Origin of the sequence: Acinetobacter pittii, from assembly GCF_034067285.1 — a bacterium.
Taxonomy (GTDB): domain Bacteria; phylum Pseudomonadota; class Gammaproteobacteria; order Pseudomonadales; family Moraxellaceae; genus Acinetobacter; species Acinetobacter pittii_E.
This window is the reverse complement of record NZ_CP139286.1, coordinates 3,402,428-3,460,098: the sequence shown is the minus strand read 5'-3', so window position 1 is coordinate 3,460,098 and position 57,671 is coordinate 3,402,428. Positions and strand designations below refer to the sequence as shown.

At 40.4% G+C, this 57,671-nt stretch carries 56 protein-coding genes and 1 riboswitch (2 of these 57 running past the window's edge); of the genes, 35 read left to right on the top strand and 21 right to left on the bottom strand.

Annotated elements, in window-relative coordinates; all coding sequences use genetic code 11:
* Positions 1-979 carry the 3' portion of a PLP-dependent aminotransferase family protein gene (locus SOI81_RS16330; protein WP_320541004.1) on the top strand. Its footprint begins 455 nt before the window's first position, so 979 of the gene's 1,434 nt are visible here — the last part of the coding sequence; its start codon lies beyond the left edge, outside the window; its stop codon occupies positions 977-979.
* A 14-nt stretch (positions 980-993) separates the two neighbouring features.
* Here SOI81_RS16330 and yifB read toward each other — a convergent pair whose 3' ends face one another.
* Entirely contained in the window at positions 994-2,481 is a 1,488-nt protein-coding gene (gene yifB, locus SOI81_RS16325; RefSeq protein WP_320541003.1) for a YifB family Mg chelatase-like AAA ATPase, read from the bottom strand.
* A 65-nt stretch (positions 2,482-2,546) separates the two neighbouring features.
* On the bottom strand, positions 2,547-2,774 hold the full coding sequence (locus tag SOI81_RS16320; protein WP_239968116.1) for an accessory factor UbiK family protein: 228 nt from the start codon (positions 2,772-2,774) through the stop codon (positions 2,547-2,549).
* A gap of 278 nt (positions 2,775-3,052) precedes the next feature.
* On the opposite strand from SOI81_RS16320, the gene glnK reads away from it, so the two are divergent.
* The 6 genes from glnK to ribC all read left to right on the top strand — a co-directional run bounded on the left by glnK (position 3,053) and on the right by ribC (position 8,558).
* Positions 3,053-3,391, top strand: coding sequence for a P-II family nitrogen regulator (gene glnK / locus SOI81_RS16315; RefSeq protein WP_000780326.1), 339 nt, complete (start codon positions 3,053-3,055; stop codon positions 3,389-3,391).
* Between the two features lie 57 nt (positions 3,392-3,448).
* Positions 3,449-4,843: an ammonium transporter gene (gene amtB, locus SOI81_RS16310; RefSeq protein WP_239975905.1), complete on the top strand. Its 1,395-nt coding sequence runs from the start codon at positions 3,449-3,451 to the stop codon at positions 4,841-4,843.
* A gap of 163 nt (positions 4,844-5,006) precedes the next feature.
* Positions 5,007-5,465 (top strand): transcriptional regulator NrdR, encoded by a 459-nt coding sequence (nrdR, locus tag SOI81_RS16305; protein WP_000543541.1) that lies wholly within the window; start codon positions 5,007-5,009, stop codon positions 5,463-5,465.
* 15 nt (positions 5,466-5,480) lie between these two features.
* Entirely contained in the window at positions 5,481-6,566 is a 1,086-nt protein-coding gene (gene ribD, locus SOI81_RS16300) for a bifunctional diaminohydroxyphosphoribosylaminopyrimidine deaminase/5-amino-6-(5-phosphoribosylamino)uracil reductase RibD (protein WP_239975906.1), read from the top strand.
* Positions 6,563-7,855 carry a DNA adenine methylase gene (locus tag SOI81_RS16295; RefSeq protein WP_002121221.1) on the top strand — a complete coding sequence of 431 codons (1,293 nt, stop codon included), beginning with the start codon at positions 6,563-6,565 and terminating at the stop codon, positions 7,853-7,855. The genes ribD and SOI81_RS16295 overlap by 4 nt, the downstream gene beginning before the upstream one ends.
* A 43-nt stretch (positions 7,856-7,898) precedes the next feature.
* Positions 7,899-8,558 carry a riboflavin synthase gene (gene ribC, locus SOI81_RS16290; protein ID WP_002121149.1) on the top strand — a complete coding sequence of 220 codons (660 nt, stop codon included), beginning with the start codon at positions 7,899-7,901 and terminating at the stop codon, positions 8,556-8,558.
* Between the two features lie 57 nt (positions 8,559-8,615).
* Here the strand turns inward: ribC and SOI81_RS16285 are convergent, their stop codons facing one another.
* The 4 genes from SOI81_RS16285 to pepA form a co-directional block, all read right to left on the bottom strand.
* Positions 8,616-8,834: a hypothetical protein gene (locus SOI81_RS16285; protein WP_016142459.1), complete on the bottom strand. Its 219-nt coding sequence runs from the start codon at positions 8,832-8,834 to the stop codon at positions 8,616-8,618.
* Between the two features lie 132 nt (positions 8,835-8,966).
* A complete protein-coding gene (locus SOI81_RS16280; RefSeq protein ID WP_239975907.1) occupies positions 8,967-9,605 on the bottom strand; it encodes a hypothetical protein in 639 nt (212 codons plus the stop codon).
* A gap of 38 nt (positions 9,606-9,643) precedes the next feature.
* Complete coding sequence (holC, locus tag SOI81_RS16275) at positions 9,644-10,051, bottom strand: DNA polymerase III subunit chi (RefSeq protein ID WP_239968122.1); 408 nt, start codon at positions 10,049-10,051, stop codon at positions 9,644-9,646.
* Positions 10,044-11,492, bottom strand: a complete 1,449-nt coding sequence (pepA, locus tag SOI81_RS16270) for a leucyl aminopeptidase (RefSeq protein WP_239975908.1) — start codon at positions 11,490-11,492, stop codon at positions 10,044-10,046. Before pepA ends, holC begins: the two co-directional genes overlap by 8 nt.
* Before the next feature lie 143 nt (positions 11,493-11,635).
* On the opposite strand from pepA, the gene lptF reads away from it, so the two are divergent.
* From lptF to ctpA, 4 genes are all read left to right on the top strand, one after another.
* A complete protein-coding gene (lptF, locus tag SOI81_RS16265; protein WP_002121169.1) occupies positions 11,636-12,736 on the top strand; it encodes an LPS export ABC transporter permease LptF in 1,101 nt (366 codons plus the stop codon).
* Complete coding sequence (lptG, locus tag SOI81_RS16260; RefSeq protein WP_016142455.1) at positions 12,736-13,806, top strand: LPS export ABC transporter permease LptG; 1,071 nt, start codon at positions 12,736-12,738, stop codon at positions 13,804-13,806. The genes lptF and lptG overlap by 1 nt, the downstream gene beginning before the upstream one ends.
* A 126-nt stretch (positions 13,807-13,932) precedes the next feature.
* Positions 13,933-15,480, top strand: coding sequence for a 2,3-bisphosphoglycerate-independent phosphoglycerate mutase (gene gpmI, locus SOI81_RS16255; RefSeq protein WP_320541002.1), 1,548 nt, complete (start codon positions 13,933-13,935; stop codon positions 15,478-15,480).
* Positions 15,481-15,495: 15 nt separating this feature from the next.
* Positions 15,496-16,680: a S41 family peptidase gene (ctpA, locus tag SOI81_RS16250; protein WP_016142453.1), complete on the top strand. Its 1,185-nt coding sequence runs from the start codon at positions 15,496-15,498 to the stop codon at positions 16,678-16,680.
* Positions 16,681-16,683: 3 nt separating this feature from the next.
* On the opposite strand, the gene pilR is transcribed toward ctpA, so the two are convergent.
* From pilR to gacA, 3 genes are read right to left on the bottom strand one after another with little or no spacing between them, the layout of a single operon-like run.
* Entirely contained in the window at positions 16,684-18,099 is a 1,416-nt protein-coding gene (gene pilR / locus SOI81_RS16245) for a sigma-54 dependent transcriptional regulator (protein ID WP_320541001.1), read from the bottom strand.
* Positions 18,100-18,123: 24 nt separating this feature from the next.
* Positions 18,124-19,692, bottom strand: a complete 1,569-nt coding sequence (gene pilS, locus SOI81_RS16240) for a PAS domain-containing sensor histidine kinase (protein ID WP_320541000.1) — start codon at positions 19,690-19,692, stop codon at positions 18,124-18,126.
* A 10-nt stretch (positions 19,693-19,702) separates the two neighbouring features.
* On the bottom strand, positions 19,703-20,338 hold the full coding sequence (gene gacA / locus SOI81_RS16235; RefSeq protein WP_002121174.1) for a response regulator: 636 nt from the start codon (positions 20,336-20,338) through the stop codon (positions 19,703-19,705).
* Positions 20,339-20,550: 212 nt separating this feature from the next.
* Between gacA and pbpG the strand changes: the two genes are divergently transcribed.
* Positions 20,551-21,597 (top strand): D-alanyl-D-alanine endopeptidase PBP7/8, encoded by a 1,047-nt coding sequence (gene pbpG, locus SOI81_RS16230; RefSeq protein WP_155237659.1) that lies wholly within the window; start codon positions 20,551-20,553, stop codon positions 21,595-21,597.
* A gap of 106 nt (positions 21,598-21,703) precedes the next feature.
* Here the strand turns inward: pbpG and thrC are convergent, their stop codons facing one another.
* From thrC to xerD, 4 genes are all read right to left on the bottom strand, one after another.
* Positions 21,704-22,843 (bottom strand): threonine synthase, encoded by a 1,140-nt coding sequence (gene thrC / locus SOI81_RS16225; protein ID WP_216946756.1) that lies wholly within the window; start codon positions 22,841-22,843, stop codon positions 21,704-21,706.
* A 54-nt stretch (positions 22,844-22,897) separates the two neighbouring features.
* Positions 22,898-24,199: a homoserine dehydrogenase gene (gene hom / locus SOI81_RS16220; protein WP_016142448.1), complete on the bottom strand. Its 1,302-nt coding sequence runs from the start codon at positions 24,197-24,199 to the stop codon at positions 22,898-22,900.
* A gap of 244 nt (positions 24,200-24,443) precedes the next feature.
* Positions 24,444-25,256, bottom strand: a complete 813-nt coding sequence (dsbC, locus tag SOI81_RS16215; RefSeq protein WP_016142447.1) for a DsbC family protein — start codon at positions 25,254-25,256, stop codon at positions 24,444-24,446.
* Between the two features lie 146 nt (positions 25,257-25,402).
* Positions 25,403-26,323, bottom strand: a complete 921-nt coding sequence (gene xerD / locus SOI81_RS16210; protein WP_320540999.1) for a site-specific tyrosine recombinase XerD — start codon at positions 26,321-26,323, stop codon at positions 25,403-25,405.
* A gap of 143 nt (positions 26,324-26,466) precedes the next feature.
* On the opposite strand from xerD, the gene feoA reads away from it, so the two are divergent.
* The 5 genes from feoA to ftsW all read left to right on the top strand — a co-directional run bounded on the left by feoA (position 26,467) and on the right by ftsW (position 31,580).
* A complete protein-coding gene (gene feoA, locus SOI81_RS16205) occupies positions 26,467-26,730 on the top strand; it encodes a FeoA family protein (protein ID WP_001991212.1) in 264 nt (87 codons plus the stop codon).
* Entirely contained in the window at positions 26,727-28,580 is a 1,854-nt protein-coding gene (feoB, locus tag SOI81_RS16200) for a ferrous iron transporter B (protein ID WP_320540998.1), read from the top strand. The genes feoA and feoB overlap by 4 nt, the downstream gene beginning before the upstream one ends.
* Positions 28,581-28,600: 20 nt before the next feature.
* Entirely contained in the window at positions 28,601-28,852 is a 252-nt protein-coding gene (locus SOI81_RS16195) for a DUF6587 family protein (RefSeq protein ID WP_320140571.1), read from the top strand.
* A 160-nt stretch (positions 28,853-29,012) separates the two neighbouring features.
* Positions 29,013-30,359: a UDP-N-acetylmuramoyl-L-alanine--D-glutamate ligase gene (gene murD, locus SOI81_RS16190; RefSeq protein ID WP_320150237.1), complete on the top strand. Its 1,347-nt coding sequence runs from the start codon at positions 29,013-29,015 to the stop codon at positions 30,357-30,359.
* A gap of 24 nt (positions 30,360-30,383) precedes the next feature.
* Complete coding sequence (gene ftsW / locus SOI81_RS16185; RefSeq protein ID WP_016142441.1) at positions 30,384-31,580, top strand: putative lipid II flippase FtsW; 1,197 nt, start codon at positions 30,384-30,386, stop codon at positions 31,578-31,580.
* A 54-nt stretch (positions 31,581-31,634) separates the two neighbouring features.
* Here the strand turns inward: ftsW and gluQRS are convergent, their stop codons facing one another.
* The 6 genes from gluQRS to SOI81_RS16155 form a co-directional block, all read right to left on the bottom strand.
* Positions 31,635-32,531 (bottom strand): tRNA glutamyl-Q(34) synthetase GluQRS, encoded by an 897-nt coding sequence (gene gluQRS / locus SOI81_RS16180; protein WP_320540997.1) that lies wholly within the window; start codon positions 32,529-32,531, stop codon positions 31,635-31,637.
* Position 32,532: 1 nt separating this feature from the next.
* Positions 32,533-33,069: an RNA polymerase-binding protein DksA gene (dksA, locus tag SOI81_RS16175; RefSeq protein ID WP_002121205.1), complete on the bottom strand. Its 537-nt coding sequence runs from the start codon at positions 33,067-33,069 to the stop codon at positions 32,533-32,535.
* Between the two features lie 211 nt (positions 33,070-33,280).
* Positions 33,281-34,093 (bottom strand): 3',5'-cyclic-AMP phosphodiesterase, encoded by an 813-nt coding sequence (gene cpdA, locus SOI81_RS16170; protein ID WP_016142439.1) that lies wholly within the window; start codon positions 34,091-34,093, stop codon positions 33,281-33,283.
* Positions 34,090-34,725, bottom strand: coding sequence for an NUDIX domain-containing protein (gene aspP / locus SOI81_RS16165; protein WP_320150239.1), 636 nt, complete (start codon positions 34,723-34,725; stop codon positions 34,090-34,092). The genes cpdA and aspP overlap by 4 nt, the downstream gene beginning before the upstream one ends.
* Before the next feature lie 75 nt (positions 34,726-34,800).
* A complete protein-coding gene (gene thiC, locus SOI81_RS16160; RefSeq protein ID WP_239975919.1) occupies positions 34,801-36,678 on the bottom strand; it encodes a phosphomethylpyrimidine synthase ThiC in 1,878 nt (625 codons plus the stop codon).
* An 89-nt stretch (positions 36,679-36,767) separates the two neighbouring features.
* Positions 36,768-36,902: riboswitch (TPP riboswitch) on the bottom strand.
* Between the two features lie 34 nt (positions 36,903-36,936).
* Positions 36,937-38,022: a hypothetical protein gene (locus SOI81_RS16155; RefSeq protein WP_320540996.1), complete on the bottom strand. Its 1,086-nt coding sequence runs from the start codon at positions 38,020-38,022 to the stop codon at positions 36,937-36,939.
* Between the two features lie 107 nt (positions 38,023-38,129).
* On the opposite strand from SOI81_RS16155, the gene SOI81_RS16150 reads away from it, so the two are divergent.
* The 4 genes from SOI81_RS16150 (at position 38,130) to phoU (ending at position 41,864) form a co-directional block, all read left to right on the top strand.
* Complete coding sequence (locus SOI81_RS16150; RefSeq protein WP_320140575.1) at positions 38,130-38,711, top strand: TetR/AcrR family transcriptional regulator; 582 nt, start codon at positions 38,130-38,132, stop codon at positions 38,709-38,711.
* Positions 38,704-39,609 carry a DMT family transporter gene (gene ywfM / locus SOI81_RS16145; RefSeq protein ID WP_320540995.1) on the top strand — a complete coding sequence of 302 codons (906 nt, stop codon included), beginning with the start codon at positions 38,704-38,706 and terminating at the stop codon, positions 39,607-39,609. The genes SOI81_RS16150 and ywfM overlap by 8 nt, the downstream gene beginning before the upstream one ends.
* A gap of 95 nt (positions 39,610-39,704) precedes the next feature.
* On the top strand, positions 39,705-41,036 hold the full coding sequence (locus SOI81_RS16135) for a TolC family outer membrane protein (RefSeq protein WP_239975923.1): 1,332 nt from the start codon (positions 39,705-39,707) through the stop codon (positions 41,034-41,036).
* 105 nt (positions 41,037-41,141) lie between these two features.
* Positions 41,142-41,864 carry a phosphate signaling complex protein PhoU gene (gene phoU, locus SOI81_RS16130; RefSeq protein ID WP_000075183.1) on the top strand — a complete coding sequence of 241 codons (723 nt, stop codon included), beginning with the start codon at positions 41,142-41,144 and terminating at the stop codon, positions 41,862-41,864.
* Positions 41,865-42,169: 305 nt separating this feature from the next.
* Here the strand turns inward: phoU and SOI81_RS16125 are convergent, their stop codons facing one another.
* Together SOI81_RS16125 and argH are read right to left on the bottom strand one after the other, a co-directional pair.
* Positions 42,170-42,439 carry an oxidative damage protection protein gene (locus tag SOI81_RS16125; RefSeq protein ID WP_000089995.1) on the bottom strand — a complete coding sequence of 90 codons (270 nt, stop codon included), beginning with the start codon at positions 42,437-42,439 and terminating at the stop codon, positions 42,170-42,172.
* Between the two features lie 9 nt (positions 42,440-42,448).
* Complete coding sequence (gene argH / locus SOI81_RS16120; protein WP_002121138.1) at positions 42,449-43,882, bottom strand: argininosuccinate lyase; 1,434 nt, start codon at positions 43,880-43,882, stop codon at positions 42,449-42,451.
* Here argH and SOI81_RS16115 point away from each other — a divergent pair.
* From SOI81_RS16115 to trpE, 14 genes are all read left to right on the top strand, one after another.
* Positions 43,873-45,012, top strand: a complete 1,140-nt coding sequence (locus SOI81_RS16115; RefSeq protein ID WP_239975924.1) for a sensor histidine kinase — start codon at positions 43,873-43,875, stop codon at positions 45,010-45,012. The genes argH and SOI81_RS16115 overlap by 10 nt on opposite strands.
* 60 nt (positions 45,013-45,072) lie before the next feature.
* On the top strand, positions 45,073-45,813 hold the full coding sequence (algR, locus tag SOI81_RS16110; protein ID WP_320540993.1) for a LytTR family DNA-binding domain-containing protein: 741 nt from the start codon (positions 45,073-45,075) through the stop codon (positions 45,811-45,813).
* Positions 45,814-45,913: 100 nt separating this feature from the next.
* Positions 45,914-46,831, top strand: coding sequence for a hydroxymethylbilane synthase (gene hemC, locus SOI81_RS16105; protein WP_239975926.1), 918 nt, complete (start codon positions 45,914-45,916; stop codon positions 46,829-46,831).
* Between the two features lie 4 nt (positions 46,832-46,835).
* Complete coding sequence (gene hemD / locus SOI81_RS16100) at positions 46,836-47,603, top strand: uroporphyrinogen-III synthase (protein ID WP_239975927.1); 768 nt, start codon at positions 46,836-46,838, stop codon at positions 47,601-47,603.
* Between the two features lie 8 nt (positions 47,604-47,611).
* A complete protein-coding gene (locus SOI81_RS16095) occupies positions 47,612-48,454 on the top strand; it encodes a hypothetical protein (RefSeq protein WP_239975928.1) in 843 nt (280 codons plus the stop codon).
* 9 nt (positions 48,455-48,463) lie between these two features.
* The gene (locus SOI81_RS16090) at positions 48,464-49,657 is read left to right on the top strand and encodes a heme biosynthesis protein HemY (protein ID WP_224993521.1); all 1,194 of its coding nucleotides are present in this window, start codon (positions 48,464-48,466) and stop codon (positions 49,655-49,657) included.
* 7 nt (positions 49,658-49,664) lie between these two features.
* Positions 49,665-50,105: an acyl-CoA thioesterase gene (locus tag SOI81_RS16085; RefSeq protein ID WP_016142425.1), complete on the top strand. Its 441-nt coding sequence runs from the start codon at positions 49,665-49,667 to the stop codon at positions 50,103-50,105.
* A 194-nt stretch (positions 50,106-50,299) separates the two neighbouring features.
* A complete protein-coding gene (gene hvrA / locus SOI81_RS16080) occupies positions 50,300-50,626 on the top strand; it encodes an H-NS family nucleoid-associated regulatory protein (RefSeq protein ID WP_000801427.1) in 327 nt (108 codons plus the stop codon).
* Positions 50,627-50,958: 332 nt separating this feature from the next.
* Positions 50,959-51,702, top strand: coding sequence for a type II secretion system protein N (gene gspN, locus SOI81_RS16075; RefSeq protein ID WP_239968156.1), 744 nt, complete (start codon positions 50,959-50,961; stop codon positions 51,700-51,702).
* The gene (locus SOI81_RS16070) at positions 51,702-52,538 is read left to right on the top strand and encodes a type II secretion system protein N (protein WP_239975929.1); all 837 of its coding nucleotides are present in this window, start codon (positions 51,702-51,704) and stop codon (positions 52,536-52,538) included. Before gspN ends, SOI81_RS16070 begins: the two co-directional genes overlap by 1 nt.
* Before the next feature lie 41 nt (positions 52,539-52,579).
* Positions 52,580-54,856, top strand: a complete 2,277-nt coding sequence (gene gspD, locus SOI81_RS16065) for a type II secretion system secretin GspD (RefSeq protein WP_239975930.1) — start codon at positions 52,580-52,582, stop codon at positions 54,854-54,856.
* Positions 54,857-54,896: 40 nt separating this feature from the next.
* Positions 54,897-55,523 carry an FHA domain-containing protein gene (locus SOI81_RS16060; protein WP_016142421.1) on the top strand — a complete coding sequence of 209 codons (627 nt, stop codon included), beginning with the start codon at positions 54,897-54,899 and terminating at the stop codon, positions 55,521-55,523.
* Positions 55,524-55,588: 65 nt separating this feature from the next.
* On the top strand, positions 55,589-56,257 hold the full coding sequence (gene gph, locus SOI81_RS16055) for a phosphoglycolate phosphatase (RefSeq protein WP_016142420.1): 669 nt from the start codon (positions 55,589-55,591) through the stop codon (positions 56,255-56,257).
* A 109-nt stretch (positions 56,258-56,366) separates the two neighbouring features.
* Positions 56,367-57,671, top strand: partial view of an anthranilate synthase component I gene (gene trpE / locus SOI81_RS16050; protein WP_239975931.1) — the 5' portion only. The gene runs 189 nt beyond the window's last position; the window shows 1,305 of its 1,494 coding nt (coding positions 1-1,305); the start codon lies at positions 56,367-56,369; the stop codon falls past the right edge of the window.

Below are 57,671 nucleotides of genomic sequence, written 5' to 3'. Positions count from 1 at the left end.
ACGAGGTATGGCTGAGTTAAGGCTGGCTTTACAACAAATGTTGTCGATGGAGCGTTTTATGAATGTTGCCGATGATGAGATTTGTATTGTACGTGGTAGCCAGATGGGAATTTTTCTAGCCTCACGTGCATTACCCAATCGGCAAGGCGTGATTGTTGTTGAAGAGTTGTATTATCCATCTGCTTTTAAAGCTTTTCAGTCAAATGGCTTTCAAGTGGTTTCTGTCAAATTAGATGAACAGGGTATTGTTATTGACGATATGGAACGGATTTTACAAGAGCACTCAGTTGCTGCCATTTATACAACTCCGCATCATCAATATCCCACAACTGTTACCATGGCAATGAACCGCCGTCTTCAACTCTTAGAGCTTTCAAAAAAATGGGGTTTTTATATTATTGAGGATGACTATGATCATGAATTCCACTATGACAGTCGGCCTATGCCACCCTTAGCGAGTTTGCCTCATTCTGAATTAGTCATTCATGTTGGTTCATTGTCTAAAGTTTTTGCACCCGGTATACGCTTGGGTTACATTGTGGCATCGTCATCAGTAATCCAATCGATTACTGAAGATATTTTATTGATTGATCGACAAGGTAATAACATTACTGAACTTGCTTTAGCAGATTTAATGCAACGGGGTGAAATTAAAAGACACATCCGCAAAATGAAAAAGATTTATCAGTTACGCCGTGACCATGCATTAGCTGAGTTTCAAAGAGTTTTTGCAGAGAGTATTCAGATACAACCGCCTGCGGGTGGAATGGCTTTATGGGTAAAATTCCAGAAACCATTTACTCAGGAACAGCTCATAAAATTAAAAGAAATCAACATTGATACAGAGCATAAGTTTAAACAAATCGAGTCTTCTAATCGTTGTATCCGCTTTGGTTTTGCAGCTTTATCAGAGCAGGAAATTACTTCTTTAATCGAGGCCTTAAATGACGCTCTTAATAAAAGAACAGCGGACTTATAATCCGCTGTTCCGTTTTAAGAATGATTGCCTCGATAAGAGAGTGCCTCTGTAAGGTGCGGACTTTGAATAACCTCACTTTGAGCTAAATCTGCAATGGTCCGCGCTACTCGTAAAACACGATGATAAGCACGAGCCGATAAATTTAAACGTTGCTGAGCCATTTCAATCATTCGCTGTGAAGTACTATCGAGAACAGCATATTGCTCAAGTTGTTTTGGTGAGAGCGCCTGATTTAAACAATCCTGTCTTTGCATTTGTTGTTCATAAGCAGAAATCACACGTTGTCGAACACTGCTGGAGTCTTCGGCAGGGGTTGGATCTTGCAGTTCTTGAGCTTTTAATGGCGGTACATCAATATGTAAATCGATACGGTCGAGTAATGGTCCCGATATACGGTTTTGATAACGTTTAATACTCTCAGGAGAACATTGACAACGACTATCTTGATTAAATGCATAACCACATGGGCAGGGGTTCATCGCTGCAATGAGCTGAAAGTTTGCAGGGTAGGTAATTTGCCGAGCTGCTCGTGAAATAATGATTTCTTTTGACTCAAGTGGCTGACGTAAGACTTCTAGCACTTTTCTGTCAAACTCAGGAAGTTCATCTAAAAACAAAACCCCTAAGTGAGATAAGGTAATTTCACCTGGTTTAGGATGAGATCCGCCCCCAACAAGTGCAATCGCTGATGCTGTATGATGGGGCGCTCGAAATGGCCGTTGGCCAAACGTATGCGGTGTATTGGAAATAGAATAAATACTCGCAACTTCAAGTGTTTCTTGATTAGAAAGAGGTGGCAAAATTGAAGGGAGCCTTGAAGCGAGTAAAGTCTTACCAGTGCCTGGTGGTCCTTTAAAGAGCAGCGAATGTCCTCCTGCGGCGGCTATTTCTAGTGCACGACGTGGGCGCAACTGACCTTTTACATCTGCCAGATCAAATTTATAAGGCATTTGGTTTGAGGCAGTTGCAGGTTCAACCGAAGATAGAGATTTCGTGCCCAGAAAATGTTCACAAACTTCTTTTAAGTGACTCACTGGATAACATTCAAGATTCGGTAAATGGTTAATATCCTGACTATTATCGAGGGGTAAAAGCATTTTATGCTTGGCCTGTTGGCATGCCATGGCCAAAGTTAACGTGCCTGACACTGGTCTTACGTGACCATCCAGCGCTAATTCACCAATTAATTCAAAATCTTCGGCACAGTTTTCTGGGAGCTGACCAGATGCAATTAAAATGCCTACGGCAATTGGTAAATCTAGACGTGAACCATCTTTGGGCAAATCTGCTGGCGCAAGATTAATGGTTAGCCGTTTAGTCGGAAATTGGAATCCACTATTAATAATGGCTGAGCGAACGCGGTCTTTACTTTCTCTTACTGCCGCCTCTGCTAGCCCGACAATGGTAAGAGAAGGTAAGCCTTGACTCACATGTACCTCAACTTCAATTAGAGGTGCATGTAAACCCAAAAGTCCCCGTGTATAAATTTTAGAAAAAGACATCTTATTGTTCCATTATGGTGCTTCATTTTTAATCGTTGTAAAGTATAAGTGCGCTACGTTGGTGCTTATTTTTTATTCTTTAAGGCTTCTTCTAATAGACTGACTTGTTTTTGTAGCTCTTCTAAACGTTGATTAGCCGATTGAAGTGCAGTCTTTTGACGGTCAATCTCTTGTTTAGAAACAAGGTCTAACTTTTCGACCGCTTCATTTAATAATGCACGTAAATTTTTTTCCAAATCTTTTTTAGGCTCATCAATTTGTTCCAAAATGGCCTGTAGTAATGTTTCTAACATAAAATATCCAAAGCGTTGTATTACCTTATAGTTTACAGTTTATCACTGCTTGAAGTCGGGATATAGGTTTCAATTCTTTTAGTGCAAATAGAACATTAAAACAGCACTCAACAATACTGAAAATTCATTTTATTTTTAATAGCTCATCTACATCTTGATCACTAAATAGGTTATAAAGAAAGTTCATGCAATAGATTCATTTCCCTCAACCTTTGAAATATTGGCATGAAAATTGAACATAAAACCTTACTGGTGAAAAGAAGCCGAAGGAAACAAACATGAAGCTTGTAACTGCAATTGTAAAACCGTTTAAATTAGATGATGTGCGTGAAGCGCTCTCTGACATTGGTGTACAAGGGATTACCGTAACTGAAGTTAAAGGTTTTGGTCGTCAAAAAGGACATACAGAACTCTACCGTGGTGCAGAGTATGTGGTTGATTTCTTACCTAAAGTAAAAATTGAGATTGCGATTAGTGATGAAATGGTTGACGCGGTAATTGAATCAATTACTCGTGTAGCGAGCACTGGAAAAATCGGCGATGGTAAGATTTTTGTGACTAACCTGGAACAAGTAATTCGTATTCGTACGGGTGAGACTGGACCGGATGCTGTCTAAATTGGCACAAAGCTTGCTGAGTAGAAAATAACTCGCAAATGAGGTTGGGGGACACGAATGAAAAAAATACTTATGGCGCTCAGTCTATCAGGCGCTCTTTTGGGTGGTACTGCCTCTTGGGCAGAAGAAGCTGTAACAACGCCAACATCGGAAGTTACGGCGGCATCAACATCACAAGCTACTACAACCGCGGCAGAAGCACCAGTTGCTGAAACTCCGGCAGCTCCAGCACCGACACCCACTCTTGATACGGGTGACACCTCTTGGATTTTAGTTTCAACCGCATTAGTTTTATTAATGACCATTCCAGGATTAGCATTATTCTACGGCGGTATGGTACGTAAAAAAAATGTCTTAAGTACAATGATGTTCAGCCTTTCAGCTGCAATCTTAGTAAGTTTGCTGTGGGTGATTGCTGGGTATTCAATCGCGTTCTCTGGCACAGGTGCATTTTTTGGTGATTTGTCTAAAGCGATGCTCAACGGAGTGGCTTTTGATGCATTGAGTGGGACAATTCCCGAAAGTCTCTTTGTTATTTTCCAAATGACTTTTGCCATTATTACAGTTGCAATTCTTAGCGGTTCTATTGCAGACCGTATGAAGTATTCAGCTTTCATGGCATTTATTGCAATTTGGGTACTTGTTGTTTATGCGCCAATTACTCACTGGGTTTGGGCAGCAGATGGCTGGTTATTCAAAGCAGGCGCATTAGATTTTGCTGGTGGTACGGTTGTACATATCAACTCAGGGGTTGCAGGTTTAGTTGCTGCTTATATGCTTGGCAAACGTATTGGCCTTGGCCGTGAATCTATGGCTCCTCATAACTTAACTTTAACTGTTATCGGTGCAAGTTTACTTTGGGTGGGTTGGTTTGGTTTCAACGGTGGTAGTGCGTTAGGCGCTGGTGCTCGTGCAAGTATGGCAATTTTAGTGACTCAAGTTGCTGCTGCCGCTGCCGCACTCTCTTGGTTAGTTGTTGAACGTATGATCCGTGGTAAAGCATCTGTATTAGGTGGTGCTTCTGGTGCGGTAGCCGGGTTGGTAGTGATTACCCCTGCTGCAGGTTTTGTCGGTGTAGGCGGTGCTTTAGTGATGGGCCTTATCGGTGGCGTTGTGTGCTTCTGGGGTATTACTGCACTTAAACGCTTACTTAAAGCCGATGATGCTTTAGATGCGTTTGGTTTGCATGCGGTAGGTGGTATTGTCGGTGCGATTTTAACTGGCGTATTCTACAGTGACGAAATTATTAAAGCTGCCAACGTTACATTAGCGCCAACATTCGCTGGCCAATTATGGGTACAAGTTGAAGGCGTATTGGCAACTATGGTTTACAGCGGGATCGCGACTTTCGTTATTCTTAAAGTGATTGATCTTGTAATTGGTATCCGTGTGAATGCTGATGATGAGCGTATGGGTCTGGATTTAAGCCAACATGGCGAACGTATTGAATAATCATCATTAATAATCTGCTGTCTTAAAAGAACAGTCTTGCGCTGTGATCAAAGTGATGCTTTGATCTTGCTCAGGACTGTTTTTTTGTCTCGAAGAATGCTGGTTCTGTAAGTGTGGAAATTTTGCTACACTAGGTCAAAGTAATCGACCCTATAAGTCCGCTATGCATTGTCCATTTTGCAACGCCGCAGATAGTAAAGTCATCGATTCACGTTTAGCCGCCGAAGGCTGTCAGATTCGTCGACGTCGTGAGTGTGTAAGTTGCGGTGAACGTTTTACCACTTTTGAAAGCTATGAAGTGGTAATGCCCCGTGTGATCAAATCGAATGGAAAAAATGAACCCTTCGATGAGGCCAAATTGCGTCGTTCGTTAATGCATGCGTTGCAAAAACGTCCAGTCACACAAGAGCAGATCGAAACAGTTTTAAGTGATATTCAGTTGCAGATTCGTCGTTTAGGTGAGCGCGATGTGAAATCTAGAACAATTGGCGAAATCGTCATGCAATCTTTATTTGCCCTTGACCATGTTGCTTATGTCCGATTTGCCTCTGTCTATCAAGATTTTCAGGATGTTGAAGCATTTCGCCGTCAAATAGAGCAAATGCAGCAACGTGAACACTAATCATTTGAGATTTTTATGTCTGAGTTGAAACAAGATCAGTATTGGATGCAGCAAGCCATTGAACTTGCCAAACGAGGACTATATTCGACCAAGCCTAATCCAAATGTTGGGTGTGTCATTGTCAAAGATGATCAGTTAATTGGTGAAGGTTTTCATCCTAAAGCAGGTCAACCACACGCTGAGGTTTTTGCCTTACGCGAGGCGGGTGAACATGCGCAAGGCGCAACGGCTTACGTTACGCTTGAACCGTGTGCGCACTATGGCAGAACTCCTCCTTGTGCCGAAGCATTGGTGAAAGCCCAAGTTAAAAAAGTAGTGGTCGCTTGTCCTGATCCAAATCCACTGGTTGCAGGGAAGGGCGTTCAGATTTTAAAAAATGCCGGAATTGAAGTTGAAGTTGGCATTTGTGAAGATTTAGCATCAAAACTTAATCAAGGCTTTTTAAAAGCAATGTCTACAGGCATGCCTTATGTACGTTTAAAAGTCGCTTCAAGTTTAGATGGCCGTACTGCAATGGCATCAGGTGAGTCGAAGTGGATTACCGGTGCTGCTGCCCGTCAAGATGTACAACATTGGCGTGCGATTTCAGGCGCTGTAATTACTGGCATTGAAACTGTGATTGCAGATGATTGTCAGCTTAACGTGCGTTTACTCCGTAATTTTGATATCGAGACGGTTGCTCAGCCAAAACGTGTTGTTTTAGATCGCCAAGGACGTTTGTCACTTAACGCTAAAATCTTAGAGAATCCTGAAACTGTGATGGTGATGGGGCCGTATCGTCAAGAACTTGCTGATTTAGGCGTGATACAATTAGAAATTCAGCCTTTAAAAATGCTGTTACAGACCCTATCTAAGCAACATCAAATTTATGATGTGTTGGTTGAAGCTGGCGCAACATTGTCTACTGCCTTTTTGCAAGAAGGTTTGGTGGACGAATTGATTAGTTATATTGCCCCGACATTATTGGGGAAAAGTGCAAGGGCCATGTTCAATGCAGAATTTGAATATATGGCAGAGCAACTTCGTTTTACACTTCTTGATGTGACACAAATTGATCAAGATATACGCTTAAGGTTAATCCCTACGCAAGAGAAAGTATGAATTCAGAGCCTTCGGTTTATCACAAACGTCGTCATGCAGCCCGTACGACAGACGAATATCTTTTCCATCAGCTTGTGCCGTACTTGGGTAACAAGCGCCGATTGCTCCATCTAATTTTAGAAGCCCTTGAAATTACAGGGACGCTGAATAGCAAGAAAAAGAATCCACCAATTTTTGCCGATTTTTTTGCCGGCAGTGGCGTTGTATCTCGTTTAGCCCGCCAAAATGGTTACCGTGTGATTGCGAATGACTGGGAGCCTTATAGCCATGCTTTAAATCATGCGATTTTAGCCTGTGTAGATGCGCCTGCTTTTAAAGAGTTAGGCGGCTATCAAAAGGCAATCGACTATTTAAATCGCTTACCAGAAGTTAAAGGTTGGGTAACGCATAACCTTTGTCCACGGAACGATGATGTATACGATCCAACTCGTGACCGTTTATTCTTTAAACGTCGTAATGGTATGCGTATCGATGCAATTCGCCAGCAGATCGCAACATGGCAGGCACAAGGTGCAATTAATGATGTAGAGATGAGTGCTTTACTTGCGCCATTGCTCTATTCAGCCAGTTTTGTTAGTAATACGAGTGGCGTATTTAAAAGTTTCCACCAAGGGTGGGGCGGACGTACTCAAACTGCGCTAGAAAGAATTGAGTCATTACTTTGGTTAACACCGAGCCGTTTTTGTGAGATTGGTGATCGTAAACGTCCGGCTGCTGAAATGTGGTGTGTAGATTCACAACATCTAGCAAATCAAATGAGTGGTTTTGAAGTCGATGTTGCTTATCTGGATCCACCATATAACCAACACGCATATAGTAGTAATTACCACGTTTTAAATGCATTAACTTTATGGGATCAGGTTGATTTACCTTCACCGGATACCAAAGGTTATAAGAGTGGTATTGATAGAGCTTGGCGTAAAGAGCGTCCAAGTCCATATAACTCGTCTAAACATGCAAAAGATGCATATGAGAAATTACTTTCAACCATCAATGCGCGCTATATTCTGACCAGCTATTCAACTGATGGTAATATCGAGCCGAAAGATTTGCTTATGGCTAATCTAGAGCGGGGCAAAGTCACCTTGTTAACACAAGATGTTCCGCGTTATCGAGTGAGTAAACAACGACAGTCTGAACGTGCACGCGTACTTGAGTTTATTGTGATTACTGATACTCATGCCAAGTCAGGACCACCATTACGTCAATTATTAGGCCAGCTTTACCACTTCGCCGAGCTAGGTGGTGTAGATACCTCAGGTAATAGTACACAGCTCGCACTTTGGTAAGCGCTGCAACTTAAGCAGTGTAAAAAGATTTGGAGATTGAGCCATGTTTACAGGCATCATTGAAAGTTTAGGAAAAGTTGAAAGCCTGCAAAGTGTAGGTGGCGATGTACGTTTACGTATTCAGACTGATCTGGATATGTCAGATGTACATTTGGGTGACTCAATTGCAACCAACGGTATTTGTCTCACAGTGATTGAGTGGGGTGACAACTGGTACGCAGCTGATGTTTCTCGTGAAAGTTTAAACCGTACGACTTTGGGTAACTGGAAAGTTGGGCAACGTGTCAATGTTGAAAAGGCAATGTTACCGACAACGCGCTTTGGCGGGCATATTGTAAGTGGTCACGTTGATGGCGTAGGTGAAATTACTGTAGTACGTGAAGACGCTCGTTCCATTTATTATGAAGTGACAGCGCCGACAGAACTTGCTAAATATTTAGCGGAAAAAGGTTCTGTAACTGTTGACGGAATTAGCCTAACGATTAACCACTTACGTGGAAATATTTTAAGCTTGAATTTAATTCCACACACTGCGGAGCGTACTAATATTGGAACGTGGCAAGTGGGCAGTAAGGTCAACCTTGAAGTTGATGTTTTAGCACGTTATATCGAGCGTTTATTGCTGGGCGATAAAGCTGCTGAGCAAAAAACCGAGTCAAATATTAGTATGGCTTTTTTAGCTGAGAATGGCTTTTTAAAATAAAAGCTAGCTCATTAAAATAAAAACCGGACATATGTTCCGGTTTTTATTTTTGAAACATTAATGCTTGGTGAGAGTAACTGAATCTGTACCCACCCAAGTTTTATGATGTTGGGTACGAGTAATCGTAAACTTACCTTTTTCAGACTCTCGTGTAAGTAAGATAGATAAAGAATTAAAGTCGTTATGACTCATATAAAATTCTTGTGCTGAAAATGTCCATTGTTCACCCTGATTAAGCTGATCAACTTGCTTTGAAATCTGATGCAGAATGTCCATTTCTTATCCTCATTAATTAGCTTAAAAACACCACTTTTTATTCATATAATCAATTGATCTATAAGAATAATATTTATGTCTATTTTGTGACATATAAGTGTCATTTTTATGACAGAGGAGGCTTTTAAAACTTCATTTTTCTATTTTTTCATCAGAAAACTTAGAATTTTTTAAAATATATTCAATTTCTTCTTGAGCTGCCGAATTTAGCTTGGCTCGGAAAGCCGTTACAGACTGTTCAATTAAGCTCTCAGCTTCAAGTTCTAAACGAATGCGTAAACTTTCAAGCTCAGATAAGATTTGATCATCGGTAATACTAAGTTTTACGCCAGAAGAGTAATTGACTGCTGGCGTTTCAGGGTTTTTCTGATAACGCGCAGTTTGCTCTGCGACTTCTTGTTCTAACTGGCTACGGATGGCTTGAAGTGCTTCAGTCTGTTCACTAAATTTACGAACTTCATCGGCTTGCAATTCAGCCGCATAGGCCGCTTCTAACGCTCGTTTATCAGCAAGTGCTTTCTCTAAAGCAAGCTGACGACGAATACGTGCTTGCTCAATCAGCTCTGCCTTGAGGTCCGCGTAAGCTTTTTCAATTTTTTGCTGTGATTCTAGCTGTGCTTTTTCATCATTTAAAACCCAAAGCTGAATCGGAGTTTGAGGTTCTAATAAGTCGCATATACGTGCCAGATCTTGTTGATAGGAATGACGGACAGCTTCAGGCGCATTTAACCATCTTTTTTTAAAATCTTGCCCGACATTTAATGCCACCATGCTTCTCCTTGGTTCAACAGTATTTACATTTTAGCGCGTTATAATTTAAAGGTCCGCGGTTCTATACCCAAACGACGATACATTTTAAATTTTTCTCGCCCAATTTGCTTGGCTGTTTCATTATTTTCAACAATTTCTATAATGTGGCTAAAATGCTCAACTTGTTCAAGTGCATGATTGTTAAAATTAAATACTAACCAGCCTTGTTCAAGTGGTTGTTTAGCCGAAATACATACAGCAGCCTCAGCTTGATCAACCCCATGTGTAATAAAGCTGACAGGGTCAAAATCCCATAATCTTTCATCAAGAGTCTGTTGTAGCTGCACATCTGGGCAATACCACCAGATTTTAGAATGCTTCTGTAAAATCTTTCGGCATAAACGGCAAGCACTATCGACTTGCCGTTCTTCACTGGTTTCAAACAGATAAAAACTAACTTTAGCCATTCGTATTTACACGATTCGCTAAAAATTGCATGAGCAATGGTACTGGACGCCCTGTTGCGCCCTTAGCTGGGCCAGATAACCATGCTGTTCCTGCTACATCTAAATGAGCCCAGCGATACTCACGTGTAAAGCGTTCAAGGAAACATGCTGCCGTAATTGCACCGCCGTATGGACCGCCAATATTTGCAATATCCGCAAATGGTGAATCAAGTAATTCTTGATAATCTTCAATGACTGGCATACGCCATACACGGTCAAATGATTGCTCACCCGCTTGTTGGAGTTCAGCTGCTAAAGCATCATCTGGTGAGAACAAACCACTGAGCACTTTACCCAAAGCGACTACACATGCACCTGTTAAGGTTGCAATATCGACCACCACTGCTGGATTGAAGCGTTTGATATAGGTCAATGTGTCACACAGTACCAAACGGCCTTCGGCATCGGTATTTAAGATTTCAACAGTTTGACCGCTCATGGTTGTCACGATATCGCCCGGACGAGTTGCTTTGCCAGAAGGCATGTTTTCTGCGGCTGCAATCGCTCCAACGACATGAATCGGAAGTTTTGCTTCGCATAGGGCACGAATAGTACCCAGTACAGAAGCTGCACCACACATATCGAACTTCATTTCATCCATGCCGAGCCCCGGTTTTAATGAAATGCCGCCTGTATCAAAAGTAACGCCTTTACCAACAAGTACAACAGGAGCTTGGTCGATTCCAGCTTGGTATTCGAGAGTTACAATACGGCCCGGACGTTCAGAACCTTTGCTGACCGCAAGAAAAGCATACATGCCTAAGTCAGCCATTTGCTGCTCATTTAACACAGTTACTTTGAGTAAGTCAGGGAATTCTGCAGCTAAAGCTAATGCTTGTTCTGCCAAATATTCAGGAAAACAAATGTTTCCTGGACGGTTTCCAAGGTCTCGTGCATACGATTGACCAGACTGTACTGCATGCACTAAAGATAGTTGCTTTTCATCAAGGCTCGTTGTTGAACTAATTAAATCAACCTGTTGTAACACAAATTCATTTTTTTTCGTTTTAAACTCATCATAACCATAAGCTGCTTGAGTTAAGCTTAAAGCGAATAAATAATGGTATTCGACAGGTAACGCAGCAATATCAATTGCGATATGCTTAAATTTATTTTGTGTCGATTTGATAATAGTTTGGGCAAGTTTGGCGAGCTTAACTGCCTGAAGTTCAGCTGTTTTTCCTAAGCCAAGTAATTGGCTATGAGGTTGATTTGAAACCTGACCAAATAAAGGCAGAGTTTCGTTGAAGTTGCCTTTAAATTGGGTGGCAGTAAGAACGCTTTCTAGGTTATTGATTTGATATGTGTTGATATTGCTTTGTAGCTGTTCTGAATCAACTAAAACCCACAAAGATTCATTAGATGTCTGTTCGGGAAAAGTTGTATAAGTTGTAAATTTCATGGCTGCCGTGATTGCCTATAGAAAGTTATGATGGATTAAAACATTGAAACACTTTCAAGCATAGCGTTGCAATGTGCGGTTTTATATTTTTAACATTCGGGTAAACTAGCACTCGTCCCGATTAGCCTTTTGGAAGTATTACTTTGATTATTCGGCGTTATCTCGTCAAGCAAGTTGTCTCTACCTCATTGGTGGTCATTTCCTTATTGACCTTAATCATGATGGGTGGTCGTCTGATCAAATACTTTGGTGTGGCGGCGCAGGGGCGTTTAGATGCCAGTATCTTGTTTAGCATCATTGGATATCGATTACCTGAGTTTCTTACACTCATTTTACCATTGGGTTTTTTCATTGGCTTAATGTTGGTGTTTGGTCGTTTATATGTTGACCATGAAATGGCTGTATTAAATGGTAGTGGTGTAAGTCGTCATCAATTAGCGCGCTTACTCATTCCAATGACACTTGTTTATATGGTGTTTCAGTCTGTGCTTATGCTCTGGATGACGCCGTGGGGACTACGTGAATTTGAAAAGCTAACAACCACACAAGCTGTTCGGACAGGTTTCGATTTGGTTCGACCAAGAGAATTTATTTCTTCTGGGCCATATACGATCTATGCAGGTTCATTGTCAGAAGATCGAAAGAATTTGAAGGACATTTTCTTTTATCAGCGCGCTGCTAAAGAAGATAAGCCAGATGTCATGATTTTGGCAAAAGAAGCGACTCGTGTAGAAGTTGCAAATGACACTGCCAATGTCGTCGATCTGGTACAAGGTCGTCGCTATGAAATATTCCCGGGACAACCAAAATATACACAAGCAGAGTTTCAGTCTTATCGTCTACGTTTAGAAAATGACAAAGATGTTAAGTTTGAGAGTGGCGATGTAGAAGCCCTATCAACAACAAAACTGTTTTCAAAAACGAATGATCCAGTCATTAGAAGTGAGTTGGGATGGCGTTTATTTGGGCCATTTACCATTGTTATTGCGTTAATGTTATCAGTGGCATTGTCTGAGGTGAGTCCACGACAAGGCCGTTATTACCGTCTTATTCCGGCGATTTTTATTTTTTCCAGTCTGATCGTATTAATGATTGCAATCAAGACTCGTATCAGTAAAGAAGAACTCGATATTTGGGCTTATCCTGCCGTGTTAGTTGTTTACGGCGTTGCAGCTGCCTTATTCTCACGTAAGCAGAAGTTGGGACCAAAAATCAAGAAACAGATCAAGCGAGTGAAATTATAATGTTAGCACGTCGAATAGTCGCCAAATATGTGACGAAAACCACTGCGCTTGCGATGTTTGGCACCACAGTTGTTTTGTCTATTCTACAGGTCTTATTTACGTATCTTGGCGAGCTGGGTGAGCTCAAACCAGGCTATAACGCATGGCAAGCTCTCGTCTATGTCTTGTGGGGAGCTCCTCGTTATCTATATGAAATTTTACCTATTTCTGCCTTAATTGGTGCTGTGATTGGTCTGGGTTCATTAGCAACGAGTAGTGAACTCATCGTCATGCGTTCAGTGGGCATTAGTTTGTGGCGTATTGTCGGTTGGGTGATGCGCTCAGCTTTACTGCTTATTATTTTGTCATTTGCTTTGAGTGAATGGGTTATTCCTTATACCAATGAAAAAGCACAAAGTGTTAAAAGCCATCGCTCTGTAGCTGCTTTAGGTGAAGTTAAAGGTTATTGGTCACGTGAAGGGCAGCGATTTATCTATATCGACTATGCTAACTCTCAGGGTAATTTAAGAGATATTCAAGTGGTCGACTTTGACCAGAACTATTACTTGCAATCATTAATTAATGCTCAGCAAGGACAGTTTATTAAAAATGGTCAATGGGCTTTGAAAAAAGCTGAACAAATGGACATTTTGGCGGCAGGAAATGCCATCAAAACTGATCATGAAGAGCAATCGCTTTCGTTAGCATTACAGCCTAAATATGTGCACATGGTGACTTTAGATCCTGAAGATTTATCACCAAGCCAACTGATTAGCTTTATGCGTTATATGGATGAATATAGTCAGGTGCCAAAAACTTACCAATTGGCTTTCTGGCAAAAAGTTGCTTCGCCATTTTCACTCATCGCATTAGTACTCGTAGCGTGTTCTTTTATTTTTGGACCATTACGCCAACAATCGATGGGTTTCCGTTTGGTGATCGCATTGTTTATTGGTTTGAGTTTCTATTATTTGCAGGACTTCTTGGGCTATGCGAGCTTGGTTTATTCTCCATCTCCAGCATGGTTCGTACTTGTACCTATCTTATTAATGTTTGGTGCCGGAAGTTATTTGCTTTACCGCGCTCGCTAATAATAATTGAGAGTTATGGTTTTCATCAATCGCAGATATTGGTGAAAGCCATAGGAATAAATAGAGTCTTGACCGAAAATTCGGTAAGATATTGTGACGAAATTCTAGACAAAAGAGAAATTGATTATGACGGATGCAACTGCTGGCAAGATCCCACACGTTCTGGTCATTATGGATGGTGTTGGACACCGTGAAGCGATTGAAGATAATGCTTTTCTTGCAGCAAAAACACCAAATTTGGCGGCAATGAAAGCCAAGCATCCGAATAGTCTAATTTCTGGTTCAGGTGAAGATGTTGGATTACCTGACGGTCAAATGGGAAACTCTGAAGTTGGCCACATGAATCTTGGTGCTGGCCGTGTGTTATATCAAGACTTTACCCGCATTACTAAAGATATCCGTACTGGCGACTTCTTTAAACATGAAGTGTTGATCGATGCTGTTGAAAAAGCCAAAGCTGCTGGTGGCGCTGTCCATATTATGGGACTACTTTCAGAAGGTGGCGTCCATTCCCATGAAGATCATATTGTGGCGATGTGTGAACTTGCATTAAAACGCGGTGCAAAAGTTTACTTACACGCTTTTCTAGATGGTCGTGATACACCTCCACGCAGTGCTCAACCATCTTTAGAAAAATTAGATGCGTTATTTGCTCAATATCCAGGCCAAGGCCGTATTGCAACCATGATAGGTCGCTACTTTGCAATGGACCGTGATAACCGTTGGGATCGCGTTGAGCAAGCTTATCGCTTATTAACTGAAGGTGAAGCACTTCGTACTGCACAAACCGCAGTTGAAGGGTTAGAGCTAGCTTATGCAGCCAATGAAAATGATGAGTTTGTAAAAGCGACTCGTATTGGTGATATCGCTAAAGTTCAAGACGGTGATAGCGTTGTATTTATGAATTTCCGTGCTGACCGAGCTCGTGAAATTACTCGCGCATTTGTAGAAAAAGACTTTGCTGGTTTTGAACGTAAAGTTGTACCAAATCTTTCTAAATTTGTGATGTTAACGCGTTATCAGGCAAGCATTGATGCACCAGTTGCATACATACCAGAAGCCCTCAAAAATTCATTGGGTGAGTATTTATCTTCTTTAGGTAAAACTCAGTTACGTATTGCCGAAACTGAAAAGTATGCGCATGTAACATTCTTCTTTAGTGGTGGCCGTGAAGATGAATATCCGGGCGAAAAACGTATTTTAATTCCATCTCCAAATGTTGCGACATATGACCTTAAGCCTGAAATGAGTGCTTACGAAGTCACTGATGAGTTGGTTAAAGCGATTAATTCGGGTGAATACGACTTATTGGTTGTGAACTATGCAAATGGTGACATGGTCGGTCATACAGGTGTGTTCGATGCTGCAGTTAAAGCAGTTGAAGCGGTAGATACTTGTTTAGGTCGTGTCTATGAAGCAGTTATGGCGAAAAAAGGCCATATGCTCATTACTGCTGACCATGGTAACGTTGAACAAATGCAAGACTACGAAAGTGGGCAAGTGCATACTCAACATACAACCGAGCTTGTGCCATTTATCTATGTTGGCCCAACACAAGCAACAATTGCAGAAGGTGGTGTGCTTGCAGACGTAGCACCAACAATTCTCAATTTAATGCAGATTCCTGTTCCTGCTGAAATGCAAGGGCGTAATCTGATTACACTATCTGCATAAGTTAAAGGTGATTGGATGCTGCAACACATTAAATATAAAAAACTTATTGTAAGTATGTTGCTGTGTTGCAGCCAATTTGCTTTTGCAGCGCCAGTTGTAAAAGAAAAATTGTCACCTTTGCACTCTGACTCGGAAGAGCCAGAGCATAGCTATGCAGAGGTGCCGATTGAGTCGATTCAACAGTTTGTGCAAATCTATGGAATTGTTCGAGATAACTATGTTGACGTGAAGTCCGATGATGCCTTATTTCAGCAAGCTATAAAAGGGTTGGTGAGTGGGTTAGATCGTTACTCGCGTTATTTGTCGGCAGAAGAATATCGTCAATTGATTCAATACACTGAAGGTGATCTTGCGTCAGTTGATTTTGCATTAAGCCCTGAATCTCATGTTCGTAAATGGATAATTCGTGATCTTAAAACAGGCTCAGATTCCTATAAATTAGGTTTGCGAAATGGTCAGACGATTCTCAAGATTGATAACCAAGATTTAAAAAATTTAAACCAAGATCAGGTGCTCGGTCTACTTTATGGCTCTATTGGAAGTACACTTCAAGTACAAGCAGAAGAGTTAAATGGAAACATTAACTTAGTTCGTAATAAAAAAATAGAAACCGATATAGAACCTGTAATGTTACATAATCAGGTGCTCGTACTCAAAATTAGAGTATTCCAGCAAGATACTGCTAATGAAATTAAAAGATTAATCGAAGAAAATAACTCCCCACGTTTAAAGGCTGTTTTAATCGATTTGCGAAACAATCCGGGTGGGTTGTTATCGGCAGCAGTTGAGTCGGCAGATTTATTTTTAAATAACGGAATTATTGTTTCAACCAAAAGTCGTTCGGAAGGTAACCAGCAATTTCAGGCACTACCTGGCAATGAATTTCAGAATATAAAACTAGGTATATTAATTAATCACCGCTCTGCATCGGCAGCAGAAGTTTTTACTGCGGCCATGAAAGAACACCAGCGTGCTTGGGTGATGGGTGAAAAAAGTTATGGAAAAGGTGTAGTGCAAAAGCTATTTCCTTTACCAAGTGGAGCAGCTCTACAGATGACCGTTTCACACTACTACACGCCCAATGGCAATATGATTGAAGGGCAGGGTATTCAGCCTAACCAGACCTATCCATTGCCCGCAGAAATGAAAGAAGACGTATATTTAGAGCGCGTTGCAGATTTATTCTTAAAGAGGAAGTAATTTTTATACTTCCTCTCCCATTTCGGTATCTAAGCCAAACTTTTTGAGTCGATAGCGCAAAGAGCGGAAAGTCATTCCTAACTTTTTAGCCGCCAAAGTTCGATTCCAATGCGTCATGTTTAGCGCATTCAATAAAATATCTTTTTCGATATTTTCTAAATAACGTTCTAAACCTTCCATTGGAAATTTTGGATGAGTCGTCTGAACAGTTGGTGTTTGATCTAGTTGTTGCATTACGATTTGCGGACTCACACTACTGCCTCTAAGAGGAGGTGCTAAGTGTGTCAAATCAATGCACTCATCATCACTTAAAGTAATAGCTCGTTCAATCATATTTCTTAATTCACGAACATTACCCGGGAAGTCTTGCTGCAATAAGTAGGTTTCAGCACTCGCCGTTAATTGTTTGCTTGGAATTTCCCATTCCGTACAAACCTTTTGAATAAAATGAGTGGCCAAGAGCAGAATGTCTCCACCACGTTCACGTAATGGCGGCAACATAATATCCATAACATGGATACGGAAGAATAAGTCCTGCCGGAATTTACCTTGTTGAACCAATAAATCCAAGTCTTGATGGCTGGCGCTAATCACTCGAAAATCAACATCAATTTCCTGATCGGAGCCTACAGGGCGTATCTTTTTCTCTTGCACAGCCCGCAGCAATTTAACCTGCATAGTTAACGGCAATTCGGCAATTTCATCTAAAAATAAACTGCCGCCGTGTGCCGATAAAATCAGTCCTTGTTTGTCTTGCGTCGCACCAGTAAAACTACCTTTTTTATGTCCGAAAAGTTCACTTTCCATGAGCTCAGTTGGGATTGCTCCGCAGTTAATGGCAATAAATGGCCCTTCGCTACGGTTGCTTAAACGGTGAATCAAATTAGCAACAACTTCTTTACCTGTACCGGACTCACCTGTAACAAACACAGGAGCTTGGGAGCGAGCTATTTTTTTTATAGCTGTCCGTAAGTTTTCTATAGGGGGTGAACGCCCGATTAGTAGGTCATTTTCTAAAGTTGTTTCACTAAACTCATGCTCTGGTTTTGGTTGGTTAAGCGCTTTTTTTAATAGCTGATCTAAATGAATTTGGTTAATCGGTTTACTAACAAAATCAAAAGCTCCCGCTTTTAATGCAGCAATTGCAATATCCATATTGCCGTATGCAGTTAAAACTGCGATGGGTGTGTGCGGGTAAGTTTGAGAAACGTGTTTAACCAATTCTAATCCACTACCGTCGGGTAGATTTAAATCGGTCAAGCACGCATCGTAATGAAACTGAGTAAAGAGTTGTTTGGCCTGTTCAACCCGATAAGCAAGATGTGTCTTAATCCCCATTCGTGCAAGAGTCATTTGCATTAACAGGCACAAATCTTCTTCATCGTCTACAAGCAAAACGAGTGGTTGCTGTTCTGCCATTTCCCCAAAACCTAATAAAAAAAATCAATATATTATTGGGCACGCTATTCGGAAGCATGCCCCTTGTTTTTGCTCTACATAAGTGAGCTTTGCATGGTTTGCCTCACAAAAACTATGAGACAAATATAATCCTAAACCAGTTCCATTAATTTCGGTACTGAAAAATGGTTTAAATAATTGAGATATATCACGTTTTGAAACCCCTTCACCGTAATCGATCACATCAATATAAATTTTATTTGTTTGTGAATGAATATTGATCAAGATATGCGGTGAGTCGGGTGCATTATGTCGTAAAGCATTTCTAACAAGATTAATCAGCACTTGTCTGAGCTGTTTTTCATCAAATAAGAGTTTTAAGGATGAGTCAGAAATTTTAAGCTGGATGGTATGTTTAACATCAGATAGATCTTCATCTAATAACGTTTTTATGAAGTCGTTTAATTCAATCTGGATTGGGTAGGTTCTTTCACCACGGGCAAGTCCTAATGTATCTTGAACAATACTATCGATGCGTTTGGTTTGCTTGCCAATCATATTGCGTAAAGTATTTTGCTGTTCAATATCACTATCTTTAAGCAGTTCATTTGCTTGCACAATTGCTGCAAGAGGATTGCGGATTTCATGTGCAATACTTGCTGAGAGTTGCCCTAAAGCGGCAAGTTTGAGTTGTTGAGCTTGCTGATTAATCTGCTGTGCATCTTGTAAGATGAGTAGTGTCAATGCTTGTTGTGGTACTAAAAGATGCTGCACTTTAATATTAATAGAGTAGGCCGAAAGCCGAGACTCAAAAATAAACCGATCACCTTCTTTTAGGTTATCAAACTTAAGAATTTCAAATAAGTCAGCATGCCATTTAGCTAGGGGGTATTTTTCACTGGCAAATTGAGGTGGAATCCCTAAAAGTGAACATGCTGCTGGGTTACTTAAAACGATGTCGTAGTTTTCATCTAGAACTAAATAACCTTCTTCAATTTGTTCCAAAATATAGCGGTTAATATTTTGTAGTTGATAGAGTTCTATTGATTGGTGGAAAGTCAGCGCCTCAAGTAACTTAAAGCGCTGGACCGCAATTTGCCCGATGCCGTGTACTACAAAAAATAAGAATGCCAATAAGGCGCTATTACCAATCGTATTTAAATTATTGTAATCAAATAAACTGCCTACAAAGCGTTGGTAGATAACAGCAATAACCGCAAGTAATGTAATGAGCAAAGACATTCTTGCGCTAAGTAAAATTGCTGAGGTAAATATGGCAATAACATAGAGCAAGCTGAGTTGTAAATTTGGTTCACCTACAGAAAATGTAAGTAAACTCAGGCAAATAACATCAACTATAAAAAATAAAACAAGCTGGCGTGTTGCCTGAGTAGCAACAAACTTAAAGCATAAAAGTTGAAGAAGGCTTAAGATTGAATAGCCGAGTAGTGTGTAAGAATATAAAGCGGGTTGTTGTAGACTAGTGTCGATTTGAGCATCGGTTAAAACCAAAATAATATTCAGGCTAACCGCAATAATAAGGCGATATAAACCATACCACGTGCCCAAACGAAAAATCGTATGGGACAAGGATGAGTTTATGGGAAATTGCATGTATGTCTGATTAAGGTTTGATCAGACCGTAACGAATCGCAAGGTGAGTTAATTTAACATCACTATCAATGGCTAGCTTTTCAAAAATACGGTAACGGTAAGTATTTACTGTTTTAACACTTACAAAAAGTTTGTCAGCAATTTCTTGAGCGCTAATACAATTTACAACCATCATTGCAACTTGCATTTCACGTTCAGAAAGAGAATCAAAAGGTGATTGCTGAGTATCGGATAAATATGAGCTCGCTAATTGCTCAGCAATATCGGCACTAAAGTATTTGCCACCTTGCATCACTTTATTAATTGCGCGAACCATTTCTGTAATTGGAGCACCTTTGGTGATGTAGCCTTTAGCTCCTGCTTTAAGCAAAAGAGAAGGGTAAGGTTCTTCTGCTAAGCCACTGACTGCAATCACTTTTGTATCTGGTGCAGTTTGCAGTAAACGGCGAGTTGTTTCTACGCCGCCGATGCCAGGCATATTGACATCAAGTAGCACAACTTGAGGATGTTTCTGACGAACAATAGCAATTGCTTCTTCACCCGATTCGGCTTGTCCAATGACCTCTACATCGGCATGATCTTCTAACATACGGCAAATGCCCGTACGTACAAGTTCATGGTCATCCACAACTAAAACTGTAATCAAGAAGACCTCCTTTCTTTCAAAAAACAAGTTTTTTGTTACATAAAGCAAAATTAGCTTGCAATGGAATGACAAAATTAGCAATCCTATTCTTATATAGTGAGCGAATAGTTGTGCACAATTGTGTCGGTAAAAGCGTTATACCTTATACCTCAAATGTAAGGCATAATTATAGTAAGCGCAAATGTGTATCACCCTGAGTCGAGTATTGTGCCGTGAAAAATTCTAAAAAGTCTTTAATGCATGTGCTAAGCATGTCTATTTTGCTTGGTTTGAGTTCAACAAGCTTTGCAGAACTCGTCAATAACCCGTCCTCAGGGAGTAGTGGTACTGCAAGCTTAAATTGGTCTTCAGCCGACGCTAGCCAATTTTTAAATGATGAAGATGATGAACCTACTCCGCAAGGTTCAACATCGGTAACCACAACATTGCGTGGTGGTAGTGCACCGAAAATTGTAGCATCTGCACCGAAGATTGCTCCAATCCGTGATACGACTGGTTACAATGCCCAGCCGAGTGTAAGCGCTCGAGCTGCACTTGTGATGGACGCGCAAACTGGTGAAGTGCTCTACAGTAAAAATACGAATGCTTCAGTGCCAATTGCATCTATTACTAAATTGATGACAGCAGTTGTAACGGCAGATGCTCGTTTAAACATGTCAGAAGAAATTACACTTGAGCAAATTGATTTTGCTGGTGCAAACGGTAAAAACTCAAGTTCAACACTCCGTGTTGGCGACAAGATGAACCGTGCAGAAGTTCTTCTATTTGCTCTAATGAAATCTGAAAACCCAGCAGCGGCAGCTTTAGCACGTACTTATCCGGGTGGTCGTCCAGCATTCGTAGCTGCAATGAACTCTAAAGCACGTGCTTTAGGTATGAACGCAACTCACTACTATGAGTCAACTGGTTTAGATCCGCGTAATGTGTCTTCTGCGCGTGACTTAGGGATTTTGGCAAGTACAGCTTCTCAATATGGTTTGATCCGTCAATTCTCAACTACACCGACTTATGACTTTAACTTGGGTTATCGTGTGTTGAAATCTAACAATACTAATGCGCTAGTGCGTAATGGTGGTTGGAATATTAACTTGTCTAAAACTGGTTATATTAATGAAGCAGGTCGCTGTGTTGTGATGCATACCACTGTAAACTCACGTCCGGCAGTGATTGTATTACTGGGTGAACCAAGTACACAGGCACGTAATAACGATGCAACTAACTTGCTTGGCTGGTTGAGCAATTTACCAAAACGTATTTAATTTAAATATTCAACAAAACGCTTCTATCAAGAAGCGTTTTTTTATGGCTATAAAAAAGACATAAAAAAACGGCTGTGTTGAACAGCCGTTTTTGAAAAATCAGATCTTACATATTAGATAAAATCGAATCTTTTACTTGATCCATTGTTGCATCAATTGACAACATAACTGCATCAGCACATTGTTTGATTGCAGTATCAGGATCTTTCAAGCCATTACCTGTTACTGTACATACAATGACAGAACCTTCGGCAATCTTACCCGCTTTAATATCGCGAATCGCACCACCGATAGAAGCAGCAGATGCAGGCTCAACAAATACGCCTTCATACATAGAAAGTAAGCGTTGAGCTTCTAAAATTTCGCTGTCTTGAAGTTCATCAAACCAGCCCTTAGAGTCGCGTACTACAGCTTTTGCATGGTTCCAGCTTTGTGGGTTACCAATACGGATTGCAGTTGCAACAGTTTCAGGGTTCTCAACTGGAGCACCACGTAAGAATGGAGCAGCACCAGAAGCTTGATAACCTACCATTGTTGGTAAACCTTCAGGTTTTGGACCAGTGAATTGATCAGTAGAAGCATCGTAAACAACTTGTTCAAACTGATCAGCAGGTTGGTTTGCTACTGCTTCGGTATAACCCATCCAGTGAGCTGTAATGTTGCCTGCGTTACCTACAGGTAAGCAGTGATAATCAGGTGCACGGCCTAGAGCTTCAACGATTTCATAAGCAATGGTTTTTTGACCTTGCAAACGGTAAGGGTTGATTGAGTTTACAATCGTTACAGGCGCTTGGTCAGCGACTTCTTTTACAAGACGCATACCATCATCGAAGTTGCCACGAATTTGCATCGTGATCGCACCATACATCATCGCTTGCGCCATTTTACCCATCGCAATTTTGCCTTCTGGAATCAAAACAAATGCTTTGATACCTGCACGTGCAGCATAGGCAGCAGCAGCAGCAGAAGTGTTACCAGTAGAGGCACAGATAATCGCTTTAGAGCCTTCTTCAACCGCTTTGGTTACAGCCATGGTCATACCACGGTCTTTAAATGAACCAGTTGGGTTTAAACCCTCATATTTCACATAAATTTCAACATCTTTGCCAATAATACGTGGAATATTCTCAAGTTTAATGAGTGGGGTGTTGCCTTCACCCAAAGAGATAGCACGAGTAGTTGCCGAAACTGGCAAACGGTCACGATAACGATCTACAAGACCAGTATAACGATTGGCATTAGACATGATGGTGTTCCAATTAGAGGTGAAGCGGGAGAGGGAATCTTTCCCTCAACCTGATTAACTATCGAGCGATTCTAAACGAATTCTTACGATTTCGCCACGAATTGCAGGTAATGCTTGGATTTGTGCAAGAGCATCATCCATTTTAGATTCAACGATTGGATCGGTCAGAATCACGATTGGAATAAGGTCTTTTAAACGAGATTGTTGCATGATCGCATCAATACTAATTCCAGCGCGACTTAAGATGGTCGTCACATCTGCAAGTACGCCAGTTTGGTCTTCTGCATTTAAGCGGATGTAATAACCTGTAGTCATTTCTTCACGGCTTAAAATTGGCACGTTTGTTAATGCTTCAAAAGCCAACTGAGGAATTGTTCCTGCGCCATCTTCGGTATAAGAGATGTCACGAACAATATCAATAACGTCGGCAACAACCGCAGAAGCTGTTGGACCTGCACCTGCACCCGCGCCGTAATAGAGTGTTGGACCTACGGCATTGGCTTGAACTAAAACAGCATTTTTAACGCCGTTTACATTCGCAATAAGTTGTTCATCCGGAATAAGTGTTGGGTGAACACGTAACTCAATACCTTTTTCAGCACGACGTGCAATACCAAGATGTTTAATGCGGAAACCAAGATCTTCAGCATATTTCACATCTTGGGCAGTGATTTTGCTGATACCTTCGGTATAAACCTTATCAAACTGAAGAGGAATACCAAACGCGCAAGACGCTAAAATTGTAAGTTTATGCGCAGCATCAATACCTTCAACGTCAAAAGTTGGGTCTGCTTCTGCATACCCGAGTTCTTGAGCTTCTTTTAATACATCATCAAATGCACGACCTTTCTCACGCATTTCAGTCAGAATAAAGTTACCTGTACCATTAATAATGCCAGCCAACCATTCGATATGGTTTGCAGCAAGGCCTTCACGGATCACTTTAATAATTGGAATACCACCAGCAACCGCTGCTTCATAAGCAATTTGTACAGCATTGTCTTCGGCAGCTTTAAATAATTCATTGCCATGTTCAGCGAGTAAAGCTTTATTGGCAGTCACGACTTGTTTGCCGTGTTTGATCGCTTCCATGATAATTTCGTAAGCAGGGTGGATCCCACCCATAACTTCTACAACTACATCAACGTCTGGTTGACGAACGATGTCAAGTAAATCAGCACTTTGTTTAATCCCTTCCAGTTCGAGATCTGGACGAGGGCGGCGTGTTCCAACGTGGGTAATTTGAATTTCTCGACCGGTGCGACGTTTAATTTCAGCGGCATTTTCTTGTAGTAGTTTAAGGGCTCCTCCACCTACGGTTCCTAAACCGAGTATTGCCAGGCGAACTGGTTTCACGTCACACTCCATATCATCATTTAATCATTTAGTTGAAGCTAGATCATAGCTAAAAAAAACGCCAGACTCTAGCGCTTTTAGTGCTTGTTCAATGAATTAGATTGCGATGTTTGGAAAAGAAGAGTAGATCAGTCTTTAAACAGAGGTCGATTAAACATTAATTATTTAAAAAACAAAGCGCTGCAATAATGGCAGCGCTTTTCTTAAGAGGTAGATGATTAATCATTCATCAACTTAAAGGGTGTTATTTATCCAGACGTTTAATTAATTCATCCGGTGTTAGGTAGCCACCTAGGTACTCACCATCCACATTGTAAATTGCCGGTGTTCCATTTACACCCATGTTTAAACCAAGTTGATATTGTTCTCGAACAGGGTTTTTACATTGTGCAGGCGGAATAGCAATGCCTTGTACGGCTTGGTTGAAGGCAGCTTTACGGTCTGTACTACACCATACTGCTTCCATGGTCGGCATAAACTGTTCGCCACGTGGCCAAGCAATGTAACGAACCTCAATGCCTTTCTCATTAATTTCAGGTATATGCTCATGTAGCTTATGGCAATAAGGGCAACTTGCATCGGTAAACACATAAATCACATGTTTCGCCTTACCTTTTGCAGGGTAGACAATCAAATCTTCATTTTTTAAAGCTGCAAGGTGCTTTTTATTTTCCGATGCTTGGAGGCTATCACCAATATTGTGAAGTTCTTTACCGCCTAAACGGATCACATCGCCTTGAACTAAATATTTTCCATCACTCGTTGTATAAACCGATGTCATGCCTTCGAGATTTACCCAATATAGATTAGGAACTTCAGTTGGCTTGATATCTAAAATTTTGACGTTGATGTTTGCATTCTTAAATTGTTTTTGCAAAGTCTCAATTAAACGCTGTTTCGCATTGCGTTCAATAATGGTTGAAGCTTCCCCTGTAGCAGGTGCGGTCGCAGTGAGCGCATCTTCTTTTTGTGGTTTGTTTTCTTTAGAACAAGCACTGAATAACAGGCTAGAAGCCAACGCACAGGCAAGAAAAAGTTGAGATCGGGTAAAAGACATAGATAACCCTTATTTCATCAGTATTTATAGTCAGAAGCTGCTAAGCATAACAAAAAATCTAGCGTGTATTGTTAAAACTTTCTTAACCTTTGTGAACGAAATCAAGTGATTGTTAGGCGTATTTCAAATAATAAGTTTTAAATTTTTTAACCTCTAGGGTGATGTTTTTCATGCAATTGTTGCATTCTTACTTGTGCCACATGGGTGTAAATTTGAGTCGTTGATAAGTCGCTATGACCCAGTAACATTTGTACTACGCGTAGGTCCGCACCGTGATTGAGCAAGTGTGTTGCAAAGGCATGACGTAAGGTATGCGGCGAAAGTTCCGCTTGAATATTGGCTTGTAGAGCGTACCGTTTAATGGCGTACCAAAAGTTCTGACGGCTCATAATTCCGCCATGTTGAGTCAAAAAAAGATAATCCGTCGAGCTTTTGTAGAGTTGAGACCGAGCATTATGCAAATAACGTTCTACCCATTCACACGCAAACTGTCCTAACGGTACCAAACGTTCTTTATTGCCTTTACCGGTAATTCGTAAGTAGCCTTGTTTTAAATTAATGAGTTCTAGGCGTAAGTTAAGAAGTTCAGAAACACGTAAACCGCAGGCATAAAGTACTTCAAACATTGCTCGGTCACGTAAACCGAGTGCCGTATTTATGTCAGGAGCTTGAATGAGTGCTTCTACATCTTCTTCTGATAGGTCTTTGGGTAAAGCTCTGCCAATTTTTGGAGAATGGTGGGTTGCTACAGGATTATCACTTCGTAATTTCTGTTCACGTAAAAATTTGTAAAACTGGCGTAGGGCAGATAGACAGCGGGCAATTGAGCGAGGGCTTTTTCCAACTTTAGTCAACTCAATCAAAACATCTGCAATATCATCACTTGTCCACTCTGGAAGAGCTGTTTTTTTATGAAGTTCACTACATTGAATGAGGTCGGATAAATAAGCATTACGTGTATGTGGACTTACCGTCTGAGCAACGAGATAGTCGCGAAAACCTTGTAAAAAGCTTAAATGTTCAGGAATTTGAACAGGGCTTGGAATACGCGGTTTTTTATTCAACATACACTAGATCCTCTAAACCTCTGTACTGTAAAAGAAACTTTAAGGTTTGTCGATTAAACTGAATAAGAAGTGAAATTTAACCTTATTTGGTAATTATTCTCATTTATATGTATACTAGAAAAAAAGGTTTAGGATCGGATGCGGTGCGTTTATCAGCTTTAAAAGTGAAGCAAGCGGCGACCATCACCAAAGTGAATCGGATAGAAGTAGAGTCCGAGCAGCAAGATTTGGTCGCAATTCGTTTGGAAAGTCTGGGCTTTGTACCGGGCACACGAGTGGAAGTGATTACCAAGGGTGTTTTTGGTGGTGATCCGATCTTGATCCAAATTGGCTTTACTCGCTTCGCTTTACGTAAAGCAGAAGCGGAAAAAATTGAAATTCAAGTAGAAGAAGGAGTACCCGCATGAGTGATGCGTTACGTATTGCCCTTGTGGGAAACCCAAACTGTGGTAAAACCTCTCTCTTTAACCATTTAACTGGAACTCGACAAAAAGTTGCGAACTATGCGGGCGTAACGGTCGAGCGTAAGGTTGGTCATTTTCAGTTGCCTTCAGGTCGAGCAGTACGTGTACTCGATTTGCCAGGGACCTATAGTCTTAATGCGACCAGTCCTGATGAAGCCATTACCCGTGACGTTTGCTTGGGTAAAATTGCCGAAGAAGGTCAGCAAGATGCCTTTTTATGTGTGGTTGATGCCACTAACTTAAAATTGCATTTAGGCCTCGTGCTCGAAATGATCGAGCTAGGTCGTCCGATTTTATTGGTACTGAATATGATGGATGAAGCGCGTCGTCGTGGCATCCAAATTAATACTCAAAAGTTGTCCCAGCGTTTGGGCGTACCCGTTGTCGAAACGGTTGCTGTCCGTAATGCAGGTATTGAAAATTTATTACATGCCCTTGATCAAGAAAAATACGGTGTGCCACAGACTGAACTCAGTGGTTTAACTGGGACTCATCATCAAAAAATCGATATGATTTTTAAAGATGTGGTTCATTATGTTGATCAGGGAGATAAGCGTACTGATTTTCTAGATCGCATTTTCTTACATCCAGTTTTAGGCCTACTTAGCCTTGCCCTCATGATGTTTATTGTTTTCCAAGCAGTTTTTGCTTGGGCAGCTCCATTCATGGATGGCATTGAAGGCTTGTTTGGTTGGCTAGGTGAAGTCATAGGAAGTGTGATTACCCAGCCGCTACTGCATAGTTTGGTGGTTGACGGTATTATCGCGGGTGCTGGTGGTGTAGTGGTGTTCTTGCCACAAATTTTGATCTTATTCTTCTTCATTTTAGTATTAGAAGAATCAGGTTATTTACCGCGCGCAGCATTTTTGCTTGATAAATTAATGTTTCAAGCTGGTTTAAGCGGCCGTGCCTTCATTCCTTTACTTTCAAGCTTCGCCTGTGCAGTACCGGGAATTATGGCAACGCGTAGTATTAGTGACCCTCGTGATCGTTTTACGACCATTATGGTTGCGCCATTAATGACCTGTTCAGCACGTTTACCTGTATATGCCTTGCTGATTGCTGCATTTATTCCAGAGAAAATGGTCTGGGGTATTTTCAACCTCCAAGGTCTGGTGCTTTTCGGCCTGTATATGGCTGGTATTGTGAGTGCACTCTGTGTTTCATTTTTAATGAAATTCTTCCAAAAAGATAAGTCTCAACATGCTTTATTGCTAGAGCTGCCAAGTTATCGTTTCCCTGATTTAAAAAGTGTAGGAATCGGTTTGTTGGATCGTGCAAAGATCTTCTTGAAGCGTGTCGGTGGAATTATTTTTGCGCTCTCTATTTTGCTATGGTTTTTGTGTACTTTCCCACAACCACCAGAAGGGGCGACATTACCTGCTATAGATTATAGTTTTGCAGGTATGCTTGGGCATCTTATCCAGCCTTTATTTGCTCCAATTGGTTTTAACTGGCAAATCTGTATTGCGTTAATTCCAGCTATGGCAGCTCGTGAAGTTGTGGTAGCTGCCTTAGGTACGGTGTATGCGTTATCTGCAACAAGTGATGATGCAGTGGCGCAAGGTTTGTCACACCTGATTAGTGCAGATGGAACAGGTTGGTCTTTGGCAACAGGTTTATCGCTTTTAGTGTGGTTCATTTATGCTCCACATTGTTTGGCAACATTAGCAACGGTACGCCGTGAAACAGGTTCATGGAAACATGTTGCAGCTATGACTGCATATCTGTTTGGTTTAGCTTATTTGGCATCGTTTGTTACCTATCAAATTGCTTCCCATTATTGGGGTTAAGGCAAGAAAGGAGGTTGTATATGGTTCAATATCTGATCATTGCGGTATTAGTGATTTGGAGTGCTGTCGTTGTTTTTAAGAAAGTATTTCCAAAAACAGCAAATTCAGTATTTTCTTCACTCTCTATATTTTGCGAAAAGCAGGGTTGGACAACTTTGGCAAAATGGCTTAAACCAAAAATGACCTTTGGTTGTGCTGGTGGCTGTGGCTGTTCAAGTGAAGATAAACCTACCAATCCAGTTCAAGAAATTAAGCCGATTAAATGGCAGTAAATTTACTATTTCTTGTTTCGTTTAAAAAGCCATCATATTGATGGCTTTTTTACGCACTGACACAAAAAAAGATGAATAAAGTTCAAACTGAAAAAGCATTCAAAACAGCAAAGTGCTAACATTTTTGCCATTCTGTCGATTGATAAATTGTGGGGCAAAAATGTTAATACAACGTGGTGGGTTAAAAGTTGTCGCAGGCTTGGGAATCTCAGGCGTTTCTGCTGTAAATTTCCTGCATGAACAAGGCTACCAAGTTGCAGTAACAGACTCTCGCCCCACGCCACCAGGGCATGATCAGATTCCGGCAGGAGTAAAGACAAGTTTTGGTCAACTTGATCAAGAATTATTATTACAAGCAGAAGAAATTATTTTAAGCCCAGGCCTTGCACCACAATTACCAGAAATTCAGGCAGCTATTGCTCAGGGGGTATCGGTAGTAGGGGATATTCAATTATTACGCCGTGCAACTGATGTGCCTATTGTTGCGATCACTGGCTCTAATGCGAAAAGTACAGTAACGACCTTAATTGGCTTAATGGCTAAAGATGCAGGTAAGAAAGTTGCTGTGGGTGGCAATCTTGGGCGCCCGGCTCTAGATTTATTAAAAGATCAACCTGAACTGCTTGTGCTTGAATTATCAAGTTTTCAGTTGGAAACCACATCTCATTTAAATGCTGAAGTTGCTGTGGTTCTAAATATGAGTGAAGACCATTTAGATCGCCACGGTAATATGTTGGGTTATCATCAAGCAAAACACCGTATTTTCCAAGGTGTTAAAAAAGTAGTATTTAACCGTGATGATGCTTTAAGCCGACCTCTTGTTCCAGATACGACACCAATGCAAAGCTTTGGTTTAAATGCACCAGATTTAAATCAATATGGTGTTTTAAGAGATGGCGATGGCACCCTTTGGCTTGCGCGTGGTTTGCAGCGTTTAATTAAAAGCTCGGATTTATATATTCAAGGCATGCACAACGTAGCCAATGCTTTAGCTTGTTTAGCTTTGGGTGAAGCAATTGGTCTGCCTATGGAATCGATGCTTGAAACTTTAAAGCAATTTAAAGGATTAGAGCACCGCTGTGAATATGTAAAGACTGTGCATGATGTACGCTATTACAATGACTCTAAAGGCACTAACGTGGGTGCTACGCTTGCAGCGATTGATGGTTTAGGTGCTGCAATTGAGGTTAAAAAAGGTAAGGTTGCCTTGATTTTAGGTGGGCAAGGTAAAGGTCAAGATTTTGCTCCATTACGTTCTTCTATCGAAAAATATGCCAAAGTTGTGGTATTGATTGGTGAGGATGCACCTGTCATCGAACAGGCTATTCAAGGCGCAACTAAAATTTTACATGCAGCAACGCTTAAAGAAGCTGTAGAGCTGTGTCAACGTGAAACGCAAGCTGAAGATGTGGTGTTGTTATCACCAGCATGTGCAAGTTTTGATATGTTTAAAAGTTATAATGATCGTGGTCAGCAGTTTGTTGCCTGCGTCAATTCGTTGGTTTAAAGAAAACATGATTAGGAATGTAGTATGGCAGGCTTAGCTCAGACCACAATCCAGAAAATCAATCATTGGTATGAACGGATATTGCCTAAATGGCCAGCGGAAGTGACGCCACGTAATATCCTGATTTTCTGTGTCGTTGCATTATTGTGTATCGGTTCAGTGATGGTTGCATCTGCTTCGATGCCCTATGCTGAATATATGCATGAAAACCCGTTTCACTATGTGATTCGTCATGGTATTTCGATTGTCGCTGCGGGTGTGGTGGCTTATTTGACCTATCGGATATCACTTAATACGTGGTTTAAAAATACCTTTCCGCTGTGGCTATTAACCATGGTTCTGTTGCTTGCTGCTTTGGTGGTGGGTTCGGAAGTCAATGGTTCTACACGTTGGATTAAAATTGGTGGCTTTACCTTGCAGCCAACTGAAGTTGCCAAAGTCATGATGGCAATTTTTACCGCAGACTACGTGGTACGCCGTGCCAAAGAGGTTCGTACTCATTGGAAAGGCTTGCTACGTTTAAGTGGGGTAATGGCAATCACAGTCGGTTTGATTATTGCTGAGCCTGACTTAGGGGCAACGGTCGTTATTGTCATGATGATGGTCGGGGTGTTCTTTTTGGCTGGTGCGCCGCCAACACAGTTCTTAATCATGCTTGGTGCGATTGTCACAGGTATTGTGTTTTTGATCTTATTTGAACCCTACCGTTTCCAACGTTTGATTTCATTTACCGACCCATGGGCAGACCCGTTGGGCGTGGGTTATCAGTTATCAAACGCATTAATGGCTTTTGGTCGTGGTGAGTGGTTTGGTACAGGCTTGGGGCACAGTGTACAAAAACTGTCTTATTTACCTGAAGCACATACTGACTTTATGCTGGCCGTGCTAGGTGAAGAATTTGGCTTCGTGGGTATTTCGATTGTTATTGGCTTGTCTTTCTTGATGCTCGCATGCTGTATCAAAATCGGTCACCGTGCTTTGAAGCATCATTACCTACGTGCCGGCTATTTAGCTTATGGTATTAGCATTATTTTCTTGCTTCAGATTTTGGTAAATGCGGGCATGAATATGGGCTTGATGCCGACCAAAGGTTTGACTTTGCCATTCATTAGTTATGGTGGTACATCTTTAATGATGTGTGCTGCGATGATTAGCTTGATCTTAAAGATTGATGCTTCAACACAAGAAGTAAACCCAGAACGAGAAGAGTCAAACTTCTAATTGAGTATTTAGAACTTTAGAAAAGCCCGATTTGATATCGGGCTTTTTTATTATTTAGAGATATGTTCCGTTGAGCTCTTGTCCATGGGGAATTAAATCGACATTCCACTGCGCTACAGCCTGCCTTAGCATTACTCTAGGCTGATCTAGATCAACCTTAGGTTGACCTAAGGCTTGGATTGCTTTTTGGAGTAATTCAGGAGCTTTTGATAAATCGAGTGCTTGAGCAAGATTTTGTTTAGAGAGCTTTTGTCCTTGGTCATTCATGGCAAGGGGAAGGTGCATATAGCTCAATTTAGGATAACCTAGAAGCTGTCCCAGCCAGATCTGACGTTCAGTGTTATCTAGTAGATCTGCGCCTCGAACGACATGAGTAATACCCTGTAGATAATCATCTACGACGACAGCAAGTTGATAGTTAATAATCCCATCACGGCGCTTAAGGACGAAGTCCCCGAGATCGTGTTGTAGATTGGAGCAATGACGTCCTTGAAGGCGGTCATCGAAACAGATCTGCTGATCTTGAACTTTTACCCGTATCGCTTGACCTTGAAAATCAAGATTGAGATCACGGCAAGTACCCGCATAGATTGCATTTGAACCCAACATTTTACGCGTACATTGACATGCATAAATAAGACCTTCTTCCTTAAGTTGGTCTAATACGCTTTCATAAATGTCTAAACGGTTTTTTTGAAAGATGATCTCGGCATCGGGTTCAAACTGGAAAGCTTCCAGTGAGGTGAGAATATGCTCTTCACTACCGGGATAAATACGAGGGATATCTGTGTCTTCGACACGAACCAACCATTTGCCTTGATGGGCTTTTGCATCGCAATAGCTGGCAACCGCAGTAATGAGTGATCCAAAATGCAAAGGGCCGGTTGGCGAGGGCGCAAACCGGCCTGAGTATGAAAAGCTAGGCTTCTCTTGAGTAGCTACAGCGGTCATATTAACCGTTATTTTGCTTCTCTTTAATTTCTGCCAAAGTTTTGCAATCAATACATAAAGTTGCAGTTGGACGCGCTTCTAAACGACGTAAGCCGATTTCAATACCACAAGTTTCACAGAAACCGTAGTCTTCATTCTTAATTGCTTCCATAGATTGTTCGATTTTACGAATTAACTTACGTTCACGGTCACGTGTACGTAATTCAATTGCAAATTCTTCTTCTTGGGTAGCACGGTCGTTTACATCTGGCAGTGCAGTTGATTCGTCTTGCATCGTATTTAAAGTACGATCAACTTCAGACATTAATTCAGCTTTCCATGCTTGCAGAATTTGTCGGAAATGCTCGAGCTGTCCTTCAGACATGTACTCTTCATTTTTCTTAGGTTGATAAGGTGCAATACCAAATAAACTTGCAGTTGTGCCTATGTCAGAAGTTTTAGGTTTCACTTTACGTGCACGTTTTGCAGAAGCTTTGTCACCTTCCACTACAACTTCTGTATGTTCATCCAAAACTTGGTTGTGGTTGTCATTCGCCATAATAGGGCATTCCTCATCATACACGTATTATCTATACGCAAAAAATATGGTGATATGCAAGTGTTTTTATAGAAAACCATCGATGGGATTTTCCCATCGGGTCGTCATCATATAGATTTTTCCTGCAAGATGATAGTCATTCCGACCCGTAAATATTTTCAAAACGTGTTTACCCCAGTCATAATTATATATAAGCATATAAGAAATAGGGCTAATAGCCTGAAATATCAGTGTTTATATGCCCTTGAAAATTTTCAAGGCGGAAGACTTCAGTTTCAAAACTACCGTCGTTTTTTAGACGAATGTAACGGTAGCCGGGAGCATTTTGATCTAAAGCAAAATCATTACTAAACGGTTTAAACTGAACACTTGTCGATGGAGTCGAGAAAAATTCGACCCCTTGCCAAATGTTTATGGAGTCCTGATGGACATGGCCACAGACTAATGCTTTTACATTTTTAAACGGCGTTAATGCTGTAAGCAAAGCATTAGAATTTTGTAGTTTGTGGTGATCAATCCATTTCGATTTCATGGCAAAAGGATGGTGATGACAAGCTAGCAAAATCGGGTTGTCTGCAAACTCTTTGAGTAAAGCCGTTAAGTTCTCTAGCTGTTCTTCTGATAGATGCCCATCAATATGACCTTTTACCGCACTATTTAATAAAATAACGCGCCAGTTTCCTAAGCCAATCACCACCGGTTCCTGATGGTTCTCTTTATGCAATGGAAAATGGTCAACATTGTCATGATTACCTAAGGTCTGAAAAAAGGGTAGACCAAGCGTTTGCATATATTGAATATAGCGTTTGTAGGTAATAGGTGTTGGTGCCTGAGCCAGATCACCCGTATGGACGATAGCATCAATTTCAGGATGTTTATTTCGTATTTGCTGAATAATGGCATGAAAACTTTCTTCAGGATTCATACCCACAAATTCTAGATGTGGATACTCCAATAGGTGGGTATCGGTAATTTGTATAATGACATGGTCTTTTTGTGAAAGTGTTGAGACTTGAAAAGTCACCGTCCTACCTCGTCGGATTTTATTATCGTTGTGATGTGTTGAGATAACCATTGTAACGCCATAATGACAGGAGCGTTTCTTAAACGTCCACTGTCGAGTAGGGGCTGGATGTCACTATAATTAAATAAATGTAGTTGAATATTTTCACCCTCATCATCTACGCCAAATATACCACCTTCAGTGGATAATTCAGTTTCGGCAGCATACAAATGAAAAAATTCGGAACACGCCCCGGCAGAGGGGTAAAAACTAAATAGATGCTTTAAGTCCTGAATTTCACATCCAGATTCTTCGAGGCTCTCTCGTCGAATACAAGTTTCGGGAGATTCGTCTCCATCTAATACGCCTGCAATGATTTCCAGCTGCCATGGAGACTGAGAGTCGTCTAAAGCCCCAACACGAAACTGTTCAATCAATGCAAACTGTTGCTTTTGGTCGCTGTAAAGTAGAACACCAGCCGCTTCAGGCCGATGAACGAGTTCACGCTGCAATACATGAGTATATTTAGTTTGATTAAATAGACGATGTCGAAGGCTGACTTTTTCAACTTGAATAAAACCACGGAATAATGATTCACGTGATGTTACTTCGACATCTTTAGATGTATAACTTGGACGTTCAACAATACTCATGATTCGATCAGGACGAAATCTATTTATTTCATCCTAACCGAGAATCATGGCTAGGCAAGTGTTTTTTTTGAATATTTACACTTTATGATACAGTTTTTGTCCTTGTTCTTGATAAACCTCTTTCATCGCTTTGAGGCCTTCTTCAACCTCTGAATCGCTATTAGTGAGATTGTTGGCATAGTCACGGACATTCTGAGTGATTTTCATCGAACAGAATTTTGGACCACACATTGAGCAGAAGTGAGCAGATTTATGCGCCTCTTTTGGTAAGGTTTCATCGTGCATGCTACGTGCTGTATCAGGATCCAGACTTAGGTTGAACTGATCATCCCAACGGAATTCAAAACGTGCTTTTGATAAGGCATTATCGCGTACCTGTGCACCCGGATGTCCTTTAGCAAGATCGGCAGCATGTGCCGCAAGCTTGTAGGTAATAATCCCGTCTTTAACATCTTTTTTGTTTGGTAGACCTAAATGCTCTTTCGGTGTCACGTAACAAAGCATTGCTGTGCCATACCAGCCAATCATAGCTGCACCGATTGCAGAGGTAATGTGGTCATACCCCGGAGCGATATCTGTCGTTAATGGCCCAAGCGTATAGAATGGTGCTTCTTTACATACTTCTAGCTGAAGATCCATGTTTTCTTTAATCATGTGCATTGGTACGTGACCGGGGCCTTCAATCATGACTTGAACATCATGTTCCCATGCACGGTGAGTAAGTTCACCTAGTGTTTTAAGTTCACTGAACTGTGCTTCGTCATTCGCATCTTGAATACAACCCGGACGTAAACCATCACCTAAGCTAAACGAAACGTCGTAGGCTTTCATGATTTCACAGATTTCATCGAAATGAGTGTATAAGAAGTTTTCTTCATGATGTGCTAGACACCACTGCGCCATGATTGAACCACCACGAGACACAATACCTGTTAAACGGTTTGCTGTAAGTGGAACATAGCGAAGCAATACACCTGCGTGAATTGTGAAGTAGTCAACGCCTTGCTCAGCTTGTTCAATCAGTGTGTCTTTAAAGATTTCCCAAGTCAGGTCTTCTGCAACACCATCAACTTTTTCAAGTGCTTGATAAATAGGTACGGTGCCGATTGGAACAGGTGAGTTACGAATAATCCATTCACGTGTTTCATGAATGTTTTTACCTGTCGATAAGTCCATAATGGTGTCGGCACCCCAACGGGTTGCCCAAGTCATTTTTGCAACTTCTTCATCAATGGAAGAGCCAAGCGCTGAGTTACCAATATTGGCATTAATTTTAACCAAGAAGTTACGGCCAATAATCATTGGTTCAAGTTCTGGATGGTTAATGTTGGCAGGAATGATCGCACGGCCTTCAGCCACTTCTTGGCGAACAAATTCAGGTGTAATTTCTTTTAAATTTTTTGCACCAAAGTTCTGTCCGGCATGCTGACGCATATCAACGCCTTCACGTTGGCGCTGATTTTCACGAATTGCAATATATTCCATTTCAGGTGTGATAATACCTTGCTTGGCATAGTGCATTTGAGTGACATTTTTGCCTGCTTTAGCACGGCGCGGGTTTTGAATATGAGCAAAACGAATGTCAGCGGTGCGAATGTCTTTTAAACGTTCCTGACCAAATTTTGAGGTCAAGCCAGACAGTACATCGGTATCGTTACGCTCTTCAATCCAGTTTTGGCGAACTGAAGGTAAACCTTTGTCTAAATCAATTTCAACATTTGGGTCGGTATAAACACCTGAAGTGTCATAAACCATAATAGGAGGATTATGTTCACCACCAAGACCGGTAGGGGTGTCGGTTAAAGAAATTTCTCGCATTGGAACCTGAATATCAGGGCGAGAGCCTTCAATATAAACTTTTTTAGAAGCGGGTAAGATGCGAGTTAAATCTTTTGCATCTTGTTCATGTTGTGCTGAAATTTCAGCAGAAGAGAGATTCGTTAACTGGTTCATCACATGATCCTTATGAATAACATCAACGAATCAAGCACGACCAAAAACGATGGCGGATTTATCTTTATGAGATAAATTTAAGGCTTTAAGTTTTCAGATGGCTTGATTCCTACGCAGGTCTTAACCTGATCAGGTTCAACGGTACTTGTGATCAAACTTGTGTTGCGATAACACGGAATTTACACAATCTCAGCGAGCTATTACTCGCGCTCCGTCAAGCGATTTAAAGACTAACATGTTTTAGGTTGGCTGGCATTGTCAATTTGTATCTATACAAACCGCATCCATATGGCAGTCACGATAGACTTCAGTGTTCCATGGCGAATCAAATTTTAATAACTGCTCAAGTTGTTCATGCGTAATCTGATAATTTGATTTTTTATCGCCATTCTTATCAGTTAAATCTATTTTAAATTGCTTATTGCGTTCCTTTACAGGAGTGGCAATAAACTTAAGAAACAGTTGAGCAGGTTTGGCTAAACTCGACTCATTTTGTGTAGAGAGAAACCGAATTTGCTGAAGCGCATCTTTATCAAACCATGTGTTCGGCGCATATTGATCTGACACAGGGGTGTTATCTAGGCCAAAGAAAATAAAATAGCGGTATTCGTTAAAGAGTAATTTGGCATCGTTAATAAAGTGGCTTTTTGGATACTTTTGAATAAATTTTTCCCAAAATAATGCACGTTCAGTGAGCTCTTTCCAAGAAATAGCCAACGCTCCATCGTTATAGAAAATGTTTTGATTGTCTTTTGCCATACGCGTTAAGAACTCTTTTTGGTCAACGGGTAAGGCTTTAGAAAAAACATCAACTAAATAGTTTGGCTGACGTCGATAGGTAAACATGCCTTCACCTTGATAAAGCAGTTCAATGTAGGCTTGGCCTTCATGTTGAAGTAAATATTGATCACGCGGGCTCAGTTGGGCGAAGAGCTTTTTCTGACTTTGAATCACCTTTTTAAGGTCTTGTTGTTTATGTTCTAAAACAGCATAGCCAAAAGCTTCAAACGCTCGGCCTGTTTTTTCAGTGTAGTCTTGTTTAAGAAAACGTTGATACATGGTTGTTGATGCATCAATTAGCTTAAGCTGTTCCTCATTTTTTAACGAAGGAACACAGGTTTTAAGCTTTTCATTAATTTGATTTAAATCTTCTATTTTACTGTTCTGATTAATCGTGTGCATGGCTACCATAATTTGTAAGCAACCGCTGTCTTGTTTTTGAGAAGCCTTTTGTTCAGTTGGTTTTTGCTCTTTAGATACGCCCTGATCTTGCTCTGATGTTTTACTACATCCAGCTAAAAGTAGTGCACTGCACATACTCATCATTAGAACTTTTTTCATCATTGTACTTTTATAGAAATTAATATTACTCAAATTATAACGCTTAAAAAGATTGCATCATTGTTAGAAATCTTTATTATTAGGTAGGTCGGTCTACTTAAATTAAAGCTATGAATGATAAAACAGCAAGACAGAAAATTCTCGATGCAGCAGCAACCTTGTTTTATAACGATGGCATTACTGCAACAGGAATTAACACAGTTACGGCTAAAGCAGATGTTGCTAAAATGTCGCTTTATAATAATTTTTCTTCAAAAGGTGATCTTGTTGATGCCTATATTGCTGCACGGCATCAAGAGTGGCTCGACCTCTATCAAACACGTTTAGAAAAAACAGAAACAGCGAAACAAGCCATTTTAGCTGTGTTTGATGCCTATCAAGACCATGCAGAATTTGCCTATGAAAAAGGCTTTCGAGGTTGTGGATTATTGAATGCTGCCGCTGAGTTTCCGGCCAATAGTGCAGGGCGAAGCTCGGTAAGACAGCATAAAGAAGAAGTTGAGGCTATTGTTGCTGAGCATTTAAAGAAATTAATACCCGACTCACAGCGTATTAGCTATGTGGCTACACAGCTTTCTTTTCTTTTAGAAGGTTCTATGGCGCGAGCAGGGTTGGAAGGTAACAGTCGTCAACTCCTCTTGGCAAAACAAATGGCAGAAGACATTTTAAATAGAGAATGCCCACATGATTAGCCTCATTAAAAATAGTAGCTATGGAGGCACAATCGCAATTTTAGTTGCCTCTGTTCTGTGGGGAACAACAGGTACTGCGGCCGCATTTGCTCCGACACTTGGCCCACTTGCTATTGGCGCTGTAGCGATGGGTGGAGGAGGTCTTTTGCAGGCTTTGGTCGCTTCACGAGCCATTCGGGAAAACCGACAATTCATAAGAGAAAATCTTTCAATACTTCTTTTAGGCGTAGCGGCAGTTGGTATTTATCCTTTGGCCTTTTATTCCTCAATGCATTATGCGGGCATTACGATTGGTACTGTGGTTTCAATTGGTACTGCTCCATTGATCGCAGCAATTTTAGAACGATTTTTTGACCGCAAAGCTTTATCGGCTATCTGGTTTCTAAGTTTTGTGTGCGGTGTGCTTGGTGTAAGTATGTTGTCGATGGGCGAAAGTCATGTGGTTCAAGAGAGTACAAATCAATGGAATAAATTCTTCGGTATTTTCCTTGGGCTGGTCGCTGCTACAACTTATTCGCTTTATTCATGGGCTGCAAAAAGATTAATAGATCGGGGCGTTGCTGCTAAAGCTGCAATGGGCATGATTATGGGTGGTGGAGCAGTTATTTTACTGCCTACTTTGTTGATTACAGGGGGAGGGTTACTGCAAAGCTCAACCAATCTACTTGTGGCTGGCTATATGATGCTGATTCCTATGTTTTTGGGTTATTTACTTTTCGGTTTTGGTCTAAAAACAGTAAATGCTAGCAAAGCGACCACCCTAACTTTATTCGAACCTTTAGTTGCTGCGATTTTTGCGATTGTTTTGGTTGGTGAGCATGTTTCATGGGTCGGTTGGATAGGCATGTTTTTGATTTTTATTTGTATTTTAATCTTGTCAAAAACGAAGGACGCTTAAAAAACTAAAACTTTTAATGGCTTGAGTTTGATTAGAATTTTTCTTAGTCTTAAGAGCAAGTTTTATCGTTGATTTGAACAATGAAAATAAAATTAATGGTCGCTGTGGGCCTTTGGAGTTTTGCATCTTCGAGCTTTGCTCTAGATTTGGTTGAAGCTTATGAGCGCGCAAAACAAAATGATCCGACATGGCAAGCCAATCAACAACAATATGAAGCAGATCAACTTAATTTAGGCTTGGCAACGGGAGCGTTATTACCGACCGTCACATTGTCTGGGAACATTACTCGTAATCGACAAACTGTAAAACGTTCAAACTTTCCGGGTGTTGACCAAGAAGGCCTGTCAGATGCTTTGGTAAGTAACACGTCAACGACTCGACAAGCGACTCTCACCGCACGTCAGCCATTATTTCGAATGGATGCCTGGGAAGGTTATAAGCAAGTTAAAACTTCGGTTGCCTTAAGTGAAATTACTTTAAGACTGCAAAAACAAGATCATGTTTTAAATGTAGCAGAAGCCTATTTTAATGTGTTGCGTCAGCAGGCGTTGAGTGTTGCATATTTACAAGAAGAAAAGGCTTTGCTTGAACAGCTCAATATGATGAATGCCAAACTCAAAGAAGGGTTGGTGGCGCGTAGTGATGTGAGTGAAGCAAATGCCCAATATCAAAATGCCAGAGCCAATCGTATTTCAACCAATGTTCAATTACTTTTAGCCCAAGAGCAGCTTTCTGAATATATTGGTTCTTATCAAGATAAACTCGCTGTACTACGAAATGACTTTAGTTTTCAAAAGCCTTATCCAGCAGAGCTTAATGACTGGCTTTCTTTGGCGCAGCAAAAAAACTTAAAAATTCAGCAAGCCCGCTTACAGCAAAAATATAGTGAGGACCAGCGCCGTGTAGAAAAGGCAGCGCTTTATCCCCAAATAGATGCTGTGGCAAGCTATGGCTATACCAAACAAACACCAGAGACGCTCATTTCGACTGACGGAAAATTTGATCAGGTTGGGGTAGAAATGAACTGGAATTTATTTAATGGCGGACGGACCCGAACATCAATTAAAAAGGCGACTGTAGAAGCCAGTAAAGCTCAGGCTCAACTTGATGCAGCGATTCGCCGTGCCAATGTCGATGTGAAAAGTGCCTTTATGCAGGTCGATACCGATCAAGCCAAACTCGAAGCAAGAAAAGCTGCAATGGATTCATCTTCTTTAGTTTCTCAAGCCTCGAAAGCGAGCTATAACGAAGGCTTAAAAAGTATGGTTGATGTTTTATTGGCCCAGCGTAATGCTTTTTCTGCAAAACAGGATTATCTTAATGCTCAGTATGACTATTTATTGAATGTACTTCGTTTAAAAGCTGCGGTAGGTCAATTAGGTGAAAAAGATCTGGTCGAGCTCAATAGCTGGTTAACGTATCAGTAATAAAATGCTTTTATCTGAAATTTAATTTTGTCATAAAAACTTAATGATTGCTGTGTTTTAATGCTCAATCATTTTATTCCTGCGCCATCATGTTGGAGGCTTCCCTTGAGTCCGAGTAATCCGGTGTTAAGCCATCATATTTCTTCTCAATTTAATGAAGATTTGCAAGATGTAAACACAAAGTTTATGACCATGGGTGGCTTGGTCGAACAACAGGTTGCCAATGCAATTCATTCTTTGCTTGATACAGATGCAAATTTAGCGATTGATGTTCAATTTAAAGATAATGCAGTCAATCAATATGAACGTGATATTGATGAAGGTCTGACGCTAATTTTGGCACGACGTCATCCAGCAGCAATTGACTTGCGTATGGTTATTGCCATGAGCAAAGCCAATACTGACCTTGAGCGCATTGGTGATGAAGCTGCAAAAATTGCCCGTATTGCACAAAACCTCTGTGAAGAGGGAGGTTCACCTCGTGGCTACATGGAAACACGTCATATTGGTAACCAAGTTCGTGTCATGATTCATGATGCACTTGATGCTTTTGCGCGTTTAGATGCTGATCAAGCTTTACGTGTACTTTTAGCCGATGCTGACATCGACCGTGAATATCAATCAGCAACGCGCACATTAATGACTTATATGATTGAAGACCCGCGACATATTGCTCGTGTAATTAATGTGATGTGGGTTTTACGTTCATTAGAGCGTATTGGCGATCATGCTCGTAACATTGCTGAGCAAGTCATTTATATGGCGAAAGGCTTTGATGCTCGTCATACCAAAATTGAAGAAATTGAAGCCAAAGTCCACGAAAAATAATCTTGAGCTGAAATATTTAAAGGCCTTGTTTGAAGCAAGGCTTTTTTATTTTTAAAAATAATAGATAAAAAAATGTCCCGAACTTTGGGGGGAAGTTCAGGACAGAAAATCAAGTGCATAAACACGACAGGGATCGTGTTCTTCTTGCTATAGAGTGATATTAAGTTCTTCGCTTTTTGATGTCATGTAGAGTCCTGTGCTCTCTATGTAAGGCTTTTTATGTTTGTGTAAGTTTCACGTAAAAAAAGGCGGATCTATGTATATAAATCCGCCTTTTTAATGATGAAAAAGCTAAAAGCAACTGATTACTCTGGTTTCCAGCCCTCAGCTTTTTCTACACTTTCATCATTATTGAAAAATTTTTCACGTTGTTCTTCAAGAAACTTTTTCGCTTCTGGTTCAAACACGTTTAAACGCTTTTCATTAATGAGCGTAGTTTGATGCTGTAACCATTCTTGCCATGCTTGCTTAGAAACATTTTCAAAAAAATCTTGGCCTTTAGCACCCGGGAAAGGAGCGAAGTCTAAACCTTCCATTTCCTTTTGATATTTACGGCAAAATACTTGGCGACTCATGTTTTATCCTTAAGCGTATAACTGTTCTAAACGTGTATGGGCACGCGCAATCGCAGCTTCAACCTGTTTTGGTGAAGTTCCACCAATATGATCACGTGCATTTACAGAAGCTTCTAGTGTTAAGGCTTTATCAAACACATCTGCTGTAATTAAGTCAGAGAATTGTTGTAATTGCTCAAGTGTTAACTCAGATAAGTCTTTTTCTTCTGCAACACCTAATGCAACAGCTTTACCTACAATTTCATGAGCATCACGGAAAGCAACGCCTTTTTTCACTAAATAGTCAGCAAGATCGGTTGCAGTCGAGAAACCACGAAGTGCAGCTTCACGCATGATTTCAATATTTGGAACCAATGCAGGAATCATGTCTGCGAAAGCCATAAGTGAACCACGAACCGTATCGATCGCATCAAATAATGGTTCTTTGTCTTCTTGGTTGTCTTTGTTATATGCCAATGGTTGACCTTTCATGAGCGTAAGTAAGCTAATTAAGTCACCAAATACACGGCCAGATTTACCACGAATAAGTTCTGGAACATCCGGGTTTTTCTTCTGTGGCATAATTGATGAGCCAGTACAGAAACGGTCAGGAATATTCACAAATTTGAATTGTGCAGAAGTCCAAAGAATCAGTTCTTCTGACATACGTGATAAATGCATCATGATCAGTGCTGCAGCAGCATTAAATTCGATTGCAAAGTCGCGGTCAGACACAGCATCAAGAGAGTTTTCAGATACAGCTTCAAAACCTAAAAGTTCTGCTGTATAAGCGCGGTCAATCGGATAAGTTGTACCAGCAAGAGCAGCTGAACCAAGTGGCATGCGGTTAACGCGCTTACGACAATCTTGAAGACGTTCGGTATCACGCACTAACATTTCAAACCATGCTAACAAGTGATGACCAAAAGTCACAGGCTGAGCAGTTTGTAGGTGTGTAAAGCCAGGCATAATTGTATTTACATTTTTGGCAGCCAAGCCTAACAAGCCTTTTTGTAAACGTTCTAATAATTTTAAAATATCATCAATTTCGTCGCGTAGGTAAAGACGAATATCAGTTGCAACCTGATCGTTACGGCTACGGCCAGTGTGTAATTTTTTACCTGTAATACCAATACGTTGAGTCAAACGTGATTCAATGTTCATGTGAACATCTTCAAGATCGATGCGCCACTCAAAGTTTCCAGCCTCAATTTCTGAGCGAATGGTGCTTAAACCTTCAATAATGTCATCGCGTTCTGCTTCTGTGAGTACGCCAACTTTCGCAAGCATGGTAGCATGCGCAATCGAACCAGCGATGTCTTGTTTATAAAAACGTTGGTCAAACTGAACAGAGGCGGTAAATTCGGCTACAAAAGCGTCCGTCGCTTCAGAAAAACGACCACCCCACATACCTGAGGTTTGGTCTGGGGTTACTGAATTAGGGGGATTTGAAGATGTGGTCATGGTGGCTCAGTAAAATAAAAAAGAGTATATCACTTGCCGAAGCTCAACAAACAAAGTTGTTTCCTACAGCATACCGAAATCAAAATTCTTCCTATTTTTTTACGAAAAATGGGCGTTGGCAACACTTATTCGAATTAATTATCGCAAGTAATGTTTTGGCACTGGTCTTGGCATTGGCTGAAGCGCAGTCTTGGCAAGCCTTGAGCGGGGGGAGACTTTTACAATACATCGTTTTTATTAATTGGGTAATTTTATCCTTTTTTGCTTTAGTTGAACGCTTTCAAGGTTTTTTTAGCAGCTTACGTCAAGAATTTGCCTTAGCTATTGGCTTTGTCATGCTGCAAGTTATTGTTGTCTTGACCACCTTAATAAGTAATTTTTTTCAGTTTGGTCTTTTCAATAAACATGCTTATCTAACACAGGGCTGGAGCATTTATTTAACTAATGTACCTCTATATCTAAGCTATGGAATATTGTTGGGAGCTTTCTGCTTACGTTATTTATATGTCAGGGAGCAGTGGCTGCATCAACAATATGCAGAATTAAATGCTCGTATTCAGGCCATGCAAGCGAGAATTCACCCTCACTTTTTATTTAATAGTCTAAATAATGTGGTGAGTTTAATTGCGATAGATCCAGATAAAGCAGAAAGTATGCTCATTAGCCTATCGCGTTTATTTCGAGCAAGTTTCCAAGAATTAAAGTTAGTGAGTCTGCATGAAGAAATTGAGCTCAGTAAACAATATTTAATGATTGAGCAGGTGCGGTTGGGGGAGCGTTTAAAAGTAGATTGGAAAATTGAACTTTCACCTATGCAATTAAAACAGATCACTATTCCTTTATTGACATTACAGCCTTTGTTAGAGAATAGTATTTTTCATGGGGTAGAACCAATGATGGGTAAAGCAACCATAGGGGTATTGGTTGAAATATTGCAAAATCAAGTCAGTATAGTCATTACCAACCCATATACAGACGATACAATAAATTCACGGAAAGGGCATGGAATCGCCCTTGAAAATGTAAAACAACGCCTGAAAGCATATTATGGGAACACCGTTAGATTTCAGGTTTATAAAGGTGAAGCCTTATATACCACTATTATGAGCTATCAATATCAAACAAAATAATAAGTCAGTCAGAGTTAACCATAAAAAAATGGATCAAGTTAACGGTGACAAGGAGGATGAATGAAGGTGCTAATTTGTGATGACGAACCACTTGCAGTGGAACGATTGTCACGTTTAGTTTCAAAGATGGGACATGAAGTTGTATCAACGGCTCATCATGGACAAGAGGCCTTGGAACAGGCACGGCTTCATCAACCGGACGTAATTTTACTTGATATTCAAATGCCAGGTATGAATGGTCTTGTCTGTGCAGAACAGTTAAGCCAGTTCAATCCTCGACCTGCGATTGTGTTTTGTACCGCCTACGATCAGCATGCATTAGAAGCTTTTAAATCTCAAGCTCAGGCATATCTTCTTAAGCCGATTGACCCAGTAGAGCTTGAACAAGCTTTAAGTCAATTGACACAGCTTACACAAGCCCAACTCAATGCTTTACCACAACATGAATTTTTACATGATCTAAAAACACAGCGTCATCAAATTGCCGCAAAAACCTACCGTGGCGTTGAACTGATTCCTGTTGAAAATATCTATTATTTTTTAGCAGATCAGAAATACGTTACGGTACGTCATAAAAATGGCAGTGTATTAATAGATGAAACATTAAAAGAACTTGAAACTGAATTTGCAGATCAATTTATTCGTATTCATCGAAATGCGTTGGTGGCAGTTGCATATTTAGATGGGCTGGAGCTGGTTAGTTCGGGGCAATATCAAGTTAGGCTGCGAGGTCTTGATGAAAGACTTTCAGTGAGCCGTCGACATTTGTCTACACTTAGAGAGCGAATTCATCAGCTCTAAATTTAAAAGAGTGATCTTGGACTTGCGAGATTTTACTTGCAATTTTAAGGGATCAAGTTAAGTTTAGGGTGTATTGTTTGACCAGCCCATGCTTGAATTTATGAAAACCTTGAAAATTGCTACACGACAAAGCCCACTTGCTCTTTGGCAGGCAGAACATATTCGTGCCCGTTTACAGGAGCTTCATCCTGATTTAACAGTGGAATTGGTTAAATTTGTCACGCAGGGCGATAAAATTTTAGATACACCTTTAGCAAAAATTGGGGGCAAAGGGCTGTTTGTTAAAGAGTTAGAAGCAGCACTTTTAGATGGGCGTGCAGACTTAGCTGTACATTCAATGAAAGATGTACCAATGGCTTTGCCGGAAGGTTTAACTTTGGCAGTGATTTGTGAGCGAGAAGACCCATTCGATGCTTTCGTTTCAAATCAATTTGAAAAATTTGCTGACTTGCCGCAAGGTGCAAAAGTTGGTACTTCAAGTTTACGTCGTAAATCTCAAATTTTAAAACAACGCCCAGATCTACAAATTATTGACTTACGTGGAAATGTTGGGACACGTTTAGCTAAATTAGATGAAGGTCAATATGATGCGATTATTCTAGCCAGTGCTGGTTTAAAGCGTTTAGGGTTGTCAGAACGTATCCGTCATTGTTTAACTCCAGACATTAGTTTGCCTGCGGTGGGTCAAGGTGCATTGGGTTTGGAATGCCGTGCAGCTGACCAAGATGTACTAGCTTTAATTCAACCGCTATTACACGAAGAAACAGATGTTTGTGTACGTGCTGAGCGTGCTTTTAATGCTTACCTTGAAGGCGGTTGTCAGGTCCCAATTGCAGGTTATGCCACACTACAAAATGGACAAATCCATATTGAAGGTCGTGTGGGAAGTGCTGATGGGCAAACATTATTGCGTGCTGAGCTTACAGACGAAGCCAATAACGCTCAGCAATTGGGTGAAAACCTTGCTCGAAACTTACTTGATCAAGGCGCTGGCGAGCTATTGAAGGCTCTCTATTAAAACTATGTTGTTTATTAATACTCGACCTGATTCGCGTGCAGCTGAATTAACAGAAGCTTTGCAAAATAAGGGATATCAGGTTGAGTCTTTACCTCTTTTAGAACTCGTTGCCAACCCCTTTTCCGAACACTTACTTCAGCTTTACCAACAATTAGTTAAAGCACAAGCGATTGTTGTGGTCAGCCCCACTGCTGTTGAGGTGGGCATGAAGTATTTAGAAAAAAGCGGTCTAAAGCTCAGTGATTTAAAACATATTCAGTGGATTGCGGTAGGACAGGCAACAGCCAATCGTCTAAATGAATATGGAATAGAAGCACATATTCCCGATGTCGAAACTTCTGAAGGGATGCTCAATCTGCCTATTCTGCATAATATGCAACAGACGGAGAGTGTGGCTTTCTGGCGGGGAGAGGGTGGACGCCAATTTATGATGGAGACCTTGCAACAACAAGGAATTCAGATCTTAAATTTTGTTTTATATCATCGGCAGTGCCCAGAAGCTTCATATTCGACATTCAAACATCTGACACAGAATTCAAATTATAATTTAAATAAATGGCTCGTCTTAATTACCAGTGAAGCGAGCTGGAAGTATTGGTTAGAGCTTTGTTCAAAAAATAATGCACAACCTGATTGTGTATATCTGGTTTTAGGACCTCGTCTTTTTCAAATTGTTAAAGAGTATCGTGATCAGCAACTGGCTCATTTTCACATTATTCAACTTGAAAATTTATCGCCTTCGGGGATGATTCATCACATTCAGGCATTATAAGGATTCATATGAGAAAACTTGTTTCTATCATCATTTTGCTGGGCATAGCTTGGTTGGCTAAGCTCAGCTACGATATGTGGCAAATTTCTCGTACTGTTCCCGAGCTTAAACAAAGCCTGCTGCAATCAGAACAGCACTATGCCAGTTTAAATGATCAATTGGTTGCTTTACAGCGGCAGTTGCAGAGCCAGCCTGTAAATACAGGAAATAAACTCAGTTCAGTGGCTCAACCAGATGATTCTCCGACAGGTATTGCGCCTACAGTTTTAATTAAACAAAAGTTGGATTTAATTCAATTTGCAATTGACCAGCAGCAATTGATTTATGCAGTTGATCAATTAAATCAGTTACAACAATCTCTTGTGCACTATGAAATTGCCCCTGCATTACAACATAGCTTGAATCAATCACTTGAGCAGGATAAGCAGGCAGTTCAACAATTCACTTTGGCTCAAAATCAACGTCATCAACTAATCGACGACTTATTGCAGAATATTGATAAAAATATTCAACAAGCCTTAGCTCAACCTAAACTTGAAATGGATCAATCCGAGACTGTGTCTTGGTGGAAAAAATGGTTCCGTATAGAAAAAGTAGAAACCCCTTCTATTAATTTAATGAATCGAAGTGTCGTGCTCAAAGAAGTGCAATTAAGATTGTTAATTGCTGAACAGGCACTTAATCAAGGGAAAATGACTGAGTATCAAAATGAGTTGCAATCTGTGATGCAAAAGTTAGATGAGATGCCTGATGCAGGAAGTCAGCAGTTAAAAAAACGTATTGCTAAAGTGGCGCATTTATCTGTTGTGCCAGTTCCTAAACTCTCTACACTTGGGCTCATTGGCTCATAAGGAGGATATATGAAACACCTCCTGTGGGTTTATTTCGTCATCAGCTTAATACTTTTCGCAGCCTTAGCTTTATTGAGTTACGGTTATGGAATGGGATACGTCTATATTTACTGGCGACAATTGCAGTTGCAAACAAATGTCTGGGGGTTAACCCTTACTTTTGTGGTAATGAGCTTTATTGCTCAACTTATATGGCTGTGGGTCAAGCGTTATTCATCTCGTGAGCAAAGAAAAAGTGAAAACATCTTTCAGTTTAAAAACCTTCATCCCTATGAACAATTAGGTATTGTCTGGTTATTAGAGGCTGCCGAAGATCAACGAGTATTTATTGAGCGTGTTTTTACTCAATCAGGGCTTTTAAAAAATATTATTGATGCCAAGTTTCTGGTTTTAAATGGTGACTATCCAAAAGCCTTGGCTGCTCTAGATCAATCACCACCTATGGCATTTGAATTGGCTGAGTTACAGCGAATTGAAATCTTTTTAGCCGAAAATGAAGCCGACCGCGCATTAACTCATCTTGAATTCTTATATCAACATCAATTATCGCCTTGGCTTGAAGAAATAGAAACTGCCTACCAGCAAAAATTAACTGCGTTATGGGGGCAATTAGCGCTGCAACATCCATGGGTATATTTACGATCCATGAAATATGGCTTATTAGATGCAGAGCATCGTGATTTATGGCTGCAACAACTTCTTCAGCAATTCGATCAGGCTTCTGTTGATGACTTACATGCCTTACAGCAACGTTATTTAGATTTAGAGTCTGAAATTCAAACTCGACCTTATAGCAGTAAGTTGTTATGGCTAAAACTATTAGCACGTATGCCAGATATGAGCATGCAACATGCAGATTTAACCCTTCACTTGTTAAAAGAGCAGTTTGATCCAGAAGTATTTTATTTATGGTTTCAGCAACAGTTGCTTAAACAGGTTCCTGACTATACTGATGTCGAAGAAAAAATCATTCAGTTCGAAAATCAATATATGAATTTGCCTGTTTTAACCTTTGCAAAATGGCATGTCTATATGGCAACTGGACGTCAAGCAGAAGCTGAAACATTATTATCATTATATCCAGATAATATTTTAATGAGCTATTTACGTATTAAGTCTACGCTTAAAGAAGATGAAGTGTTAATCAAACAGTTAAATCTAATCTTTGAAAATGATGCAAATTTTTTAAAGTTTAAAATATGAGGTAAAAATGAAAGAACTGTCTGTCTACCCGATAATATATGAACAGAAAGTCGCATGGGGAGATATGGATGCTTTTGGTCATGTCAATAATGTACAATATTATCGATATATTGAAAGCTCACGTATTTTATATATGGAAGCAATAAATATATTAACCCCTCAAATATATCCCGTTGTAGCTTCAAGTCAGTGTAAATATTTAAGACCTGTTTTTTATCCCGATGTATTGAAAGTAGGGGTTCGCGTGGAAGAGATTCGTAATAGCGCATTCCGTATGGCTTATATATTGTGGAGTGAAACCCAACAACAAATCGTGGCGACTGCTGAGGCTGTTCTGGTATGTATGGATAAATTAACAGAACGAAAATGTGAAATACCTCAGGAGATAAAACAAAAAATGATTGAACTAGAAAAATCAGTAGGACATGACTTAATACATTTATCTTAAATAAATATTAATAAAATATATTTCATTTATAATTGATAATGTAATTAAAAGGTAATTTTTTTAGTTATTCTGATGAACACGGCTTTCAAACTATTGCTTATTGAATAGATTATAAATAATATTGGTCTTGATTTTATGTTTTTAAATTTTGTCTGTATTATTTTGAATTGTCTGTAAGACTGGAGTATTTATTAATGAAGCCGGATATCAGTGAATTATCTGTTGAAGAGTTAAAACGCTTACAAGAAGAAGCAGAAGCTTTAATTGCAAGTAAAAAAGATCAAGCAATCGAAGATGCTTATAATCAAATTATCGAGATTGCTGAAAATGTAGGTTTCAGTGTTGAACAACTTCTTGAGTTTGGTGCTCAAAAACGTAAGAAAACAACTCGTAAATCTGTTGAGCCTCGTTACCGTAACAAAAACAATGCTGAAGAGACTTGGACTGGTCGCGGTAAACAACCACGCTGGTTAGTTGCTGAAATTGAAAAAGGCGCAAAACTAGAAGATTTCTTAATCTAATCGTAGTGCCGATTTAAAAAGCCAAGCAAATTTGCTTGGCTTTTTTATTTATAAAAATATCTCAAAATTTTGCTGTAAATATTATTTTAAAATGAGTGCTTAAATTCTTCTTTAAATGAATTGTTGAGATCAAATGTGCATTTAGTTCATTGAGTGTCAAATTTTCATGATTTTGTCATACGTTCAACTTATAGTCTTAATATCGAAGCCAAGCCTGATTGCTTGGTTTTTTTATATGAAGTGAATTGGCGATGTTGAAAAAGTATGCATAATGTCAGACTAGGGAGCTACTCTCAAAATAAGGACGATAATTTGCATGTTGGTAAGGCTGAATGAAGAAAAAGTCTAAGCAATGGAAGTGGTGGTTTTTTGCCCTCATTGCATTTTTAATTTTTATAATTTTACAGATCCCAGCGACGTGGCTTATTTCTAAATTTTCAAAGAATAATCAAACTCTACACAATGTAAGCGGAAATATCTGGCAAGGCCAAGCAGATTGGCGGCGTGGTACGTTGAGAGGCTCGATTCATTGGAAAACTAGACCTCTAGATCTATTTTTATTACGGTTCGCTGCTGACGTAGATATCCATAGTGGAAATACCCAATTATCTGGGGTAATGGGTTATGGTGTGGGGAAAAAAGTAATTGTAAAGACTATGAATGGTCAGGTTGCGCCTGAAACATTAAAACAAATTGTAAATTGGCAATGGCCTACGAACAGTATTCAGCTTAAAGATATTGAGTTTAATTATAAAAAAGAGCAGGGTTTCGCCGCAGTTGATGGCCAATTGCATTGGGGTGGTGGTGCTTTAATTTATAATATTGGTGATCGTCAGGACCGTATGAATATGCCTTCTTTAAATGGGCAATTGACGGATCAAAATGGACAGTTGCAAGTTGATATACGTGATCAACGCAGTCAAAAAATGGCGAATCTTTTATTAGATGCCAACATGATGCTTGATGTGCAACTCACGCAAAGATTATTACTTAATATTCCATCTTATGATGGAAAAGCTGGTTTAGATACATTTGTCATTAGTTCTCGTCAACCCTTAATACAAGGGGGTAGCTAATGAAAGTATGGATTGAGAAATTACAGCAACTACAATGGCAAAAATTAGACCGGTTAAGTGTGGTTGTATTTGCCTTTTTGATTTTATGGTTGTGTTGGAAGTTAGCTTCATTATTTTGGTGGGTGATTGCACCTCCTCAAATGATGCAGTTTGATAGAGTGGAGTTGGGGTCACAGCAACCACAAATTCCTAACATTAGTACTTTTTCGCTTTTTAATGAACCTTCAGCCAATGCAGCTCAGGAAAATGTCAACCTAGAATTACAAGGTGTGATGCTCGGTTATCCGAACCGTTTTTCCTCGGCTGTTATTAAGCTGGATAATACTGCTGATCGATATCGGGTGGGAGAAACAATAGGCTCTACATCTTATCAGTTGGCAGAAGTTTATTGGGATCACGTGATATTGCGTCAAGGTAATGGAAGTACGCGTGAACTCCAATTTAAAGGTTTGCCAAACGGTTTGTATCAGCCTATGACACCAGATGCTTCACAACCTGCTGCTACTGCGCCCCAGTCTTCAACCCCTGTTAATACGGCTCAAGAGGCATTAGGGCAGGCTATTCAGCAAATGCAAGGCAACCGTGAACAATATCTGCGTGACATGGGTGTTAGTGGGAACTCCAGTGAAGGTTTTGAAGTTACAGAACGTACACCCACTGCGCTTCGAAATAAGTTAGGTTTAAGGCCGGGTGATCGGATTGTTTCTTTAAACGGTCAAACGATTGGGCAAGGACAAACGGATGTGCAGTTACTTGAGCAGGCTCGTCGAGCTGGACAAGTGAAAATAGAAATAAAACGTGGTGATCAAGTGATGACCATACAACAAAATTTTTAGTGATAACACGTCACCATAAGAGTTAGGAATTATCGCAAGTTATGGCTTTATTGAATCATCAACGTCCACTTTGGGCATTACTTGCAGCAGCCCCATTGATTGCGACAGTGAGCAGCAGTGTCTATGCCCAAACATGGAAGATCAATTTACGTGATGCTGACTTAACTGCATTTATTAATGAAGTAGCGGACATCACGGGTAAAAACTTTGCAGTAGATCCACGAGTGCGTGGCAACGTCACAGTAATATCGAATAAGCCCCTCAATAAAAATGAAGTTTACGATCTGTTTCTTGGGGTCTTAAACGTAAATGGAGTGGTGGCAATTCCATCAGGTAACACCATTAAATTAGTACCTGATAGCAATGTTAAGAACTCGGGAATTCCTTACGACTCCCGAAATAAATTGCGTGGGGATCAGATTGTTACCCGCGTTATTTGGCTTGAAAATACTAATCCGAACGACTTAATTCCAGCACTTCGTCCTTTAATGCCACAATTTGCGCATATGGCTGCGATTGCAGGGACTAATGCGCTGATTGTTTCGGACCGTGCAGCAAATATTTATCAACTTGAAAATATTATTCGTAATCTGGATGGCACTGGACAGAATGATATTGAGGCAATAGGCCTTCAATCGAGCCAAGCTGAAGAAATCATTACCCAGCTGGAGGCTATGAGTGCTACGGGAGCATCTAAAGATTTTAATGGTGCACGTATCCGTATTATTGCAGACAACCGTACCAATCGTATTTTAGTTAAGGGTGATCCTGAAACGCGTAAGCGTATTCGCCATATGATTGAAATGCTGGATGTACCTTCAGCAGACCGTTTAGGTGGTTTAAAAGTTTTTCGCTTGAAATATGCAAGTGCAAAAAATTTATCTGAAATTTTACAAGGTCTTGTGACGGGGCAGGCTGTTTCTTCATCAAATAGTAATAACAGTTCTTCTAATACATCGAATCCGATCAATAATTTGATGGGTAATAACCAGAATTCCAGTTCAAATACCTCTGGTTCAAATGGTAGCTCAATTTCTACGCCATCTATTAATCTAAATGGTAATTCAAATAATAGTAATCAAAACAGTATCTCTAGCTTTAGCCAAAATGGTGTGAGCATTATTGCGGATAATGCCCAAAACTCGTTAGTGGTTAAGGCAGACCCTCAATTAATGCGTGAAATTGAATCTGCTATTCAGCAGCTCGATGTTCGCCGTCAACAAGTCCTGATTGAAGCTGCGATTATTGAGGTATCAGGAGATGATGCAGATCAACTTGGTATTCAATGGGCGCTAGGTGACTTATCTAGCGGGATTGGTTTACTTAGCTTTAGTAATGTAGGTGCTAGTTTATCCTCTATTGCTGCTGGTTATTTATCGGGTGGTTCAGCTGGGGCTGCGTCTGCTATCGCTGGTGGTGCTAATAAAGGTAATGGGGCAACTTTGGCGCTGGGTAATTTTGAGAATTCCCGTAAGGCTTATGGTGCATTAATTCAAGCGCTTAAAACGAATACCAAATCAAATTTACTTTCGACGCCATCCATTGTGACTATGGATAATGAAGAAGCGTATATTGTTGTCGGCCAGAACGTTCCCTTTGTAACGGGATCGGTTACTACCAATAGTACAGGTATTAATCCCTATACAACTGTTGAGCGAAAAGATGTGGGTGTGACATTAAAAGTTGTTCCACATATCGGTGAAGGCGGTACAGTTCGTCTGGAAGTAGAACAAGAAGTCTCTGCTGTTCAAGACAGTCGTGGACAAGCAGCTGACTTGGTGACAAGTAAACGTGCTATTAAAACTGCTGTTTTGGCTGAACATGGCCAGACAGTAGTGCTTGGTGGTTTGGTGTCAGATGATACGTCACTTTCAAGACAAGGCATACCTGGGTTGAGTAGTATCCCCTATGTGGGGCGATTGTTCCGATCAGATAATAGAAGCAATGTAAAACGTAACCTTCTTGTTTTTATCCACCCAACAATTGTGGGTGATGCAAATGATGTGCGTCGCTTATCTCAGCAGCGCTATAGTCAACTTTATAGCTTGCAATTAGCTATGGATAAAAATGGTAATTTTGCAAAACTGCCTGAACAGGTTGAGGATGTCTATAATCAGAAAATGACACCACCTAGTATTGCTTCTCAACCGAAAAACTATCAACAGGTCCCGTCGGGTGGGAAAACTTCGACAGTAACCACACCTGTAACAGTAGAGCCAGCGGTTCAAAAGCAAACCTTGCAGTTGCCTGACCCTGAAATTAATCGTACTAAAAATACAGTAACAACAACGACACTGCGCCCAAGCACAGCACAGTAGTAGCATGTTATGATTAATAAAAAATGAATGGGACATACGTATGACTTGGAAACTACAAGCAATTACTGGTGAAATTACAGGCCAAGAAATTAGTGTTGATCGTGATATGTTGGTAGGGCGTCATCAAGATGCTGATGTGTTGTTACAAGCTGCTGAAATTTCACGTCGCCACGCGGCATTGCTTTTAAAAGATCAGGCGCTATGGGTGCAAGACCTTAATTCATCGAATGGCACATTTGTAAACGATATTCGTATTGAGCAAGAAAAGCAGCTACATGATGGTGATATTGTTCAGTTCGCTAGTTTTAAATTTTCTGTACTAGCACCTGCACAGACAATCACGGAATTGCCTGAAATTGAAGCCGAGCCTGTAAATACAACATCATCTCCAGATTTAAGCGATCAAGGAATGCCAAGCCTTGCAGAGCGCGCTGCAGAAGTCGAAGTTCGTCGCGATGGTATGCCGCAGAATATTTCTATACCAAAACCTGCACCTATTCCAGAAGGTGTGGATGTCAATGCACAACAGCAAACGCCTATTGCTTTTGATGAGCCAGTTTCTCGTGTTGCAGAAGAAAAAGAGCAACAGAAGAATGCATCCGTTGGTTTAATCACAATTATTATTTTAGTAATTTTAGCTGTATTAGCATGGTTGTTCTTTAAATAATCCATTGCTGCTTTTACAATCAAGGCATGCTAAACGCATGCCTTTTTAATTTTGAGTAGAAAAAGATGTCTGTTGCACAACTAAGTAAGCGTGATTTAATTTTATTTGATCTAGATGGAACGTTAGTTGATTCTGCTGCTGATTTGTATCGGGCGATGAATTTAAGTTTAGAGGTACTAAGTTGGCCAAAGGTAACAGAAGCCCAAATACGAGAATGGGTAGGCAAAGGAGCTTCAAAACTCTGTGAAAGCGTTCTAATTCATATTTTTGGAAAATTAGATCCTGAACAACATAAAGTTTTATTACAGAAGTTTATTGATATATATAGTGTAGAGCTTTGTGTAAATACTCAAATTTACCCTGGGGTAACCGAGTTTTTAAAACATTGTAAAACTTTAAATATACAAATGGCTTGCGTTACCAATAAGCCTGTACAACTTGCCCAAGGGTTGCTTGATGCTTTGGAGCTCTCTCCATATTTCCAAGTCGTACTTGGTGGGGATAGCTTACCTGAGAGAAAGCCTCATCCATTGCCATTATTACATTGTATGCAAAGCCTAAAAATATCTGCTTCGCAATCATTAATGATTGGTGATTCAAGTAATGATATTGAGGCTGCGCGTCGCGCGGGAATTGATTGTATTGTAGTTAGCTATGGCTATAATCATGGAGAAAATATCTATGATTGCCAACCTCAGCAAGTTGTTGATAGTTTGGCTGAGTTAATTATCTAATGAATGAAATGGAGATCAGCATGAATAAGCGTATGGTTTTTCGATGGCGTGTCTAAATCGAATCTAGAAAAACACCCTTTTAAATCGAAACCATATTAGAGAAGAATTCATGACTACATTAGCGCAATTTGAACAACTTAAGGCTTCAGGCTACAACACGATTCCAGTCTATCGCCAACGCTTAGCAGACACAGAAACTCCTTTATCTGTTTTTGCTCGTTTTAAAGACCAGACACAGGCTTATTTATTTGAGTCCGTCGAAGGCGGTGAAAATTGGGCGCGCTATTCTATGATTGGATTAGGCGAGTCGACGGTGTTCTCATGTAATGCTGGTATTCTATCTATACAGCACGCTGATGGCTCAATTACACAACAAGATTGCCAAGATCCATTTCAATATATTCGTGAATTCCAGAAGCAGTTTAAAGTGCCTTCTGCTGAACTGTTGCCAAACTTACCGAGCTTTACGGGCGGATTAGTGGGATATTTGGGCTATGATGCGGTTCGCTACATAGAACCACGTTTAAAAAATGTCCCTGCGGCTGATCCAATTACATTGCCAGATTTATGGTTGATGCTATCGAAGACGGTTGTTGTCTTTGACAACCTTAAAGATACTTTATTCTTAATTGTTCATGCCGACACTACCCAGCCAAATGCCTATGAAGATGCTCAACAAAAGTTAGATCAATTAGAGCAATTGTTGGCTACACCAGTAAGTTTGCAAGCTAAGCCACATACACCTCCACATTTTGAATCAATTACCGGCAAAGAAAAATTCCTTGAGACCATAGAAAAGGTTAAAGAATACATCCGTGCGGGTGATGTGATGCAGGTTGTGCCAGGCCAGCGTATGGTTTCTGATTTTGATGGTGAAGCTTTACAGGTCTATCGTGCTTTGCGTCATTTAAATCCTTCTCCTTATTTATTTTTGGTACAAGGACAAACTATTACAGATAAAAAGCCATTTCATATTGTAGGGTCATCACCAGAAATTCTTTCTCGCCTCGAAAATGGGATTGCGACAGTACGTCCGCTTGCAGGTACCAGACCTCGTGGAAAAACTAAAGAAGAAGATATTGCTTTAGAAAAAGACTTACTTTCTGATGAAAAAGAAATCGCAGAGCATTTAATGCTGATTGACCTTGGTCGAAATGATGTCGGGCGAGTGTCCAAAATTGGAAAGGTCCAAGTGACTGATCAAATGGTGATTGAGCGCTATTCGCATGTGATGCACATTGTTTCAAATGTACAAGGTGAAGTTCGTGATGATATTGATGCGCTAGATGTATTTAAGGCGACTTTCCCTGCAGGTACTTTGTCAGGTGCACCAAAAATTCGTGCAATGGAAATTATTGATGAAGTTGAGCCTGTAAAAAGAGGTGTCTTTGGTGGGGCAGTAGGATATTTAGGA

What these genes read in the sequence shown, in the direction of transcription:
- gspD (WP_239975930.1), top strand. Translation starts at nt 52,580, where the DNA reads ATGGCTTTATTGAATCATCAACGTCCACTTTGGGCATTACTTGCAGCA.
- SOI81_RS16060 (WP_016142421.1), top strand. Translation starts at nt 54,897, where the DNA reads ATGACTTGGAAACTACAAGCAATTACTGGTGAAATTACAGGCCAAGAA.
- glnK (WP_000780326.1), top strand. Translation starts at nt 3,053, where the DNA reads ATGAAGCTTGTAACTGCAATTGTAAAACCGTTTAAATTAGATGATGTG.
- ctpA (WP_016142453.1), top strand. Translation starts at nt 15,496, where the DNA reads ATGCTGCAACACATTAAATATAAAAAACTTATTGTAAGTATGTTGCTG.
- thiC (WP_239975919.1), bottom strand. Translation starts at nt 36,678, where the DNA reads ATGAACCAGTTAACGAATCTCTCTTCTGCTGAAATTTCAGCACAACAT.
- ywfM (WP_320540995.1), top strand. Translation starts at nt 38,704, where the DNA reads ATGATTAGCCTCATTAAAAATAGTAGCTATGGAGGCACAATCGCAATT.
- SOI81_RS16150 (WP_320140575.1), top strand. Translation starts at nt 38,130, where the DNA reads ATGAATGATAAAACAGCAAGACAGAAAATTCTCGATGCAGCAGCAACC.
- lptG (WP_016142455.1), top strand. Translation starts at nt 12,736, where the DNA reads ATGTTAGCACGTCGAATAGTCGCCAAATATGTGACGAAAACCACTGCG.
- murD (WP_320150237.1), top strand. Translation starts at nt 29,013, where the DNA reads ATGTTAATACAACGTGGTGGGTTAAAAGTTGTCGCAGGCTTGGGAATC.
- xerD (WP_320540999.1), bottom strand. Translation starts at nt 26,323, where the DNA reads ATGTTGAATAAAAAACCGCGTATTCCAAGCCCTGTTCAAATTCCTGAA.
- SOI81_RS16320 (WP_239968116.1), bottom strand. Translation starts at nt 2,774, where the DNA reads ATGTTAGAAACATTACTACAGGCCATTTTGGAACAAATTGATGAGCCT.
- aspP (WP_320150239.1), bottom strand. Translation starts at nt 34,725, where the DNA reads ATGAGTATTGTTGAACGTCCAAGTTATACATCTAAAGATGTCGAAGTA.
- SOI81_RS16125 (WP_000089995.1), bottom strand. Translation starts at nt 42,439, where the DNA reads ATGAGTCGCCAAGTATTTTGCCGTAAATATCAAAAGGAAATGGAAGGT.
- amtB (WP_239975905.1), top strand. Translation starts at nt 3,449, where the DNA reads ATGAAAAAAATACTTATGGCGCTCAGTCTATCAGGCGCTCTTTTGGGT.
- SOI81_RS16095 (WP_239975928.1), top strand. Translation starts at nt 47,612, where the DNA reads ATGAGAAAACTTGTTTCTATCATCATTTTGCTGGGCATAGCTTGGTTG.
- yifB (WP_320541003.1), bottom strand. Translation starts at nt 2,481, where the DNA reads ATGTCTTTTTCTAAAATTTATACACGGGGACTTTTGGGTTTACATGCA.
- ftsW (WP_016142441.1), top strand. Translation starts at nt 30,384, where the DNA reads ATGGCAGGCTTAGCTCAGACCACAATCCAGAAAATCAATCATTGGTAT.
- SOI81_RS16070 (WP_239975929.1), top strand. Translation starts at nt 51,702, where the DNA reads ATGAAAGTATGGATTGAGAAATTACAGCAACTACAATGGCAAAAATTA.
- pilS (WP_320541000.1), bottom strand. Translation starts at nt 19,692, where the DNA reads ATGCAATTTCCCATAAACTCATCCTTGTCCCATACGATTTTTCGTTTG.
- argH (WP_002121138.1), bottom strand. Translation starts at nt 43,882, where the DNA reads ATGACCACATCTTCAAATCCCCCTAATTCAGTAACCCCAGACCAAACC.
- pilR (WP_320541001.1), bottom strand. Translation starts at nt 18,099, where the DNA reads ATGGCAGAACAGCAACCACTCGTTTTGCTTGTAGACGATGAAGAAGAT.
- SOI81_RS16155 (WP_320540996.1), bottom strand. Translation starts at nt 38,022, where the DNA reads ATGATGAAAAAAGTTCTAATGATGAGTATGTGCAGTGCACTACTTTTA.
- hemD (WP_239975927.1), top strand. Translation starts at nt 46,836, where the DNA reads ATGTTGTTTATTAATACTCGACCTGATTCGCGTGCAGCTGAATTAACA.
- SOI81_RS16295 (WP_002121221.1), top strand. Translation starts at nt 6,563, where the DNA reads ATGAATTCAGAGCCTTCGGTTTATCACAAACGTCGTCATGCAGCCCGT.
- gluQRS (WP_320540997.1), bottom strand. Translation starts at nt 32,531, where the DNA reads ATGACCGCTGTAGCTACTCAAGAGAAGCCTAGCTTTTCATACTCAGGC.
- hemC (WP_239975926.1), top strand. Translation starts at nt 45,914, where the DNA reads ATGAAAACCTTGAAAATTGCTACACGACAAAGCCCACTTGCTCTTTGG.
- gspN (WP_239968156.1), top strand. Translation starts at nt 50,959, where the DNA reads ATGAAGAAAAAGTCTAAGCAATGGAAGTGGTGGTTTTTTGCCCTCATT.
- ribC (WP_002121149.1), top strand. Translation starts at nt 7,899, where the DNA reads ATGTTTACAGGCATCATTGAAAGTTTAGGAAAAGTTGAAAGCCTGCAA.
- holC (WP_239968122.1), bottom strand. Translation starts at nt 10,051, where the DNA reads ATGGCTAAAGTTAGTTTTTATCTGTTTGAAACCAGTGAAGAACGGCAA.
- thrC (WP_216946756.1), bottom strand. Translation starts at nt 22,843, where the DNA reads ATGTCTAATGCCAATCGTTATACTGGTCTTGTAGATCGTTATCGTGAC.
- SOI81_RS16135 (WP_239975923.1), top strand. Translation starts at nt 39,705, where the DNA reads ATGGTCGCTGTGGGCCTTTGGAGTTTTGCATCTTCGAGCTTTGCTCTA.
- algR (WP_320540993.1), top strand. Translation starts at nt 45,073, where the DNA reads ATGAAGGTGCTAATTTGTGATGACGAACCACTTGCAGTGGAACGATTG.
- nrdR (WP_000543541.1), top strand. Translation starts at nt 5,007, where the DNA reads ATGCATTGTCCATTTTGCAACGCCGCAGATAGTAAAGTCATCGATTCA.
- SOI81_RS16085 (WP_016142425.1), top strand. Translation starts at nt 49,665, where the DNA reads ATGAAAGAACTGTCTGTCTACCCGATAATATATGAACAGAAAGTCGCA.
- gpmI (WP_320541002.1), top strand. Translation starts at nt 13,933, where the DNA reads ATGACGGATGCAACTGCTGGCAAGATCCCACACGTTCTGGTCATTATG.
- SOI81_RS16195 (WP_320140571.1), top strand. Translation starts at nt 28,601, where the DNA reads ATGGTTCAATATCTGATCATTGCGGTATTAGTGATTTGGAGTGCTGTC.
- hvrA (WP_000801427.1), top strand. Translation starts at nt 50,300, where the DNA reads ATGAAGCCGGATATCAGTGAATTATCTGTTGAAGAGTTAAAACGCTTA.
- dsbC (WP_016142447.1), bottom strand. Translation starts at nt 25,256, where the DNA reads ATGTCTTTTACCCGATCTCAACTTTTTCTTGCCTGTGCGTTGGCTTCT.
- ribD (WP_239975906.1), top strand. Translation starts at nt 5,481, where the DNA reads ATGTCTGAGTTGAAACAAGATCAGTATTGGATGCAGCAAGCCATTGAA.
- SOI81_RS16115 (WP_239975924.1), top strand. Translation starts at nt 43,873, where the DNA reads ATGTGGTCATGGTGGCTCAGTAAAATAAAAAAGAGTATATCACTTGCC.
- SOI81_RS16285 (WP_016142459.1), bottom strand. Translation starts at nt 8,834, where the DNA reads ATGGACATTCTGCATCAGATTTCAAAGCAAGTTGATCAGCTTAATCAG.
- SOI81_RS16280 (WP_239975907.1), bottom strand. Translation starts at nt 9,605, where the DNA reads ATGGTGGCATTAAATGTCGGGCAAGATTTTAAAAAAAGATGGTTAAAT.
- pepA (WP_239975908.1), bottom strand. Translation starts at nt 11,492, where the DNA reads ATGAAATTTACAACTTATACAACTTTTCCCGAACAGACATCTAATGAA.
- gph (WP_016142420.1), top strand. Translation starts at nt 55,589, where the DNA reads ATGTCTGTTGCACAACTAAGTAAGCGTGATTTAATTTTATTTGATCTA.
- SOI81_RS16090 (WP_224993521.1), top strand. Translation starts at nt 48,464, where the DNA reads ATGAAACACCTCCTGTGGGTTTATTTCGTCATCAGCTTAATACTTTTC.
- dksA (WP_002121205.1), bottom strand. Translation starts at nt 33,069, where the DNA reads ATGGCGAATGACAACCACAACCAAGTTTTGGATGAACATACAGAAGTT.
- feoB (WP_320540998.1), top strand. Translation starts at nt 26,727, where the DNA reads ATGAGTGATGCGTTACGTATTGCCCTTGTGGGAAACCCAAACTGTGGT.